Source organism: Streptomyces sp. NBC_00704 (assembly GCF_036226605.1).
In the GTDB taxonomy this organism is placed as follows: Bacteria; Actinomycetota; Actinomycetes; order Streptomycetales; family Streptomycetaceae; genus Streptomyces.
The window spans coordinates 7,128,325-7,183,638 of sequence record NZ_CP109000.1 but is presented as its reverse complement, the minus strand read 5'-3'; the positions used below and the strand labels follow the sequence as shown (position 1 = coordinate 7,183,638).

Here is a 55,314-nt window from a genome sequence, read left to right as displayed (position 1 = left end):
CGGCTAGGCAAGCCGGCCCTCGACCCCGACCGCTCCTACGCCGTGTCCAAGCAGCGCGGTCTGCTCGACCGCCTCGGAGACCTCTTCTCCGACAACCCGGGCGGCGAGCAGGCCGTGCAGAAACTGGCGGTCAGGCACATCGGGGACGCGGCGAAGGACAGCGAGCTGACCGCGCGCGCCGAGTCGAACACCACCGGCATGCTCCAGGGGCTGCTGCGCTCCCTCGGCTTCAAGGAGGTGAAGGTGTCCTACGGCTCCTGACGCCCGGACCGCGGCGGGGCGCCGGCGGGCGCGGCCGGGGCCCGTCCGTCCGCATCCCCGGACCGTTCGGGGGTAATCGCCCTACGACTTTCGCAAGTTGAAGACTGGAGGACCGCATGGCCCGTGCAGCGCTACGTCCGCTCGCCGCGTTCCGTCTGCGCACCGCCAAGCCCGCCGCGGGCGGGTCCGGGCCCGGCAGGGCCGACACGGCCGGGCGGGCGCCCACGGGCCGCGGGGCCTGGCGGGCGCGGAAGGCCGCGCGGGCCGAGAAGGCCGGGGAACGGGAGCCCGCGCGCACCGGGCACCGGCCCCTGCCGTTCCCGCTCCGGCTGCTCGCGATGCTGGTGGCCTTCGCCTTCATGGTGGCGTTCGCCGTCGTCCTCGCCCGGATCACCCTGGAGCCCTCGCCCGCGTCGACGGCGCTGGTGCACTCCAACCTGCGTCCCGGCGACTCGCTGCGGGCCTATCTGGACCAGCCGGCGCTGCGCGACGCGGTGAAGCAGATCGGCGGGAACGTGCTGCTCGGCGTGCCTTTCGGGGTGCTGGTGCCGGTCGTCGCGCCCCGGGCGCGCGGGCTGGTGCGCGTGCTGCTGCTGACCGCCGCCGTCATGCTGCTCGTCGAGTTCGCCCAGGGCGCGCTGGTGACCGGCCGCGCCTTCGACATCGACGACGTCATCCTCAACACCACGGGCGCGCTGATCGGCTACCTGCTCCTGGGGCGCCGGGTGAGCCGCGCGGTGCACGCGCGCAGGCAGCGCGCCTGAGCGCGGCCCGGGAGGACGGCGGCGAGGGCGCTCGGGGCGGCGCCGGGCCGGCCGCTCAGTGCGGTTGCCAGGTGTACCGGTCGCCGCCCACCCAGCGGACGTCGTCCGGGTCGTCCAGGTCGTGGACCGTGATGCCGTAGGCGGCGGCGATCTCGAGGACGTCGGTCACGTCCCTCGCCTCGCCGACCACCTCTCCGTCGATCTCCACGATGCGGAACGGCGCGGGGCCCGGCTGCACCCCGAGCACCATGATCCGCGGCCGGGAGATGCGGAAGCCTGCGATTTCGGTCATGACATAGAGGGTAGAGCGGAACCGCTCGGGATGAATCACTGTAATTTCACCCATTCCGATTCCCCGGAGCGCGGTCGGCGCCGCTCGTCGTGCGGCCGGGAGCCGGGTGGGGAACTCTGGAGCCAGGAGGTGGCGATGGATCCCGTCGAGGCGCTGGACCGGATCGCCTTCCTGCTGGAACGGTCCCTGGCCCCGACCTACCGCGTACGGGCCTTCCGGACCGCGGCGCGGGTGCTCGCCGAGCTGCCCCCGGCGGAGGTCGAGCAGCGGGCGGCGGCCGGGACGCTGGAGTCGCTGAAGGGCGTGGGCCCCAAGACGGCGCAGGCGGCACGCGAGGCGCTGGCCGGCCGGACACCGTCCTACCTGGAGAAACTGCGGGAGGAGGCGGGCGGTCCGCTGACCGACGGCGCGGGCTCGCGGCTGCGGGCCCTGCTGCGCGGCGACTGCCATCTGCACTCCGACTGGTCCGACGGCGGGAGTCCCATCGAGGAGATGGGGCGCGCGGCCGCGGCGCTCGGCCACGAGTGGGCCGTGCTCACCGATCACTCGCCGCGCCTGACGGTGGCGAGCGGGCTGTCCCCCGAGCGGCTGCGCCGCCAGCTGGACGTGGTCGAGGAGCTGAACGCCGGCTGGGCGCCCTTCCGGCTGCTGACCGGCATCGAGTGCGACATCCTCGACGACGGGTCGCTGGACCAGGAGCCCGAGCTGCTGGAACGGCTCGACGTGGTCGTGGTGTCCGTGCACTCCAAGCTGCGGATGGAGTCGCGGGCGATGACGCGGCGCATGGTGAACGCCGTGCGCGACCCGCACGCCGACGTCCTCGGCCACTGCACCGGCCGGCTGGTGACCGGACGCGGACGGCCCGAGTCGGAGTTCGACGCGGACGAGGTGTTCGCGGCGTGCGCCGCGTCGGGCACCGCCGTGGAGATCAACAGCCGGCCCGAGCGGCTCGACCCGCCGCGCCGGCTGCTGCGCCGGGCCGTCGAGGCGGGCACGCTCTTCTCCATCGACACGGACGCCCACGCGCCCGGCCAGCTGGACTGGCAGATCCTGGGCTGTGCGCGGGCCGAGGAGTGCGAGGTGCCCGAGGAGCGGATCGTGAACGCCTGGCCGGCGGACGACCTGCTGGCCTGGACGCGGGAGGGCCGGACGCCGGCGGGCGTGACCGGCCCGTGAGGTGGTACCCGGCGGAATCGCTCAGAGGTACGCGCGCGTACCCGGGAACGGAGAGAGGACTCAGATGACACGCGCCGCCGTGTTCGACGTCGACGGCACCCTCGTCGACACCAACCACCTGCATGTCGTCACCTGGTGGGAGGCCTTCCGGCAGGCGGGCCACCGGGTGCCGATGCACGCCGTGCACCGGGCCGTCGGGCTCGGGTCCGACGACCTGGTCGCGCACCTGCTCGGCGACGACCGGGACAAGGACGAGGACGCCGCGCTCAGCGACGCCCACACGGTCCTCTACGCGCAGTACTTCGACCGGCTGCCCGCCCTGCGGGACGCCGGGTCGCTGCTGCGCCGGCTGCACGAGGACGGCTGGACGGTCGTGCTCGCCACCTCCGCGAGCGGGCCCGAGCTGTCGGCCCTGCGCGCCGCCATCGACGCCGACGACGTCATCGCCGCGACGGCCGGCGCGGACGACGTGGAGGAGGGCAAGCCCGCGCCGGAACCGGTGCGGCACGCGCTGGAGCTGGTCGGCGCCCCTGCCGAGCGGGCCGTGTTCGTCGGCGACACCGTGTGGGACATGCGGGCCGGCCGCCGGGCCGGGGTGCGCTGCGTGGGGCTGCTCAGCGGGGGCATCCCGCGGACCGACCTGGTGGAGGCGGGCGCGGAGGCGGTCTACGACGACCCGGCCGACCTCCTGGCCTCCCTGTCGTCGAGCCCGCTGGCGTGAGGTGACGGAGGTCACCCCATGACGCGGCGAACGGGGGAACACGCAAAGGTAGTTACCCGTTGAACCAACCGTGGGTGTGGACGGGACAGTGTCCCCGGGCCTCACCTTCTGCCCACAGGGACGATCGTCCGGCTGAAGCCCTGTGGAGCGTCTCGCCGAGAGGCGACCGCCGTCCGCACCCACGCACAGACCGCCCCGACCGTGATTCCCCCGTCCGGTCGGGGCTTCCCTCTGTCCGGCCGCGCCCGCCGCTCGCGGCCGGACCGGCCGGTCGCGGCGCGCACTTGACCTCGAGCGCACTCCAATTCGTAGCGTCGTCGACATGAGCACTGCACAGCACAAGATCGGTTCCGGATTCGACGCCCACAGCACCGCCGACGACGTCCTCGCCGGCATCGACCTCGGCGGACAGCTCGCGATCGTCACCGGCGGCTACTCCGGGCTCGGGCTGGAGACCACCCGCTCGCTGACCAGGGCCGGCGCGCACGTCGTCGTCCCCGCCCGCCGCCCGGACGCCGCGCGCGAGGCCGCCGCGGGACTCGACCGCGTCGAGGTGGACGAGCTGGACCTCGCCGACCTGGACAGCGTGCGCGGCTTCGCCGACCGCTTCCTCGCCTCCGGCCGCACCGTCGACCTGTTCATCGGCAACGCCGGCGTCATGGCCTGCCCCGAGACCCGCGTCGGCCCCGGCTGGGAGGCCCAGTTCGCCACCAACCACCTCGGCCACTACGCCCTCGTCAACCGGCTGTGGCCGGCGATCGAGCCCGGCGGGGCGCGCGTGGTCTCGGTGTCCTCACGCGGCCACCACTTCTCCGGCATGCGCTGGGACGACGTCCACTGGCAGCGCGGCTACGACAAGTGGGAGGCGTACGGCCAGGCCAAGACCGCCAACGCGCTCTTCGCCCTCCACCTCGACCGGCTCGGCCGGGACCGCGGCGTGCGGGCCTTCTCGCTGCACCCCGGCGGGATCATCACGCCGCTCCAGCGCCACCTGCCCAAGGAGGAGATGGTGGAGCGCGGCTGGATCGACGAGGACGGCAACGTGATCAGCCAGCCCGGATTCAAGAGCCCCGAGCAGGGCGCGGCCACCCAGGTCTGGGCGGCGACCTCGCCGCAGCTCGCGGGCATGGGCGGCCTCTACCTGGAGGACTGCGACGTCGCCGAGCCCGCCGTCGACGGAGACGTCCGCTCGGGCGTCAGGGACTGGGCGACGGACCCCGGGCAGGCCGCGCGGCTGTGGGAGCTGTCCGCCGAACTGACGGGCGTGAACGCCTTCCCCGCCCAGCCCTCCCGGGCATAGCCCGCCCCGCTCCCCCGCCGCGCGCTCACGTCGCCCGTGCTCGCGGCGCGCCCGGCGGGCGTCGATCGCCCCGGGGGTCGTGCGCCGGGGACGGCGGCCGCGTGCGCCGGTGCGGGCCGGGTACTCGGTCGGCTCCCCCAGGACCCCGAGAGGAGCCGATGGTGAGCAGCGCAACGGGCAGCAGGATCGTGGTCACGGGCGCCACCGGCAACGTCGGCACGAGTGTGGTGCGGCGTCTGGCGGAGGATCCGGACGTCGCCTCCGTCCACGGGCTGGCGCGGCGGATCCCGGACCGGCCGCCGTCCGGATCCGAGTGGACGGCCGTCGACCTGGCCTCGCAGCGGCAGGATCTCGCGGCGGTGTTCCGGGGCGCCGACGCCGTGGTGCATCTGGCGTGGGCGTTCCAGCCCACGCACGACCCGGCGACGACCTGGCGCACGAACGTCCTCGGCAGCCTGCGCGTCTTCGACGCGGTGGCCGCCGCACGGGTGCCCGTCCTGGTCCACGCGTCGTCGGTGGGCGCCTACTCGCCGGGCCCGAAGGACCGGCCGGTGGACGAGTCCTGGCCCACGCACGGCTGGCCGGACGCCGCGTACTGCCGGGAGAAGGCCTATCTGGAACGCGTGCTGGACGCCTTCGAGCGCGACCGGCCGCAGACGCGCGTGGTGCGGATGCGGCCGGCGTTCCTGTTCAAGCGGGAGTCGGCGAGCGAACAGCGGCGCATCTTCGGCGGCAGGTTCCTGCCCGGCCCGCTCGCCCGGCCCGAACTGCTGCCCTTCCTGCCGGACGTCGCCGGTCTGCGCATGCAGGCGCTGCACACCGACGACGCCGCCGAGGCCTTCCGCCTGGCCCTGCGCACCGAGGTGCGCGGAGCGTTCAACCTGGCCGCGGAGCCGGCCGTGGACGTGCGGCTGCTCGGTGAGATGTTCGGCGCCCGGCCGGTGCGGCTGCCCCGCACGGCGGCGCGCACGGCGCTCGCCGCGGCCTGGAACCTGCGCCTCGTGCCCGCCTCGCCCCACCTCTTCGACGCCGTCCTGCGGCTGCCCCTGATGGACTGCACCCGGGCCCGCGTGGAACTCGGCTGGCGCCCCGAGCACACGGCCCCCGAGGTGCTGGAGGAGTTCCTCCTCGGGCTGCGCGAGGGAGCGGGCGCGCCCACGGCCCCCCTCCACGGCCGCAAGGCGAGCTGACCGCGAGCACGGCGGCGGGCCGGCGCACCGCGATGGCAGCCGTGTCCGGCCCGCACCCTCGGGCTCGGGGCTCCCGGGCTCGGGGCTCCCGCCGGGGCCGCCCGTGTGCGGCCGCGGGCGTCAGGCGTCCTGGGCCGCCCGCGCGTTCCTGCGCCGGCGTTGCGGTTCCACCGTGTACGTCGGGTCCTCGGCCGAGGCGACGCCCGCCGCGAAGACGCCGAAGCGGGTGCAGGCGAAGCCGGCGAGGAGGGCCAGGAGGTCGGCTTGAACACGCGGAGCATGTTCGCGAAGCGGGCTGGCCGGCCCAGGTCGTGGACCAGGGCGGCGGCCGAGAGGGAGACGGCGGTCAGCGAGGACGCCTTCAGGGCGGTCGCGGTGGTGGTCCGGCCGGGTGGTGAGCTGACGCAGGACGGGCCAGGAGCGGGCCCGGTCGGCCATGCCCATGATGGCTGCTCGGGGGTCAGGCGGTGGGCTCTTCGGGCTCGGGGCTGTCCGACCGGCCGTCGCCCGCGTGGGGGGCGCCCCGCGGGCCCGTCCCGGCCTCGTCGGTGTCGGGGACGTCCTGGGCGGCCCCCTGGTCCTTCCCGGACTCCTCGGACTGCTCGGGCTGCTCGGGCTCGGCGACGTCCCACCGGTCGTCGCCCCCGTCGGCCTGCTGGTCCGGCAGGTCGCGCGGTACCGGGGCGCCGTTCCCGCCGGGGCCCTGGAGTCGCTGTTCCGCCACGACGTCCTCCTCTCGCGGTCGCACCGCGCCGGACGCGGGCGACGTCACCGGACGACGTTCGTCCGGGCGACTCGCGAGTACCTCCCGCACGCGCGCCGAAACGCCGTACGCCGGGCCGCACCCCTGCGCCGGGCGCGGTCCGGCCGTCCGGAGGCCGGTTCAGCGGGGGGCGCGGTCCTCCAGGACCGTGCGCCAGGCGGGCGCCGGGCCCGCGGGGGCGGGCTCGGGACGCCGGCCGCCGCGGCCGAAGAAGTCGGCGAGCGGCAGGATCGCCGCCCCCACGGTGACCGCGTCCGGGCCGAGCCGGCCCAGTTCGACGGTGACCTTCTGGGCGGGGTGGCGCAGCGCGTACGCGGTGGCGTGGCGGCGCACGGCGGGCAGGAAGCGGGCGCCCAGTTGCAGGCCGGCCCAGCCGCCGATGAGGATGCGCTCCGGCTGGAAGAGGTTGATCAGGTCGGAGAGACCCGCGCCCAGGTACTCGGCGGTCTCCTCCAGGACCGCGAGCGCGACGGGGTCCGCCGTCCGGCCCGCGCCGAGGGCGCCCGCGCCGTCGTCGACACCGGGTCCGCCGGGCGCCGCTCCGGCACCGGCCGCTCCGCCGCCTTCTGCCCCTCCGTCGTGTTCTGCCCCACCGTCGTGTTCTGCCCCGCCGTCGTGGCCGGTCCCGTCGCCGTCCGGTGCGGGCGGGGGGTAGGCGGCGGTGAGCATCGCGGTCAGCGCGGTCTCCTCGTCGACGCCCTCGGGGGGCCGGCCGCCCTGCTCGCGCCAGCGCTCCAGCAGCGCTTCCGCGCCCGCGTACGCCTCCAGACAGCCCAGGGCCCCGCAGCGGCAGCGGCGGCCCCGCACCCGTACCGTCAGATGGCCCCACTCGACCGCCCGGCCGTGCTCCACCTCCGGGGTGACCAGACAGGCGCCGACGCCGGAGCCGAAGAGGACGACGACCGCGCTGTGCGCGCCGCGGCCGCCGCCGAACCACATCTCGGCCTGGCCCAGCGTCTTGGCGCCGTTGTCGATGAAGTACGGCACGCTCTCCGGCAGCAGGGCGCTCTCGCGCAGCAGCGCCTCCAGCGGGACCGCGTCCCAGCCGATGGTCTGGCCGTGCACGACGGCGCCGCGCTCGGGGGTGTGCTCGACGATGCCCGGGACGCCGACGCCGATCCCGAGAAGCTGCTCGGCGGCGACCCCGGCGCTCGCGAGCACCTCGGCGACGCCGTCGCGGACATGGCCGACGATCCCGTCGACCTCGTACCGGCTCTGCTCCAACGGCCTTTCGGCGCGGGCGAGTTCGGTGAGCGTGAGGTCGAACAGCTCGATGCGCACCCTGGTCTCGCCGACGTCCACGCCGATCATGTGGCCGCTGCCGGGGGCCACCCGCAGCAGGATGCGGGGACGGCCGCCGTCGGAGTCGACGCTGCCGGCCTCCTCCACCAGTCCGTCGGCGATCAGGTCGGCGACGACGTTGCTGATCGATCCGGAGCTGAGACCGGTGGCCGGCCCCAGCTCGAATCGGCTGAGGGGCCCGTCGAAGTAGAGCCGTTGCAGTACGGCCGTACGGTTGGCCCGCCTCAGGTCGCGTACCGTGCGCCCGTTCCGCCCCGTCATGTCGCTCCCCTCCGAGCCCTGCCCGACCTGCAACATACCTCCGCGGAAGGGTGTGCGCGACATTCTCCAACCCTTAGTTCAGGCTGTGAGCTAAGAGAGATCCGCATCGGCGATCCCGCCCGGTGCCGCGAGCGGCTCCGGGGACCGGATGGCCGCCCACGCCCGGGACGGCATGGCGCGCTCGTCGAAATCCACTGGCTTCCCCCCGCTTCAACTATCTACCCTAGGTTGAAACCTAGGGGCCCTAGGTTATCTGTGCGGGCGACCTGGATCGCCCAGACCGCCCTCGTCAGGAGAGACTGCCATGAAGCCACTCGACGAACGTGCCATCCGCCGTTCCTTCGTCAACTGTTCCAAGGGGGAGGCCGCGCGGATGGCCGTCCCGCGCGATCTCGACCGGATGCCCTGGGACGACCTGGACTTCCTCGGCTGGCGTGATCCCGGCGCGCCCGACCGCAGCTGTCTCGTCGTCGAGCGGGACGGCGCTCTCGTGGGCGTCGCCCTGCGCTTCCCGTCCGCGCGGCGCACGCTCACGCACCGCAGCATGTGCTCGCTCTGCCTGACCACCCACCCCGGCGGCGGGGTCTCGCTGATGACCGCGCGCAAGGCGGGCGCCGCGGGCCGGGAGGGCAACTCGGTGGGGCTGTACATGTGCACCGATCTCGCGTGTTCCCTCTATCTGCGCGGCCGGAAGCCGCTGGAGCCGGGAGCCCGCTTCGAGGAGAGCCTGACGCTGGAGGAGCAGATCGCCCGCACGACGGACAACCTGTCCGCCTTCGTGGACAGGCTGTACGCCTGACCGGCCCTTCGGCGGCGGCCCGGCCCCGGCGGCCGTACGGGGCATCGCGACCCGTGGCGGGCGGTCGCGGGACGGAAGAGACGTTCGAGGCCGCCGTGGAAGGGGAACGGGTCTGGGGATGCAAGAAGTACGTCAGCGTGCGGCGCCGCTCGTGCGGCTGGTGCGGCGCCATCGGGAACCCGTCGTCCTCCAGGCTCTGCGGTCGGCCGCCGCGGCCTCGCTCGCCTATGTCGTCGCGCTGCGCCTGAGCCCCGAGGCGCTGCCGCTCACCGCGCCGCTGACGGCGCTGCTGGTCGTCCAGGTCACCCTGTACGCGACCCTCACCAACGGCGTCCGCCGGGTCACCGCGGTGGTCGCCGGCGTCGTCGTGGCCATCGTCTTCAGCCTGCTGGTCGGCCTGACCTGGTGGAGCCTCGGCCTGCTGATCGTGGCCTCGCTGGGGGTGGGGCACCTGGTGCGGGTCGACGAGTACGTCCCGGAGGTGGCGATCAGCGCCATGCTGGTGCTGGGCGTCACCACCGTCGGGGACACGGCGTGGGCGCGGGTGGTGGAGACGCTGATCGGCGCGGGCGTCGGGCTCGGCTGCAATCTGCTGCTGCCGCCGCCGGTGTGGGTGGAGGAGGCCGGCGAGTCGATCGAGGGGCTGGCCAGGCGGCTGCGGCAGCTGATGCTGCGCATCGGCGAGGAGGCCGCGGGCCGCACCCCGGCCGAACAGGCGGCGGCGCGGCTGCACGAGGCCCGGCGGCTGGACCACGACATCGTCGAGGTCGACGCGGCCCTGCGGCAGGCCGAGGAGAGCCTCAGGCTCAATCCCCGCGTCCGGGAGGGGCTGCTGCACCGCGTGGTGCTGCGCACCGGCCTGGACACGCTGGAGATCTGCACGGTCGTGCTGCGGGTGCTCGCCCGGTCCCTCACCGACCTCGCCAAGGAGCGCGAGCCGCACCCGCTGTTCCCGCCCGCGACCGGCGAGGTCGTCGAGCAGGTGCTGTCCGAGATGGCCGACGCGGTGGTCAGCTTCGCGGTGCTGGTGACCACGCACGTCAGCCTGAACGCGGACGCCGCCGAGGCCCGGCTCACCGCCGAGCTGCGGCAGGCCGCCACCACCCGCGACAAGCTGGCCCAGCTGCTGCTGGAGCAGCTCCAGCACGACGCCCGCCAGTGGCAGCTGCACGGCGCGGTGCTGACCGAGGTCAACCGCATCCTCGACGAACTGGACACCGAGCACCGGTCCCAGCGGCTGCTGGAGGAACTGGACCGCAACAGCCGGGAGCAGCGTGAGCGCCGGCCGTGGCTGTACCGGCTCAGGAGGCGGCTGCGGGCGCCGGGCCGGCTGCGCCGGAAGCGGTCCGAGGCCGGCCGCCGCGCCGAGTGACGCGGCGGCCGCTTTTGCGCGCACCGGCCGGTCCGGGTCAAGGTGGCTGTCACGGCGGAGGCGTACGACGACCTGAGGTGCGGGCATGGACAGTGGGACGGGCACGGCACGGCGGGAGTCCCCCGGCCCGCCGGGAGACGGGCGGCGGCGGCAACGCTGGACGAGGCGCCGTCTCGTCGGCGCCCTCGGCGCGATCGGCGGCGCCGCCGCGGCGTCGGCACTGGCCGGGTGCGGCGGCGACGGGGGCGGCGGTCCGGCCGCCTCCGAGGAGGCGCGGCGGGGCGCGCCGCCCTCGCAGCCGTCGTCGTCCGCCGCCCCGCGGGCCTCGTCCGACCCCTCGCCGGGTCCGTCCGGGGTCCGTCCGCTGTACCTGGGCACGTACACCTCCACGGCGGGCGGCGGGAAGGGCATCGGCGTCGCCGCGTACGACGGCGCGTCGGGGCGGATCACAGGGAAGGGCACGATCACCGGAGTGCCGGACCCGTCCTACCTGGCGGTGCATCCGGACGGCGCGACCCTGTACGCGGCGGACGAACGCGAGCGGGGCGCGGTGACCGCGGTGCGGCTGTCGGACGGGAAGGTGCTGGGCAGCCGGGCCACCGGCGGGGCCGCCACCTGCCATCTGTCGGTCCATCCCGGCGGGCGGTGGCTGCTGAGCGCGGACTTCGGCTCGGGCACCGTGGCCGTGCACCCGATCGACGCCTCGGGGGCCGTCGGCGAGCGCGCCGACCTGGTCCGGCACAGCCGTCCGGCGCCCCGGCCGGGCCAGCGGGGGCCGCACGCCCACCAGTTCGTCACCGCTCCGGACGGCCGGCACGTCCTGGCCGTCGACTTCGGCACGGACACCGTGTACAGCTACCGGCTGGACGACAGGACGGGCGTCCTCACCGAGGTCGCCCAGGCGCACACCCGGACGGGCGCCGGTCCGCGTCACCTCACGTTCCATCCCGGCGGCCGGCACGCCTACCTGGCGAACGAGGCCGACGACACGGTCGCGGTGTGCGCGTACGAGCCGTCGAGCGGGCGGCTGACGGTCGGGCGGCCGCAGTCCACCGGGGCGAAGGCGGGCGTCAACTACCCGGCGCAGCTGGCGGTCACGCCGGACGGGGCGTTCGCCTTCCTCGCCAACCGCGGCGACAACACCGTCGCGCGCTACGCGGTGGAGGCGGCCGGCGGCCGGCTGCGGCTGCTCGGCACCACGCCGGTGGCGGGCGACTTCCCGCGGCAGATCGCCCTGTCGCCGGACGGCGCCCTGCTGTTCGCCGCCAACCAGCGCTCCGGCACGGTCAGCGTGTTCCGGGTGGACGGCGCGAACGGCGGACTCCGGCTCGCGGGCGGGCCGTTCGCCTCACCGGTCGCCGTCTGCGCGCTGCCGTTGTAGGGCTCGGGGGCAGGCCGCGGCGGTCGCCTGACCGAGCAGGACGTGCACCCGTTCGGTGAGCCGGCCGACGTCGTCGGCGGGGGCGTGGAAGGGCAGCCGGACGTCGCCGTGGGCGCGGGCGCGTTCGACGCGCAGCGTCAGCCCGTGCCGGTCCACGGCGAGCGGCTGCACCCGGACGGCGCCGTGCAGGACGTCGGGCGGGACGAGCCGGGTGAGCCGTTCCACCGCGTCGGGGTGGGCGTCGGCGAGATGGGTGAGGAGCCGGGCCTCGGCGGCGGCGAGGGGATCGGGCCGGGCCTGCGCGAAGTCGTCGAGGTCGACGACGACCGCGCCGGAGGGCGGCGCGAGGACGATGCGGGTGGCCCGGAAGGCGAGGCGGTCGCCCTCGGGGGTGAACCAGCCGGCGAGCCAGAGCCGGGCGCGCACCCGGTGGCGCACCGGGACGGGCGCGACGTCGGCGAACTCCAGCACGGCGGACGGCTCGCCGCGGGGCGCGCACAGCGCCGCCGTGAGCAGGGCGCTGTCCTCGGGCACGCGCAGGGCCACCCGGCCGTCGTCGTCGACGGTGTGGGCGCCGACGAACTCCTCGCGTCCGCCGTTCGCGGTCACCGCGCAGGACCACGCGGTGGCGAGCACCGAACGGGCCCGCTCGGCGGCGGCGGGCGCCGCGGCCCAGCTCTGGCTGTCACCCATCCTGAATCCTCCTAAGGTAAGGCTTGCCTAACCTATAGGAGTTCCGGGATCACGCCAACCACCACCACCGTCCACGGCTACGGATACGCACACGGATCAGACACGGACACGGACACGTCGATCGTCGGCCCGCCCCGCGAGAGCGGGAGGCCGGAGGCCGGAAAGCCGAAGGGCTCCGCCCCGGCCGTCAGCACGGAGCGGCGATGACCCCCAGCAGCGCCCTGGCGCACAACTCCCGCACCTGCTCGCGGGAGAGTTCCGAGCCGCGCAGCCACTCCAGGCAGACCGCCGTCGTGAACGCCAGCCAGCCGCGCACCGCGAGCCGTACGTCGGGACGCTCCTCGAAGACCCGGCCGAACTCGGGGTCGGCGCCCAGGGCCGCCAGCATCTGCTGCTCCTGCGCCGCGAGGGCCCGCTGGTAGACCTTGCGCACGGCCTGGTCCCCGGCGGCGTCCGCTCGGTGGAACGCCCGGTAGCCGTGCGCGTGGGACTCCACGTACTCCAGATAGACGTCGAGACCGGACGCGAGCTGTTCGCGGACCGGGACGCCGGGCACCGCCGCCGTCATGCGCAGCATCCGCTCGCTCTCGCGCTCGACCACCGCGGCGAAGAAGTCCCGTTTGGTGGGGAAGTAGTGGTACAGCAGCCCGCGCGAGACTCCGGCGATCTCGGCGACCTGCTCGATCCACACGTCGTCGTACGGGCTCTCCGAGAACAGCCGCGCCCCGACCGACAGGAGCTGTTCCCTGCGCTCCGCGGTGCCGAGCCGGCGCCGGGCGCGCTCCTCCCCCTGCTTCGCGGCCATGGGCGCACCTTACTTGACGCCGGTTCGACGGCGGCACCAGACTGACGCACGCTATTGAACCCACGTACAACATGCTCAACCTGCCGGTGCATCAAGGGAGATCGCGTCATGGCGGAGACGGGGACGACGGGCACGGCGAGCACGACGGGCACGGCGGGGACCGCGGGAGCGGCCGGGCCGGCGCAGTCCACGCGGACGACGACGGCGGCGGGGAGCGCGCCCGTGGACGCACTGCCGAGGGGCTTTCGCAGCGCGGAGCTGGGCTGGCCCGAGCTGGAGCGCATACCGCATCCGCCGTACCGGATCCCGCTGCTCGGCGACCTCCTGGGCGCGAGCCGGCGCACCCCGCTACAGGATTCCCTGAAGTACGCCTCGCAGCTGGGGCCGATCTTCCGCCGCAAGGTGTTCCACCGGGAGTTCGTGTTCGTCGGGGGCGCGGAACTGGCCGCCGACATGGCGGACGAGACCCGGTTCGCCAAGCACGTCGGGCTGGGCATCGCCAACCTGCGCCCCGTGGTGGGTGACGCGTTGTTCACGGCGTACAACCACGAGCCGAACTGGCAGTTGGCGCACGACGTCCTCGCGCCGGGGTTCAGCCGGGAGGCCATGGCCGCCTACCACCCGATGATGGTGGACGTCGCGGAGCGTCTGACCGGTCACTGGGACGCGGAACTCGCCGCGGGCCGGGCCGTGGACGTCCCCGGGGACATGACCAGACTGACGTTGGAGACGATCGCGCGCACCGGCTTCGGGCACGACTTCGGCTCCTTCGAACGCTCCCGCCCGCACCCGTTCGTCACCGCGATGGTGGGCACCCTCACCTACGCGCAGCGCCTGAACACCGTGCCCTCGCCCGCCCTGCTGCGGCGGGCCACGCGCCGCAACGAGGCCGACATCGCCTTCCTCAACCGCACGGTCGACGACCTGGTGCGGGCGCGCCGGTCGGCGGGCGGCGGGGAGGGCGACCTGCTCGACCGGATGCTCGACACCGCCCACCCCACCACGGGCGAACGGCTGTCGGCGACGAACGTGCGCCGTCAGGTCGTCACCTTCCTGGTGGCCGGTCACGAGACGACCTCCGGCGCGCTCTCCTTCGCGCTGCACTACCTCTCCCTCGACCCGCGCCTCGCGGCCCGCGCCCGCGCCGAGGTGGACCGGGTGTGGGGGGACACGGCCGTGCCCGGCTACGAGCAGGTCGCGAAGCTGCGCCTCGTGCGCCGGGTGCTCGACGAGGCGCTGCGGCTGTGGCCGACGGCGCCCGCGTTCGCGCGCGAGGCCAGGGAGGACACCGTGCTGGCCGGCGAGCACCCGATGCGGCGCGGCGGCTGGGCGCTGGTCCTCATCGCCATGCTGCACCGCGACCCCGGGGTGTGGGGGCCCGACGCCGAGCGCTTCGACCCGGACCGCTTCGACGCGCGGGCCGTGCGCGCACGGGCCCCGCACACCTACAAGCCGTTCGGCACCGGCGCCCGGGCCTGCATCGGACGGCAGTTCGCGCTGCACGAGGCCGTGCTCGTGCTGGGGCTGCTGCTGCGCCGCTACGAACTGCGGCCGGACCCCGCCTACCGGCTGCGGGTCACGGAACGGCTGACGCTGATGCCGGAAGGGCTGCGGATACGCCTGGAACGGCGCACCCGGACGGGGGACGGCGACGCGGGCGGTGCCGCCGCCGGGGCTCAGGAACGCGACGGGTGCGAGGGGCGCGGGGGCCGTGGGGGGCGTGGGGGGCCGGGATCAGGATCCGGCTGTCCAGTGCGCGGGGCGGGCGACTGACTCCGGCAGGCGGGTGCCCGCGCTCCCCCGGGCCGCGTTCACCTGCGGCTGGGTCAGGAAGAACGCGCCGCTCAGATCGGCGTCCGTCAGGTCGGTGTCGCGCAGGTCGGCGCCGATCAGGTCGGCCCGGCGCAGGTTAGCGCCGGTGAGGTCGGCGGCGATCAGACAGGCGCCGCGCAGGTTCGCCCCGCGCAGGTCGGCGCCCTTGAGCCGGGCCCCCACCAGGTCGGCGCCCCGCCGGTCCTTCCGGCGTCCGGGGACGCCCGCGCGGGCCAGTTCGCTGGTCCTCAGCAGCAGCGCGTTGACGTCCTGCCGGTGGGCGGGCACGTCGAGCGCGGCCAGCTCGTCCGGGGACAGCCGGGTAAGGGCGTCGGTGCGGTCCAGGAGCCGGCGCAGCTCACCGTGGACCGGCCGGGCGGCGGGGAGGGCGAGCGCCTCGTTGAGATACCAGAGGAGTTCGTGGAGCTGGCGGACCACCGGGAACGCCTCGGACATGCGCCGGGCCTCCTCGCGCGGGGCCGTGCTCCGGTCCCGGCCGCCGAAGGTGACCTGGGAGACCTTCTGGCCGGCGCCGAAGCAGTCGTAGACGGTGCAGCCGCTGAAGCCGGACTCCCGCAGCCGGGCGTGGATGCCGCAGCGGTGGTCCGCGCCCAGGTTCGGGCACGCCTTGCCGGCGGGCTTGTCGAGGGCGAAGTCCGCGGAGCGGGCGAAGGGCAGGGCCACACAGCACAGTCCGAAGCAGTTCTCGCAGTCGCCGCGCAGTTCGGCCCGGTCCACCGTCGTCTCTCGCATGCCGCCAGCCTACCGACCTGCCGGGCTACCGTTCGAACAGCTCGAACGCGACGGCGGGCCTGCCGCCGAACCTCTCCCCAGCCGCCGTCGTCGTCCCGGTCAGGAAGCCCCGCGCATAGTCCTCGGGCGGCTCGTCGGTCAACGCCTCGATGTACGTGCGGTGTTCGAGGAGGGAGGCCACGGCACGCTCCAGACCCGGCGACGCGTCCACGGCGTGGGTGGGCGACGAGGACCCGGCGACCGCGACCCAGCGCACCCCGTCCCAGGGCTGGAGGCCCTGCTCCTCGAGTTCGGGGAAGATCCAGCGGTTGCCGGCGTCCCCCGCCGCGTCGAGGACGGCCCGGCCGACGGCGACGTGGTCGGGGGTGTTCCAGGCGACCCCGCCCCAGGTGTCGCGGTGGTTGAGGGTGATCACCAGTTCGGGGCGGTGCCTGCGGACGGCGGCGGCGATGTCGCGGCGCAGGGCCGGACCGTACTCGACGACGCCGTCGCGGTGGTCGAGGAACTCGACCGACGACACGCCCACCACGGCCGCGCTCGCCCGCTGCTCCCGCTCGCGCAGCGGGCCGCACTCGGCGGGCGCGAGGGTGTCGATGCCCGCCTCGCCGCGGGTCGCCAGCACATAGCCGACCTCGCGGCCGCCGTCGGTCCAGGCGGCGATCGCCGCGGCGCACCCGTACTCCAGGTCGTCCGGGTGCGCCACCACGGCGAGGGCGCGCCGCCAGTCCTCGGGCATGGGGCGCAGCTGAGGGGTCGTCGGCTCGGTCATGCCCGCAGACTATCCGGTGACCGCGGCGTCACGCCTCGTCACGGGCCAGGGCGAGCAGGCGGTCCAGGACGCGCGGGCCGCCGGCCCGGACGCCGTCGTGCTCGAACTCGTCGGTGACCCAGGTGCGCAGTCCGCGGATCGCGTGCGCGGTGCGCAGCGAGTGGGCGGTGTCGACGTACAGGTCGTCGTGGTAGATCGCGGCCGCGACCGGCACCTCGTTGGCGGCCAGGCGCGCGGGGTCGTAGAGCGCGGGCCAGTCGGTGCGGGCGGCGAGGATCCCGGCGGTCTCGCGCAGCGGGCGCAGGGCGGGGTCGGCGTCGAACATCCAGGGGTGGATCGTTTCTCCGGTGAGCAGCAGCGGGCCGTCCCCGGTGAGCGTCTTCGCGGCGTCGAACGGCGGGAACTCGGCGCGCACCCGCTCGGCCGCCCAGTCGGTGGGGCGGGCGCCCTGTGCGTAGATCGATTCGTGGACGAGGGCGTAGAGGGGGTGGCCCGCGAAGGAGAGCTGACCCTGAAGTTCCTCCTGGAAGGCGTCGGACAGCTCCGGGCCCCGGGGGGTGGTCACGAAGGCCTCTTCGAGGAGGTGGTGCAGCCGGTGGCTGCCTTCGCCGCCGCCGAGGAGGATGCCCAGGGTCTGGAAGGCCTCCACGGTCAGCCGGTAGCCGTTCGGGAGGGTCACGTCGTGGTGCAGCAGGTGCTCGGCGATGCGGCGGGCGCGTTCGACGTCCTGCGGGTAGCGGGCGTAGTGCGCGGCGTTCTTGCGCTCCATGCGCGGGTAGGCGGCGCGGTAGACGTCGTCGGCGTGGGCGTCCAGGGAGGGCAGCCCGCCGGCGATCAGGGCGGCTGCCAGGCCCTCGGGCGCGAGGGAGAGGTACGTGACCGCGCAGAAGCCGCCGAAGCTCTGGCCGAGAACGGTCCAGGGGGCGCCGCCGGTGACCTCGGCGCGGATCAGTTCGCAGTCGCGGACGATGGAGTCGGCGCGGAAGTGCGCGAGGTAGGCGGCCTGTTCGGCCGGGCCGCCGCGCAGCGGGAGGGTCTGGCGGTTGGCCGGGGTGGAGTGGCCTGTGCCGCGCTGGTCGAGGAGCAGGACGCGGTACTCCTCCAGCGCGCGGCCGAGCCAGGCCGGCCTGCCGACGAAGCGGTGGGCGCCGAAGCCGGGGCCGCCCTGGAGGTAGACCAGCCACGGCAGGTCCCGGTCCGCCTTGTCGCTCGCGACGACCTCACGGGCGTAGAGCCCGATGGTCTCCCCGGCCGGGTCGGCGTGGTCGAGGGGCACGGTGAAGCGGCGGTCGGTGAGGACGACGCCGGGCTGGCGGTAGCTGACGGACAACGGGGGCTCCCGGGACGATCGGTGTGCGGACCGCGGTCCAGTCCAGCACATGTCCGGGCGGCTCCACAGCCCGGGGATCATGAACGGCGCGGAACCGCCGCCCGGGCGCCGTGCTGAACGGCGGCTCAGTACGCTCCTGAACGGCCGTTCAGCGGGGCCCGGCCGCCGCTCACCGTGCCGACAGGCTCGACCTGCGCACGACCAGTTCCGGCTCGAGCACCACGCGCCGGTGCTCGTGCGTCCGCTTCCCGCCCGCGCCGTCCAGGGCGTTCTCTTCCGTCTCCTCCAGGAGCATCTCGGCGGCCAGGGCGCCCATGGTCATGGCGGGCTGGCGCACCGAGGTGAGCGGGACGGCCGCGGCGGCGGCGAACTCGATGTCGTCGTAGCCGACGATGGCGAGGTCGTCGGGGACCGTGACGCCGGCCGCGTACATGGCCTGAAGGACGCCGAGGGCGAGCAGGTCGTTGGCGCAGAACACGGCGGTCGGGCGGTCGGCGAGGCCGAGCAGCCGGGCGCCCGCGTCGCGTCCGGCGGCGACGTCGAGCCGTTCGGTGGGCAGTTCGCGCAGGCTGCCGGGGCCGAGGCCGGCCTCGGCCAGCGCGTTCAGCGCGCCGGTGCGCCGGTCGCGGACCTGGGTGAAGCCGGACGGGCCGCTGACGTAGGCGATCGAGCGGTGGCCGGCGTCGATCAGATGCCGCACGGCGAGCGCGCCGCCCGCCACGTCGTCCACCGACACCGAGCACTCGGCCGTGCCCTCGGAGACCCGGTCGACCAGGACGAAGGGAATGCCGTGCCGGCGGAAGGACTCGATGTTGCGGCCGGTGGCGTCGGCCGGGGTGAGCAGCACGCCGCGCACCCGCTGCTCGGCGAAGAGCGACAGGTACTCGGCCTCCTCGCCGGCGCTCTCGGCGCTGTTGCAGACCATGACGCCGAGACCGGCGTCCCGGGCGGCGCGCTCGGCGCCGCGGGCGACGTCCACGAAGAAGGGGTTGCCCATGTCGAGGACGAGCAGCCCCATGATGCGGCTGCGTCCGGCGCGCAGCTGACGGGCGGACTCGCTGCGGACGTAGCCGAGGCGGTCTATCGCCGACAGCACCCGGGCGCGGGTCTCCGTGGCGACCGTGTCCGGGCGGTTGATGACGTTGGACACCGTGCCGACGGAGACTCCGGCGACACGGGCGACGTCCTTGATACCCACCGAATGAGCCATCAGGCGGGAACCTCCAGGTGGACGGGGCACGGCGGGACGACCTTCACATTACCTTCATCCCGCCGGGCTCCCGGCCGGGTCGGGGCGACGGTCACGCGGGCAGCGCGAAGTCGATGACGTGGAGCGCCGAGGGGGTCGTCCCGCTGGACTTCTCCTGGTACATGAACGACAGCACGTTGTCGGCCCTGACGCGCAGTTCGTCGATGACGGCCTCGCCGAAGGCGTTGAGGCCGCTGCCGTCGAAGAGGATCTTCCAGTCGGTGTACCCGGAGGCCTTCGAGGCGCCGGCGATCCTGCCGAACGGGAAGACCGCGTAGGCGTTGTCGTACTTGTCGAGCACCAGCTTGGTGCGCTGGCTGGAGCCGAGGACGACCGGGATCTCGGTCTTCTGCCAGCTGCCCGAGGCGTTCTTGCGCAGGTGGAAGGCGCGGCCGTTGGCGGTGCGGTCGGCGACGTAGTTCGTGGTGCACTGGCCGAAGCGGCCGGGGACGTAGCTGATGATCGCGTGCGGCCGGCCCGCGGAGTCGGTGGCCTGGCTCTCCTGGTTCATCAGCGAGTGGTCCGGGTTGAGCGCGTCCACGACGAGCCCGCCGTCCGTGACCGTCACCTTGTCGGAGCCGCCGGTGACGCCCACGACGGCGCCCGCGTCGTTGCGCCAGGTCCGGCCGCGGTCGTCGGAGTAGACGTAGCCGGTGTCGTGGTTGGTGATGCCGCCGCCGTTGCACATCACGGCGCCGTTCTGCTCGCGCCAGGTGAACAGCGAGTGCAGCCGCCCGTCGACGCCGTAGTCGATGCCGTGCAGGTACATGTTGCGGGCCGTGCTGGATCCGTGCTCGCTGGTGTAGGCGCCGGTGGAGGCGGACCACTCGCCGAGGTCGCGCCACGTCGAACCGTCGTACTCGGCGAGGGCGTTGCGGCCGTTGCCGGAGATGCCGGCGCGGTAGCTGAGCTGGAGCCGGCCCTCGGGGGTGGAGACGAACTGCGGGTAGGTGAACTGGCTGGTGAGCGCGAGTCCGTCGAGGGTGGTCTGCACGGCGCCGAACCTGGACGACGTCCAGGACGTGGTCGCCGGGTTGTCGAGGAGGCCGGCGACCGACTTGACGTAGAAGAAGCCGTCGCTGTGGGAGTCCATGTCGAGGTGGAGCCGGCCGTCGGTCTTCGAGACGCCCATGGAGATGACGTTGTGCGAGTCGCTGGACTTGAGCTGGTGCGGCAGGGTCACCGTGGACCAGGTGGTCCCGCCCAGAACCCGGCGGGCGACGACCGCGCTGCGCGTGGCGGTGTACCAGGTGGCGTACTGGTAGCCCTTGTAGGTCAGCAGCCCGTTCTTCTGGAACGAGTTGTTGTTGACCAACCCGTCGTAGGACACGAAGAACACGGCTTGCGCGTCGAGTTGCGTGGTGCCCTTCTTCGTGACCGACGGGCCGGGGTCGGCCGCGCGTGCCGTTCCGGCGGCGAGCAGGGGGGTTGCCGCGGCGCTGAGGAGGGTTCCGGCGAGCAGGGTGCGTCGTCTCATCTCGGGGACTCCGTTGTCGTTCGAGAGCGGGGGGGGGTGGGGGGCGGGGCGTTGTGCGGGGGTTCAGGCGAGGTGGAAGACCTCGGTGAGCGGCTTCATGGCCTCGTCGGGCCGGGCGCCGTCGAGCGACTCGAAGAACGGGCCCATCTGCGCCTGCCAGCGGGCGTTGACGTCGGTGGCCTCCATCGCGGCGCGGGCGGCCGCGAAGTCCTCGGTCTCCAGGTAGCCGACGAGCAGACCGTCGTCCCGCAGGAAGAGCGAGTAGTTGTGCCAGCCGGTGGCCGAGAGAGCTTCGCGCATCTCCGGCCACACGGCGGCGTGGCGTTCGCGGTACTCGGCGAGCATGTCCTGACGGACCTTGAGCAGGAAACAGACGCGCTGCATGAGTACCGCTCCTCGGTGGGGGGTTGAGGGGAGTGACGGATTCGAGGTGACCAGGACGACCAGGGTGACTAGAAGTTGAACTGGTCGATGTTCTTCGCGTTGAACACGGTCGGCTTGCCGAGGCTGATCACGCCGTCCTTGCCGATGGTGTAGGTGGTGGCGCCGGCCTTGAAGGTCTCGCCCTCCTTGCCGGTGATCTGGCCCGAGACGAGCGCGACCGCGGTCTGCGCGGCGAGCGCGCCGAGCTTGGCGGGGTCCCACAGCTCGAAGGCGTCGACGGTGCCGTTCTTGACGTAGGTGCGCATGTCGTTCGGGGTGCCCAGGCCGGTCAGCTTGACCTTGCCCTTGTACTTGGAGCCCGACAGGTACTGGGCGGCCGCCTTGATGCCGACGGTGGTCGGGGAGACGATCCCCTTCAGGTTCGGGTACTGCTGGAGCAGGCCCTGGGTCTGCTGGAAGGACTGCTGGGCGTCGTCGTTGCCGTAGGCGACCTTGACGAGCTTGACGTCCTTGTACTTCGGGTCGGCCAGCTCCTTCTTCATGAAGTCGATCCAGACGTTCTGGTTCGTCGCGGTCTGCGCGGCCGACAGGATCGCGATCTCGCCCTTGTAGCCGATCTGCTCGGCGAGCAGCTGCACCTCGGTACGGCCCAGGTCCTCGGCGGAGGCCTGCGAGACGAACGCGTTGCGGCAGCCGGGGTTGGTGTCCGAGTCGTAGGTGACGACCTTGATCTTGTTGCTCATGGCCTGCTTGAGCGCGGTGCACAGGGCGCCCGGGTCCTGCGCGGACACGGCGATCCCGTCGACCTGCTGCTGGGTGAGGGTGTTGACGTACGACACCTGGCCGGAGGTGTCCGTGGCGCTGGACGGGCCGACCTCCTTGTAGCTGGAACCCAGCTCCTTCAGGGCGGCCTCGCCGCCCTTGTCGGCGGAGGTGAAGTAGGGGTTGTTGACCTGCTTGGGCAGGAAGCCGACGGTCAGGCCCTTCTTGGTGGCCGCGTTCGGGTCGGCCTTGCCGGCGGAGGCGGCGGCGCCGGAGCTGTCGTTCTTCACGTCCTCCTTGGTGGTGCCGCCGCAGGCGGTGGCGGCGAGGGCGAGCGAGGAGACGGCGGCGAGGGCCGCGCAGGCACGGCGGAGCGATGACTTGCGCATGATGTGCAGTTCCTTCGGGAGGGTGGGCGGAGCGGGTTACGGCGTCGGTGTCGAGGCGGCTGTCTGACGGCCCGCCCTCGCGACGGAGATCTGCCGTGCGACCCGGGGGCCGAGCACGGAGACGACGAGCAGGACGCCGGTGACGACGATCTGCGACTGGGCGGAGACGTCCTGGAGGCTCATCACGTTCTGCGCCGCGCCGAGGAGGAAGACTCCCGCGATCGCGCCGCCGAGCGTGCCCTTGCCTCCGTCGAAGTCGATGCCGCCGAGGAGGACGGCCGCGATGACGGAGAGTTCGAGGCCGGTGGCGTTGTCGTAGCGGGCGCTGGCGTAGTGCAGCGCCCAGAAGATGCCGGTGAGGGAGGCCATGAGGCCGGTCACGGTGAACAGGATCAGCTTGTTGCGCCTGACCCGGACGCCGGCGAACCGCGCGGCTTCCTCACTGGCGCCGATCGCGAACAGCGAGCGGCCGAACGGGGTGGCGTGCAGGACGAGGACGGCGATCGCGAACAGGGCGACGAAGGGCAGGAACGCCTGCGGGAGGAAGGTGTCCCCGAGGCGTCCGGCCGCGAAGTCCAGGTACCGGGTGGGGAAGTCGGTGACCGCGTCGGAGCCGAGCACGATCTGCGCGATGCCCCGGTAGGCGGCCAGGGTGCCGATGGTGACGGCGAGGGACGGCAGCCCGAGCCGGGTGACCAGCAGGCCGTTGACGAGCCCGCAGACCACGCCGAGCAGCAGGCAGACGGGGATGATCGCCTCGATGGTCATGCCCTGGTTCCACAGGGCGCCCATGACCGCGCCGGACAGGCCGGCGGTGGAGGCGACGGACAGGTCGATCTCGCCGGAGACGACCAGAAGGGTCATCGGCAGCGCGACCAGCGCGATCGGCAGGGTGTTGCCGATCAGGAAGGACAGGTTCAGCGCGTTGCCGAAGCCGTCCACGAAGGTGAAGGAGAACAGCAGCAGGACGATCAGGAGGGCGCCGACGACACCGTCCCACCGGAGGGCGGGCCGGCGGCTCGTGCGGGTGGGCGACTCAGCCATCGTGAGCGTCTCCCTTCGTGACGGGGGTCTTCGTGGCGGGGGCCGTCGAGGCGGGGGTCGTCGCGGCGGCGGTCCTGGCGGCGGCCGACTTCTTCTTCAGCGCGGACGCCACGCGCACGGCCACGACCCGGTCGACCGCGATGGCCAGCAGGAGCAGGACGCCGTTGATGGCGAGGACCCAGACCGAGCTGACGCCGAGGGCGGGCAGGACGCTGTTGATGGAGGTGAGCAGCAGCGCGCCGAGGGCGGCGCCGTAGACGCTGCCGGAGCCGCCGGTGAACACCACGCCGCCGACCACGACCGCGCTGACGACGGTCAGTTCGAAGCCGTTGCCCGTGCTGGAGTCGACGTTGCCGAACCGGGCGAGGTACATGGCTCCGGCGAGGCCGGCGAGGCCGCCGCAGAAGGTGTAGGCGGCGAGGATCCGCTTGCGCACCGGGATGCCGGCGAGCCGGGCGGCCTCGGGGTTGGAGCCGAGCGCGTACAGCTCGCGCCCGCTGCCGTAGTGCTTGAGGTAGTAGGCGGTGGCGACGAGGACGACGAGCGCGACCAGCGCGAGCCAGGGCACGGCCGCGAGGCCGCCGGAGCCGAAGTCCACGAACGAGTCCGGCAGGTCGGCCGCGGTGATCTGCCGGGAGCCGACCCAGATGGAGTCGATGCCGCGGATGATGTAGAGCGTGCCGAGGGTGACGACGAGGGCGGGCACCTGGCCGAGGCTGACCAGCAGACCGTTGAGGAGTCCGAAGCCGACGCCCAGCAGGACGGCCAGCACGATCGCGATCACCGGGTCGCCGCCGCCGTGCAGGTACGTGCCGGCGGCGAAGGCGCTGATGCCGAGGGTGGAGCCGACCGACAGGTCGACGTTGCGGGTGATGACGACCAGGGACTGGCCGGTGGCGACCAGCACCAGGATGGTCGCGTTCAGCAGGAGGTCCTTGATGCCCTGCTCGGACAGGAACTCGCTGTTGCCGGCCTGGGTGACGGCGATCATCACCAGGAAGACGACCAGGATGGCGAGTTCGCGCATCTTGAACACGCGGTCGACGAGCCGGGGGCCGTCGGGCCGGGGCGCCTCGGCGACGGGGGCTTGGTCGGAGGTGGTCACCGTCATGCGGCGGCCCTCCCGGTGGCTGCGGCCATCACGGTTTCCTCGGTGGCTTCGGTGCGGGGGATCTCGGCGGTGAGCCGGCCCTCGTGCATCACCAGCACGCGGTCGGCCATGCCGAGGATCTCGGGCAGGTCGGAGGAGATCATCAGGACGGCGACCCCGTCGGCCGCCAGCTCGGACAGCAGCCGGTGCACCTCGGCCTTGGTGCCGACGTCGATGCCGCGGGTCGGCTCGTCGACGATCAGCACCTTGGGGCCGGTGGCCAGCCATTTGGCGAGGACGACCTTCTGCTGGTTGCCGCCGGAGAGCGTGTTGACGGTGTCGGCGATCCGGGCGTACTTCACCTGGAGCCTGACCGCCCAGTCGAGGGAGCGGCTGCGTTCGGCGCCGCGGTCCATCAGGCCGGCCTTCACGGTGGTGCGCAGTCCGGTCAGGCCGATGTTGCGCTCGATGGACATGTTCATCACCAGGCCCTGGGCGCGCCGGTCCTCGGGGACCAGGGCGAGGCCGGCGGCCATCGCGGTGGAGGGCGCGCCGTTGGTGAGCGGGCGGCCGTCCACGACGACCTCGCCGGCGTCCCTGCGGTCGATGCCGAAGACCGCGCGGGCGACCTCGGTGCGGCCGGCGCCGACGAGTCCGGCGAGGCCGACGATCTCACCGCGGCGGACCTCGAAGGAGACGTCGGTGAAGACGCCCTCGCGGGTCAGCCGGCGCACGCTGAGGGCGACCTCGCCGGGAGTGACGTCCTGCTTGGGATACAGCTCGTCGAGATCGCGGCCGACCATCCGGCGGACCAGATCGTCCTCCGTCATGCCCTCGACCGGTTCGGTGGCGATCCAGGCGCCGTCGCGCAGGGTGGTCACCCGTCCGCAGATCTCGAAGATCTCCTCCAGCCGGTGCGAGATGAACAGGACCGCCGCGCCCTGCTCGCGCAGGGTGCGCACCACGCCGAAGAGGCGGGCGACCTCGCTGCCGGTGAGGGCCGCGGTCGGCTCGTCCATGATCAGGACGCGGGCGTCGAAGGAGAGCGCCTTGGCGATCTCGACGATCTGCTGGTCGGCGATGGACAGGCCGCGCGCCGGGCGGTCGGGGTCGAGCCGGACGCCGAGGCGCTTCATCAGGGCGGCGGTGGCCGCGTGGGTGGCCTTGTGGTCGATGCGGCCGAGGGCGCGCCGGGGGCGGCGGCCCATGAAGATGTTCTCGGCGATCGACAGGTCGGGGAAGAGCGTGGGCTCCTGGTAGATCACGGCGATGCCGGCGTCGCGGGCGTCGCCGGGACCGTGGAAGACGACGGGCTCGCCGTCGAGCAGCACCCGGCCGGCGTCCGGTCGGTGCACCCCCGCGAGGGTCTTGATCAGGGTCGACTTGCCCGCGCCGTTCTCCCCGGCGAGGGCGTGGACCTCGCCTGGAAACAGCTCCAGGGAGACGCCCCGCAGGGCGCGTACGGCGCCGAAGGACTTGGCTACGTCCCTGAGCGCCAGCACCGGGGCAGGTCCCGTGTCGGACGGGTGGGTCATGGGTGGCTCCTCGACGACGTCCGTGCATCGATGCCCCTGAGGGCCGTCACGGCGTCGTGAAAGGTTTCAACTGGATGGCCGGGACGTTAGGCATGACGGCTATGTCACGTCAATGGGTACGTGTCGAAAACTTTTCGATAGCCGAAGGTCACACAGCGGTCACGGACAACGAGCCAGGCCCGGGGGGTTGACACTCCCCCCGCGGGCTCATAGCTTCCCGTTCTGAATCGTTTCATCACCGGCGTTTCCAGAAGCGTCCGCGAAAGGCCTTGCAGCCGCCGCGGGTGGTCTTCCGGACCGATGTCACAGGAGCCCGAAGTGACCGACCTCGCAGCGGTGAAGGCCGCGCTGAAGACCCAGGCCGTCGAGACACCGTCGTGGGCGTACGGCAACTCGGGGACCCGGTTCAAGGTGTTCGCCCAGCAGGGCGTGCCCCGCACCCCGCAGGAGAAGCTGGACGACGCCGCACAGGTGCACGCGTTCACCGGGGTGGCCCCGACCGTCGCGCTGCACATCCCGTGGGACAAGGTGGAGGACTACTCCGCACTTGCGAAACACGCCGAGGACCGGGGCGTGAAGCTCGGGGCGATCAACTCCAACACCTTCCAGGACGACGCCTACAAGCTCGGCAGCGTCTGCCACCCGCAGGCGTCGGTCCGGCGCAAGGCCGTCGACCATCTGCTGGAGTGCGTCGACATCATGGACGCGACCGGCTCGGCCGACCTGAAGCTGTGGTTCGCGGACGGGACCAACTACCCCGGCCAGGACGACCTCCGCGCGCGGCAGGACCGGCTGGCCGAGGCCCTGGCCGAGGTGTACGCGCGGCTCGGCGACGGACAGCGGATGCTGCTGGAGTACAAGTTCTTCGAGCCGGCCTTCTACTCGACGGACGTGCCCGACTGGGGCACGGCGTACGCGCACTGCCTGAAGCTGGGCCCCAAGGCGCAGGTCGTCGTCGACACCGGGCACCACGCGCCCGGAACCAACATCGAGTTCATCGTCGCCACGCTGCTGCGGGAGGACAGGCTCGGCGGGTTCGACTTCAACTCGCGCTTCTACGCCGACGACGACCTCATGGTGGGCGCCGCCGACCCCTTCCAGCTGTTCCGGATCATGTACGAGGTCGTGCGCGGCGGCGGCCTCTCCGCCGACGTCGCCTTCATGCTCGACCAGTGCCACAACATCGAGGCGAAGATCCCGGCCATCATCCGCTCCGTGATGAACGTGCAGGAGGCGACGGCCAAGGCACTGCTCGTCGACCGCTCGGCGCTGGCCGCCGCGCAGGCCTCGGGGGACGTGCTGGAGGCCAACGCCGTCCTGATGGACGCGTACAACACGGACGTGCGGCCGCTGCTCGCGGAGGTTCGCGGCGAGATGGGGCTGGACCCCGACCCGATGGGCGCCTACCGGCGGTCCGGGTGGGCCGAGAAGATCATCGCCGAGCGGGTGGGCGGGGAGCAGGCCGGTTGGGGCGCGTGAGCGTCCGCGGTGATCTGTCCCGTCGCGGGGTGCGGGCCGCACGAGGCTGGTCGCGCAGTTCCCCGCGCCCCCTGGTAAGTCCGCTCGCCCTCTCCTGAGAAGTAAGGAAACTCCATGTCCACCCACCCCGAAGCCGCCGCCCTCATCGATCGGTCCCGCCGGCTCGGCGCCGACCCGCGCAACACCAACTACGCCGGCGGCAACACCTCCGCCAAGGGGACCGCCACCGACCCCGTCACCGGCGGGGACGTCGAGCTGATGTGGGTGAAGGGGTCGGGCGGCGACCTCGGCACGCTCACCGAGTCCGGGCTCGCCGTGCTGCGGCTGGACCGGCTGCGCGGCCTCGTCGACGTCTATCCGGGCGTCGAGCGCGAGGACGAGATGGTCGCCGCGTTCGACTACTGCCTGCACGGCAGGGGCGGGGCAGCCCCGTCCATCGACACCGCCATGCACGGGCTCGTCGACGCCGCCCACGTCGACCACCTGCACCCCGACTCCGGGATCGCGCTCGCCTGCGCGGCGGACGGGGAGAAGCTGACCGCCGAGTGCTTCGGCGACGCGGTCGCCTGGGTGCCGTGGCGGCGGCCCGGCTTCCAGCTCGGACTGGACATCGCCGCCGTCAAGGAGGCCAACCCGCGGGCGATCGGCGTGGTGCTCGGCGGCCACGGGATCACCGCCTGGGGCGACAGCGCCGAGGAGTGCGAGCGCAACTCGCTGCACATCATCCGCACCGCCGAGGCGTTCCTCGCACAGAAGGGGAGGGCCGAGCCGTTCGGGCCGGTCGTCGCCGGGTACGAGGCGCTGCCGGAGGACGAGCGCCGGCGGCGGGCCGCCGCGCTCGCCCCGCACGTGCGGGCGATCGCCTCGCAGGACCGGCCCCAGGTCGGGCACTTCACCGACTCCGAGCCCGTGCTGGACTTCGTGGCACGGGCCGAGCACCCCCGGCTCGCCGCGCTCGGCACCTCCTGCCCGGACCACTTCCTGCGCACCAAGGTGCGGCCGCTCGTCCTGGACCTGCCGCCCACGGCCGCCCTGGAGGACGCCGTCGCCCGGCTGGCGGAGCTGCACGCCGAGTACCGCGAGGAGTACGCCGCCTACTACGCCCGGCACGCCGAGCCCGGCTCCCCCGCGATGCGCGGCGCCGACCCGGCGATCGTGCTGGTGCCGGGCGTGGGCATGTTCTCCTTCGGCAAGGACAAGCAGACGGCCCGGGTCGCCGGCGAGTTCTACGTCAACGCGATCAACGTGATGCGGGGCGCCGAGTCGGTGTCGTCGTACGCGCCGATCGAGGAGTCGGAGAAGTTCCGCATCGAGTACTGGGCGCTCGAGGAGGCCAAGCTCCAGCGGATGCCGAGGCCCAAGCCCCTGGCCACCCGGGTGGCGCTGGTCACGGGCGGCGGCAGCGGGATCGGCAGGGCGATCGCGCACCGGCTGTCCGCCGAGGGCGCCTGCGTCGTCGTCGCCGATCTGAACGGCGAGAACGCGGCCGCCGTCGCCGAGGAGCTCGGCGGGCCCGACCGGGCCGTCGCCGTCACCGTCGACGTGACGTCCGAGGAGCAGATCGCCGCCGCCTTCGAGGCCGCCGCGCTCGCCTTCGGCGGGGTCGACCTGGTCGTCAACAACGCCGGCATCTCGATCTCCAAGCCGCTGCTGGAGACGTCGGCGAAGGACTGGGACCTCCAGCACGACATCATGGCCCGCGGGTCCTTCCTCGTGTCCCGCGAGGCGGCCCGCGTGATGATCGCGCAGAGGCTGGGCGGCGACATCGTCTACATCGCCTCGAAGAACGCCGTCTTCGCCGGCCCGAACAACATCGCCTACTCCGCCACCAAGGCCGACCAGGCCCACCAGGTCCGGCTGCTCGCCGCCGAACTGGGCGAGCACGGCATCCGCGTCAACGGCGTCAACCCCGACGGCGTGGTGCGCGGGTCCGGCATCTTCGCGGGCGGCTGGGGCGCGCAGCGGGCGGCCGTGTACGGGGTGGAGGAGGACAAGCTGGGCGAGTTCTACGCGCAGCGGACCATCCTCAAGCGCGAGGTGCTGCCCGAGCACGTCGCCAACGCCGTGTTCGCGCTGACCGGCGGCGAGCTGACCCACACCACCGGGCTGCACATCCCCGTCGACGCGGGTGTGGCGGCCGCTTTCCTCCGGTGACGGCCGTGAAGTCGTACGCCGCCGTCGACCTCGGCGCGTCCAGCGGGCGCGTCATGGTCGGCCGGGTGGGCCCGGACGCCCTGGAGCTGACCGAGGCCCACCGCTTCCCCAACCGGCCGGTCCGGGTGCCGGAGGGACTGCGCTGGGACGTGCTGTCCCTGTACGCGGGCATGCTGGACGGGCTGCGGGCGGCAGGGCAGGTGGACTCCGTCGGCATCGACAGCTGGGCCGTGGACTACGGCCTGCTGGACGCCGACGGGGCCCTCCTGGGCAACCCGGTGCACTACCGGGACGCGCGCACCGAGGGCGTCGCAGAGAAGGTGTGGGCCACGATGCCGGCGGCCGAGCTGTACGCGGCGACGGGACTGCAGTACGCGCCCTTCAACACCCTGTACCAGCTCACGGCGGCCGCCGGCACGGCCCAACTGGCGCAGGCACGACGGCTGTTGCTCATCCCCGACCTGCTGTCCCACTGGCTGACGGGCGAGCAGGGCACCGAGCTGACCAACGCCTCGACGACGCAGCTGATCGACCCCCGCACCGGCGACTGGGCCCGCGGCGTCGCCGCGCGGCTCGGCGTCGACCTGGAGCTGTTCGCTCCGCTGCGGCGGCCCGGCGACCCGGCGGGACTGCTGCTGCCCCAGGTGCTGGAGGAGACGGGACTGACCGGTCCGGTGCCGGTGACCACCGTCGGCTCGCACGACACGGCGTCCGCCGTGGCCGCCGTGCCCGCCGCCGGTGCGCACTTCGCCTACATCTGCACCGGCACCTGGTCGCTGGCCGGGCTGGAGCTGGCGGCGCCCGTGCTCACCGAGGCGGGCCGGGCCGCGAACTTCACCAACGAGCTGGGACTGGACGGCACGGTCCGCTATCTGCGCAACATCATGGGCCTGTGGCTGCTCCAGGAGTGCGTGCGGGCCTGGGGCGGTCCCGAGCTGGGCGCTCTGCTGCGGGACGCGGCCGCCGTGCCGGCGCTGCGGTCGGTCGTGGACGCGGGCGACGCCGCCTTCCTCGCGCCCGGACGGATGCCGGAGCGGATCGCCGAGGCGTGCCGGGCGTCGGGGCAGCCGGTTCCGCGCACGCCCGGGGAGATCACCCGCTGCATCCTCGACTCCCTGGCCCTCGCCCACCGGCGGGCGATCGCCGACGCCCAGCGGCTCGCGGACCACCCGGTCGACGTCGTCCACATCGTCGGCGGCGGCACCCGCAACGCGCTGCTGTGCCAGCTCACCGCAGACGCCTGCGGGCTGCCGGTGGTGGCCGGTCCCACGGAGGCCGCGGCGCTCGGCAACGTGCTCGTCCAGGCGCGGGCGCACGGGCTGGTCGGCGACCGCGGCGACATGCGCCGGCTGCTGGCCCGCACGCAGCCCCTGACCCGCTACGAGCCGCGGGGGGACGCCGCGCGGTGGCGGGAGGCGGAAGCCCGGCTCGCCGCGCGCTGACCCGGGGCTCCCCCGGACCGCGACGCCGGACTACTCTTCACTCATCCGATGACCTACCCCGAGGAGCCGCGATGCGTGTCGCACTGTTCCTGACCTGTGTCAACGACACGCTCTATCCGGAAACCGGCCGCGCGGTGGTGAAACTGCTGACCAGGCTGGGCGTGGAGGTCGACTTCCCGATGGCGCAGACCTGCTGCGGCCAGGCGCACTACAACACCGGCTACCGCCATGAGGCCGAGCCGCTGGCCCGCCATTTCTCCGATGTATTCGGTGAGTACGAGGCGATCGTGACGCCGTCCGGATCGTGCGGGGCGATGGTGCGCGAGCTGTATCCGCGGATGGGCGAGCGGGCCCGCGCCGAGGGGCGCGGCGGCACGCTGGCCGCCACGGTGGCCCCCGTGGTCCCGAAGACCTACGAGCTGACCGAGTTCCTGGTCGACGTGCTCGGCGTGACCGACGTCGGCGCGTACTACCCCCGCACGGTGACCTACCACCCCACCTGTCATGGGCTGCGCGGGCTGGGCCTCGGGGACCGGCCCCGGCGGCTGCTCCAGGCCGTCCGGGGCCTGGAGCTGGTCGAGCTGCCGGGTGCCGACGAGTGCTGCGGCTTCGGCGGCACGTTCGCGGTGAAGAACGCGGACGTCTCGGCGGCGATGGGCGCCGACAAGGTGCGCAACGCCGAGTCGACGGGCGCGCAGGTGCTGTGCGCCGCCGACAACTCCTGTCTGATGCACATCGGCGGGACCATGTCCCGGCTGCGGACCGGGATGCGGCCCGTGCACATCGCGGAGATCCTGGCGAGCACGGAAGCGGAGCCGGCGCTGTGAGCGGGACGTTCGTCGGGATGCCGGCGTTTCCGAAGGCCGCGCGCGAGGCCGTCGCCGACACGACCCTGCGCGGCAACCTGCGGCACGCCACGCACACCATCCGCGCCAAGCGGGAGGCGGCGGTGGCGGAGGTGTCCGACTGGGCCGCGCTGCGCGAGGCCGGCAAGCAGATCAAGGACCACACGCTGCGCCATCTGGACCGCTACCTGGTGCAGTTGGAGGAGGCGGTCACCGCGGCCGGGGGCACGGTCCACTGGGCGGTGGACGCGGACGAGGCCAACCGGATCGTCACCCGGCTGGTGAAGGAGACGGGCGAGTCGGAGGTCGTCAAGGTCAAGTCCATGGCGACACAGGAGATCGGCCTCAACGAGGCGCTGGAGGCCGAGGGCATCCGGGCCTACGAGACCGATCTCGCCGAGCTGATCGTGCAGCTGGGCAGGGACCGCCCCTCGCACATCCTGGTCCCGGCCATCCACCGCAACCGGGGCGAGATCCGGGACATCTTCCGGGCGGAGATGGGCGCGTGGGGACGCCCGGCCCCGGAGGGCCTCACCGACACGCCCGCCGACCTCGCCGAGGCGGCCCGGCTGCATCTGCGCGAGAAGTTCCTGCGGGCGAAGGTCGGGATCTCCGGCGCCAACTTCATGGTCGCCGAGACCGGCACCCTGGTCGTCGTCGAGTCCGAGGGCAACGGCCGCATGTGCCTCACCCTGCCGGAGACGCTGATCTCCGTCGTCGGCATCGAGAAGATCGTGCCGACCTGGCGCGACCTGGAGGTCTTCCTCCAGACCCTGCCGCGCTCCTCGACGGCCGAGCGCATGAACCCGTACACGTCGATGTGGACCGGCGCGGAAGGCGACGGGGCGGGAGGAGGGGACGGCCCGCGCACGTTCCACCTGGTGCTGCTGGACAACGGCCGCACCGACACCCTCGCCGACGAGGTGGGCCGCCAGGCGCTGCGCTGCATCCGCTGCTCGGCCTGTCTGAACGTGTGCCCGGTGTACGAGCGGGCGGGCGGCCACGCCTACGGCTCGGTGTACCCGGGCCCGATCGGCGCGATCCTCAGCCCTCAGCTGCGGGGCACCGGGAGCGAGATCGACGCCTCGCTGCCGTACGCGTCCTCGCTGTGCGGCGCCTGCTACGAGGTGTGCCCGGTCGCGATCGACATCCCGGAGGTGCTGGTGCATCTGCGGGAGCGGGTCGTCGAGGGCGGTCCGGTCACCCGGGCCGGGAACAAGGCCGTGCTCAAGCCCGCCAAGGGGCACGCCGCCGAGCGGGCGGCGATGCGCGCGGCGGGCTGGGCGTTCGCCCGCCCCGGCGTCCTGCGCGCCGGGCAGCGCCTCGCGTCCCGCACGCGCGGCCTGCACCCGCGGACCCTGCCCGGCCCGGGCAGGGCGTGGAGCGCCACGCGCGATCTGCCGGCGGTGCCCGCCGAGCCGTTCCGCGACTGGTGGCAGCGGACGAACGGCGGCGCCACCGAGGAAGGAACGGCGAAGTGAGCAGCAGGGAACTGATCCTGGGCCGGGTGCGGCGCGCGCTGGCCGACGTCCCGCCGGACGACACCCCGTACGAGGACGCCGTCGCGCGTGACTATCTGCGCGAGCACGGCGAGCGCACCGCGGCGCAGGACGTGGAGCTGCTCGCGGAGAACCTGGCCGACTACCGGGCGCTCGTGCACCGGTGCGACGAGGGCGAACTGCCCGCCCTGCTGGCCCGGTTGCTCGCGGAGCGCAAGGCGGCGACCGTGCTCGTGCCGCCCGGCCTCGACCCGGCGTGGCTCGCGGAGTCGGACGTCACGCGGGTGGCGGACCGGCCGGAGAGCGGGCCGCACGAACTCGACGCGGTGGACAGCGTGGTCACGGCGTGCGCGGTGGCCGTCGCCGAGACCGGGACGATCGTGCTGGACGCCGGTCCCGACCAGGGCCGGCGCCGCATCACCCTGGTACCCGATCACCACGTGTGCGTGGTGCGCGCGCCCGCCCAGGTGGTGTCCTCCGTGCCGCAGGCCCTCGAACGGCTCGATCCGCGGCGTCCCGCGACGTGGATCTCGGGCCCCTCGGCGACCAGCGACATCGAGCTGGACCGGGTGGAGGGGGTGCACGGCCCGCGCACCCTGGAGGTGGTCATCGTCGGCTGAACGGGCCGCCGACGACCGCGACGTCCACGGTGACGGGCCCCTGCGGCGGCGGGGCCGGCGCGCCGGGCGGTGCGGTCCGCGGCCCGTACGACTCCGCGGTCTCCACCTGCTCGTCCTGCTCGTCCCCGGCGGCCGGGTTCCCGCGCCGGACCCGGCCTCGCCGTCGCCCCCGCCCCGCCGGGCGGCGCCCCCGGTCAGCAGTAGACCATCGGGCACCCGTGCCGCAGGGAGTACTGGGCGGCCCGCAGGTACACCGCCACGTAGAACGCGGTGTCCAGGTCCTCGGCCCAGCGGCCGGGCCGGGCGGCGGCGACCTCGCGTCCCTCCCCGTCCAGGAACCACAGCGTCAGTTCCAGGTTGCCGGTCTGCGGTATCGCGTCGAGCGGCAGGCCGAGGACCGCGGCCAGCCGCTCCGCGATCGCGAGGACCTGCGGCGCTCCCGCGACCAGCGTCTCGTCGCTGTACGGCGTGCCGATCGGCAGCTCCATCTCCCGGTCGAGGAAGAGCGGCACCAGGACGGACCACCCGGAGAGGGTCTCCTCCTCGGCCCGGGTCAGATGCGCCCGGCACAGAGCGGAGAACCCCTCCATGGACGGGCTCATCTTCTCCTCGAACCAGCCGCCGCCGGGGTTCGACGGCTCCCCCGGCAGGTACGGCGGCTGGCCGCGCCGCCGCAGTTCCGCGTTCAGCGCGGCGGCCGTCTCGCCGTGCCCGCCCTCGTGGCGCCCGAGCCACTCCCGCGCGTCCACACTCACCAGATACACACCCATGATCCGCAACGTACCGCCCGCCACCGACAGCGGCCCCCGACCGGGTGACAAAACCGGTGAACAAGCGCTTGGATAGTGAGCGGATCACGTCCGCAGCCCGCGCGAGCGCCCGGAGGCCCCGTTGTTCACGTCCGTCGACGATGTCTCCGCCCGCCTGGCGCGGAGCGGCTACCTGGCCTCCCCCGCCGTCGCCACGACCGTCTTCCTCGCCGACCGGCTCGGCAAGCCGCTGCTGGTCGAGGGGCCGGCCGGGGTCGGCAAGACCGAACTGGCCAAGGCCGTCGCCGAGGTGGCGCGGGCCCGCCTGGTGCGGTTGCAGTGCTACGAGGGCGTCGACGAGTCCCGGGCGCTGTACGAGTGGAACCACGCCAAGCAGCTGCTGCGCATCAGCGCCGCCCGCGACGAGACGTGGGACGAGACCCGCACCGACATCTTCAGCGAGGAGTTCCTCCTCCCCCGGCCCCTGCTGACCGCGATCCGCGGCGACGAGCCGACCGTCCTGCTGATCGACGAGACCGACAAGGCCGACGTCGAGGTGGAGGGGCTGCTCCTGGAGGTGCTCAGCGACTTCCAGATCACCGTCCCGGAGCTGGGCACCGTCACCGCGGCCCGCCGCCCCTTCGTCGTCCTCACCTCCAACGCGAGCCGGGAGCTGTCCGAAGCGCTGCGCCGGCGCTGCCTGTTCCTGCACATCGGCTTCCCCGAGGAGGAGCTGGAGCGGCGGATCGTCCGGCTGAAGGTGCCCGGGATCGGAGCGGCGCTGGCCGAGTCGGTGGTCCGGGTGGTCGGCGCGCTGCGCGCGATGGACCTGCGCAAGGCGCCGTCGGTGGCCGAGACGATCGACTGGGCGCGGACCCTGCTCGCCCTCGGCGCGGACGCCCTCGACGAGGACGTCGTGCGCGAGACCCTCGGCGTGATCCTCAAGCACCAGGACGACATCCTCAAGGCCGGCGCCAAGCTCGACCTGGACGCCGGGTGAGCGCCGAGGTCACCGACCGCCTCGTCGGCCTCGTCGCGGCGCTGCGCGCGCACGGCGTCCGCGTCGGCACCGGCGAGACGGTCGACGCGGCCGAGGCCGCTGCGGCCCTCGGGTTCGCCGACCGCGGTCTGCTGCGCGAGGGCCTGGCCGCGACGCTCCTGCACTCGGCCGGCCAGCGGCGGGTGTTCGACACCGTCTTCGACCTGTACTTCCCCCACGGCGTCGGCGCCCCGCAGGACGAGGCCGGCGACCGGGACGACCTGCGCGACCGGCTGGCCGCCGCGCTCGCCGCGGACGACGAGGCGCTGCTGGCCCGCCTGGCGATCGAGGCGGTCGACGGGCTGGGCGGGTACGGGAGTTCGCCGGGCTCGGACGGCTGGTCGTCGCACCAGACCCTCGAACGGCTGCGCCCGCAGACGCTGCTGGCGCGGGTGCGCGACGACGTCCGGGCCCGCGGCGGCGCGTCCGGCTTCGCCGACCGGCTGCTGGAGGACGAGATCCGGCGCCGCATCGAGGCCTTCCGCGCCCTCGTCGCCCGGGAGGCACGGCGCCGGGTCGCGGAACGCAGAGGGCGCGACGAGATCGCCCGGCGCGCGGTGGCGCCCACCGCCGACCGCGTCGACTTCCTGTACGCGGGCAAGGACCGGCTGGCCGAACTGCGGCGGACGGTGCAGCCGCTGGCCCGCAGACTGGCCACCCGCATGGCGGCGCGCCGCCGCCGGGCCGCCCGCGGCACCATCGACCTGCGGCGCACCCTGCGCGGCTCCCTCTCGACGGGCGGGGTGCCGATACGGCCCGTGCTGCGCCGCCGTCGCCCGGTCCGCCCCGAACTGGTGCTGCTGTGCGACGTGTCGGGTTCGGTGTCGGGGTTCTCCGACTTCACGATGCTGCTGGTGCAGGCGCTGCACGACCAGTTCAGCAAGGTGCGGGTGTTCGCCTTCGTCAACCGGATCGACGAGGTGACGCGGCTGCTGGAGCACGGCGCCGCCGATCCAGGGGGCCTCGGCGCCCGCATCCGCGCCGAGGCCGCGGTGACGGGCCACCACGGGAGCAGCGACTACGGCATGGCGCTGGGCGAGTTCGCGGAGCGGCACGGCGCGGCCGTCGGACCCCGCACGACGGTGTTCGTCCTCGGGGACGCCCGCACCAACATGAGCGACCCGAACCTGCCGGCCGTCCGCGAGATCGCCGAACGCGCCCGCCGCCTCCACTGGCTGAACCCGGAACCGCGTTCGCTGTGGGGCACGGGTGACTCGGCGGCGCCCGAGTACGCCGGGCTGGTGCCGATGCACGAGTGCCGCAACGCCCGCCAGCTCGCCGAACTCACCGGCCGCCTGCTCCCCGTCTGACGCCCGGCCACCCGGGCGCGGCCGCCGGGGCCTACTCGGCCTTCGCGTAGTCCTTGGCCATCGCCCCGGCGAAGTCGTACACCACGCACTGGTCGTCGCCCACCACCCAGGCGTCGTGGCCCGGCGGGATCACGAAGACGTCGCCCGGGCCCACTTCGGCCTCGCCGCCGTCGTCCATGGTGACGTGCATGCGTCCGGAGACGACATAGCCGTTGTGGTGGATCATGCAGGTGGAGGTGCCCGCGACGGACGCGAGCGACTCGGTCCAGCGCCAGCCGGGCTCGAAGGTCGCCACGGCGAAGTCCAGCCCCGTCATATGGACGGCCTCGATGTGACCGCGGGGGAAATCGCGGCGCTCGTCCGGCTTGTCGAGCGTCTTCACTTCCATCATGACGCTCCTCCCTTCCGGCCGCGCTCGTCCACGGCCGGGGCCCGGCTCCCCGGCGGACCTGGACGTCACCGGTGGAAGCCGCGCCCCTACGCCTCCATCGTCCGCCTGTCCACCGGGGGCCGCCATCCGGGCGGCACGCGTCTCAGACGTCGCCGCCGCACAGCTCGGCGAAGCGGGCCGCGTCGACGTTGCCGCCGGAGACGATGACGCCGATCCGGCCGCCCGTGACCGTGACCCGGCCCGCGAGCAGGGCGGCCAGACCGGAGGCGCCGCTGGGCTCCGTGACGATCTTCAGGCGTTCGAAGGCGAAGCGCATGGCCGCGCGGATCTCGTCGTCGCTGACGAGGACGATCTCGTCCACGAGCCGCCGGTTGACCGAGAAGGTCAGCTCCCCGGGGATGTGCACGGCCTGGCCGTCGGCGATGGTGCGCGGCACCGGGATCCCGACGCGGCGCCCCGCCTCCAGCGACCGCTTGGTGTCGTCCCCGTCCTGCGGCTCCACGCCGACGACGCGGACGCCCGGCCGCAGCCCCTTGACCGCGGTGACGCTGCCGGCGAGGAGCCCGCCGCCGCCGACCGGCACGAGCAGCGCGTCCAGCTCCCCCGCCTCCTCCAGGAGTTCCAGCGCGGCCGTGCCCTGGCCCGCCATGACGTGCGGGTGCTCGTAGGGCGGGATCAGGGCCAGGCCCCGGTCGGCGGCCAGCGCCTCGGCGACGGCCACCCGGTCGCCGGTGTAGCGGTCGTACGTCACGATCTCGGCGCCGTAGGCCTCCGTGGCCGCGCGCTTGGAGCGCGGCGCGTCCTCGGGCATCACGATCACGGCGGTCGTGCCCAGTTCGCGCGCGGCCAGCGCGACGGCCTGGGCGTGGTTGCCGGAGGAGTAGGCGGCGATGCCCCGGGCGAGCTGCTCGGGGGTCAGCCGGGAGGCCGCGTTGTAGGCGCCGCGGAACTTGAAGGCGCCGACGCGCTGGAAGTTCTCGCACTTGAGGAGGACCTCGGCGCCGACGGCCCGGTCGAGGGTCCGGGAGCGGAGCACGGGTGTGCGGTGGGCGACGCCCTTGAGTCGGACGGCCGCGTCGCGCACGTCGTCGAGGGTGATCGGCAGGGGGGTGGTCGTCACGTGTGTGCTCCCTCGGGGGTGCCGCCGGCGCCGTCGGCGGCGCGCGGGGCTCTGGACCGGGACAGGTAGTGGTAGGCGGAGGCGCGGGAGATGCCGAGACGGGCGGCGATCTGCTCGACGGCGCGGCGCACGCCGAACACCCCGCGGTCGTCCAGGCCGCGGAAGAGGGCCAGCCGGGCCGGGCCGTCGAGACCGGCCCAGGTCTGGTCCTGCCGTGCGAGGTGGGCGTCGAGCAGGGCGTCGACGACGGAGTCGATGTCGTCGCCGAAAGCGGTCACCGGCGGGTCGGACCGCCCTCCGGCCGCCCCCGCGAGCGCGGCCAGCAGGCCCTGCACCCGGTCGACCTCGGTGACGTCCACGTTGACGCACAGGGCGCCGAACACCGCGCCCGCGGAGTCGCGCAGCACCATCGTGGACGACTTCACGAGCTTGCCCGCGCCGGTGCGGGTGACGTAGTTCAGCTCGTCGGCCGCGTCGTCGCCGCGGGCGAGGACGCGCAGGCCGATCTCGCTCATCGCGCCGCCGGCCGTCCGCCCCGTCACCGCTCCGGCGACGGCGACCACCGAGCGTTCGGGGCGCCGGTAGTCGTGCAGGACGACCTCGCACACGGGCCCGAAGGTCGCCGCGATCCCCTCGACGAGGGGAGTCAGCGCGCGCAGGATCGCGTCCCGCTCGGCTTCCCGGCCCCGGCTCGCTGCGACGGCTTCCATACCGCCATTAGACCAGCGGTTGGACGAGGAGTCCAGCGGCTGGATTTCTGGTCCATCCGCGGACCGCCGTCCGTGCGAGCGCGGCCCCGCGTGGACCCGGCTCGGCGGGTCGCGGGCGAACACCTGGAGGGGAACCGCGGATCAAAGGGTGGTGCCGTCAATTGCCGTTTCCCTAGGATGGGTTGCCGGTCGCGCCCGTCCGTGGCACGGCAGGGATCCTGGGGGAAGAGATGCAGCCTGGAAATCAGCTGTCCACGTCGATCGACGCGTCGGTTCCGACGGCCGCGCGCATGTACGACCACTACCTGGGCGGCAAGGACAACTACGCGGCCGACCGCGCCGCCTGCGAGGAACTCGACAAGGTCGTCCCGAGCACCCGCGCCCTCGCCCTGAACAACCGGCGCTTCCTCCAGCGGGCGGTGCGCACCCTGAGCCGGGAGTACGGGATCCGGCAGTTCCTCGACCACGGATCCGGCCTGCCCACGCAGGACAACGTGCACCAGGTCGCCCAGCTCGTCGAGCCGGACACGCACGTCGTCTACGTCGACAACGACCCGATGGTCCTCGTGCACGGGCGGGCCCTGCTGGAGCAGGACGAGCGGACCACCGTCATCCACGCCGACATGCGCGACACCGAGACGATCTTCGCGCACCCGGAGACGCAGCGCCTGATCGACTTCTCCCAGCCGGTGGCCGTGCTGTTCAACTCGGTGTTCCACTGCATTCCCGACAGCGAGACCGACGGGCCGCAGGCGCTGGTGCGCCGGGTGACCGAACGCCTCGCCCCCGGCAGCTTCGTGCTGATGTGCCAGCTCGTCAGCGAGGACGCCGAGGTCAGGGAGTTCGTCACGGACTTCATGGACAAGGCCACCCAGGGCCACTGGGGCCGGGTCCGCCAGCAGAAGGACGTCGCCGCGCTCTTCGACGGCCTGGACATCCTCGACCCGGGGCTGGTCGAGGTCTCCACCTGGCGCCCCGACACCGAGGTCGCGCCCCGCCAGCTCACCCAGGAGTGGATCGAGTTCGGCGGTGTGGGCCGCCTGCCTTAGGGAGCCGTCCGGCGCTCGCGCCCCGCCGCCGGGGCGCGCTGTGCCGTCAGGGGTAGCGCTGCCGCACGGTCGCCTCCAGCAGCGCCACGGAGTCACGCGGGTTGAGCGCCTCGTCGGCCAGCCGGTCGAGCGCCACCCGGTACTCCTCCGTCTCGTCCCGGTCCTCCAGGAACGTGGCGCTGCGGATCTGCTCCAGGTAGACGACGTCGGGCAGATCGGCGCCGCCGAAGCGCAGGTAGGTGACCGGTATGGCCGGCGCCGAGGCGTGCGTGACGTCCAACGGCACGACCTGCACGGTGACATGGGGCAGCGCGGCCAGCTCGACGAGGTGGGTGAGCTGCTCGCGCATCACGTCCCGGCTGCCCAGCACCCGCAGCAGCACCGACTCGTCGAGGACGGCCCACACCCGTGGAGCGTCCGGCCGCCGCAGCAGTTCGGTGCGTCTGGTCCGCAGTTCCACCCGGCGCTCGACCTCCCGTGACGTCGCCGACGGGAGCCCTCGCTCCACGACGGCACGCCCGTACGCGGGAGTCTGCAGCAGTCCGGGCACGTACTGGATCTCGAAGGTGCGGATCGCCGTGGCCGCCTCCTGCAGTCCGACCAGCCGGTCGAACCACTCGGGCATCAGCCGCTTGTCGTAGCGCTGCCACCATCCCGGCTGGCCCGCCTGCCGCAGCAGCTGGATCAGCACCGAGGCCTCGTGGTCGTCGGTGCCGTACAGCGACAGCAGGGCGCGCACGTCGGCCTCGACCGGGGGCTTGCGCCCCTTGCCCGCCTCGATCCGCGACAGCTTGGCCGGGCTGAACCCGAGAGCGCGCGCGGCCTGGTCCTGCGTGTAGCCGGCGTCCTCACGGATACCGGCCAACTGCACGCCGACCAGCATTTTCAGCAAGGTCGGCGCGGGCTCGGCCCGGTTCAGATACGGTTCGAGACGGGACACGCGAGGTGACTCGACAGACATCCTGACTCCCCGTGGACCGGCAGACGACAGACCGCAGTATCGCATCCGAACCCCTCCGGCCGCACGCCGCAGGGGAATTGAGGTTCCGTCGAGCACCAACGCGCCCCGTCGAACCCCTTCGCGCTCGGCGGTCCCCCCGCACAACCCCTCTGGCCGGCACGGCATTCGCCGGGCCGACGGAACCCCCACCGGGTCCTCACGCCGTCCGCACGCGACGTTCACACCAGATGGTCGAACTCCCCGCCCTTCGCCCCCGCCACGAACGCGGCGACCTCGGCCGGCGTGTACACCAGCGCCGGGCCGTCGGGATCACGGGAGTTGCGCAGGGCCACCCCTCCGCCCTCCAGGGCCGCGACCTCGACGCAGTTGCCCTCGGCGTTGCTGTGACTGCTCTTGAGCCAGCGGACGCCCAGCGAGCTGGCCCGCACTCCGTTCGGCACTGACGACATTGCACTCTCCTCGTTCCGTGCGCGCAATTTCCCGTGAAATTGCACGAGGGCCTCTTCAGCGTGGATAATAGCCATGCCGTCAACCGCCCTTCCGGCCCACTGTCCTGACGTCGTCTCAGGGAGATGCCCCGTGCCATCACCTGCGCAGTTCCGGAGTCCCGGGTCCGTCTTCGTCCGCGACTCGCCCAGAACCGCCGCCCTGGACCTCGCGGGCAGCCGCGAGGAGTTCGCCCAGGCGCGCGACTTCACCCACCGCACACTCGACCACTGGTCCCTGGACCACTGCACCGACGACGCGCTCACCGTCGTCACGGAACTGGCCGCCAACGCGGTGCTGCACGGGCTCCCGCACACCTCGGCGGACCGGTGCCGGGTACGGCTCAGGCTCACCCTGCGCCGCTCCCACCTCGTGTGCGCCGTCACCGATCCGAGCGACAGCCTGCCCGTCTACCCGCACCCCGGGGACAGCCTCCTGGAGCACGGCCGCGGACTGCACATCGTCGAGGCCCTCTCCGAACACTGGGGCTGGACCCGCCGCTGCCCGGTGGGCAAGACCGTCTGGGCCATGCTGCCGACCCGCCACCTGCCCTGATCCACGACCCCCACCAGACACCGGACATGACTGCCACGAAGAGAACCGCACCGCTCGCGGACCTGGGACACGTGCCGTGGCCCGAGATCAAGGACTCCACCGGATCCGCCGCGGGCATCCCCGTCCTGCTCACCACCCTGGCCCGGGGCGACGCTGTCAGCGCCGACTCGGCGTTCGGCCAACTCCGGCGACGCATCTGCCAGTTCGGGTTCGTCGTGGACGAGGCCACGGCGGCGACGGTGCCCTTCCTCTGGGAACTCGTCCGCCTCCCCCAGGTCACCTGCCGTGCGCAGATCCTGCGCCTGCTGAAGAGCATCGCCGACGCCCGGCAGTGGGAGACCACGGCCGTCGCGTACCCCAAGCTGCTGCACCATCCGGACAACTACGTGGCCTGGGAGCGCGCGGCCCGTCACGCCGTCCGCGCCCAGCGCGACGTCCTGCGCCAGCTGCCGGCCGAACCCGACAGCGAGATACAGCGCGCGACCAAGGAACTCGCCGCCGCCCTGACCGACTGACGGACGGACGGACGGACGGTGGACGGGTGGGCTCACCGGCCGCCGCCGGACCGCCGCCCCGCCCCGGCGTCTCGGTGCGAGCGCTAGGTTGACCGCATGAGCAACCTTGACCGCTCGCCCGTGCCGAGCGTGTGCGGCGGCCGCGGATTCGTCGTCGCCGAACCCGTCCGCGAGCTGCTGAGCCCCCGCCATGTGACACTCGGCGCGTCGACCGAGGTGCGCCGGCTGCTGCCCAACCTCGGCCGTCGCATGATCGGCGCCTGGGCCTTCGTCGACCACTACGGCCCCGACGACATCGCCGACGAACCCGGCATGCAGGTCCCGCCGCATCCCCACATGGGCCTCCAGACGGTCAGCTGGCTCCACGAGGGCGAGGTGCTGCACCGCGACTCGACCGGCAGCCTCCAGACCATCCGGCCGCGCGAACTCGGCCTGATGACCTCGGGGCGCGCCATCAGCCACTCCGAGGAGAGTCCGCGGGCGCACGCCCGCCTCCTGCACGGCGCGCAGCTGTGGGTGGCGCTGCCGGACGCGCACCGTCACACGGACCCCCGCTTCGAGCACCACGCCGGCCTGCCCACCGTCGACGCGCCCGGCCTCACCGCCACCGTCCTCCTCGGCGACCTCGACGGCGCCACGTCACCCGGAACCGCGTACAGCCCCATCGTGGGCGCCGACCTCGCCCTCGCCCGGGGCGCCGACGTCCGGCTGCCGCTGGAGCCCGACTTCGAGTACGGCGTCCTGTCCATGTCCGGCGAGGTGCACGTGGACGGCGTCCCCGTCCTCCCCGGCTCCATGCTGTACCTCGGCTGCGGCCGCACCGAACTGCCCCTGCGGGCCGAGTCGGACGCGGGCCTGATGCTGCTCGGCGGCGAACCGTTCGAGGAGGAGCTCGTCATGTGGTGGAACTTCGTCGGCCGCACCCAGGCCGAGATCGAACAGGCCCGCGAGGACTGGACGAAGGGGACACGGTTCGGCGAAGTGACCGGCTACGACGGGGCCCCGCTGCGCGCCCCGGAACTCCCGCCGGTACCCCTGAAACCCCGCGGCCGGGTGCGCTGACCGGGCGCAACACCGGCTCTCGACCCACCGGACCCACGCCGCGGCCCGGCCCCGCCGGAAGGGACGGGCCGGTCCGGACGACCGCTCAGCCCGCCTTCCGGAACACGAGGACCTCGGTGGTGGCGACGCCCATGGGCGCCAGGAAGCCGGCCTCCAGGGTGCAGCCGAGGGTCGCGAAGAGGTCCACGCAGGCCCGGCGGGGCATGGCGGCCGGATAGGAGCCGTGCCCCTCGCCGCCCTGTGTCGCCCAGGTGCGCACCGCGTCCGGGTCGAGGCAGGTCTCCGTCATGACGTCGAAGACGATGCGGCCGCCGGGGCGCGTGACACGTGCCATCTCGAAGAAGTAGCGGGAGGCGCAGAGGAAGGTCACGGTGTTGAACACCTTGTGCGCCTGGACGAGGTCGACGGTGGCGTCGGGTGTCGGGGCGAGACTGCACCCCGCGGTCGGCCGGGCGATCACGCCGAACGTCTCCACCAGGTACCCGGCCCAGGGCGCCGCCGTCTCGTAGATCTCGTAGCGGTCCGGTGAGCACTCCTTCAGCGTCTTCTCCAGGTACCGCCCCGATCCGGGGCCGATCTCCAGCACCGAGGCCGGGCGGTCGGCGTAGACGCCGAGGGCACGCAGTTCGTCGATGGTCGACTGGGTGGCGCCGGGCGTCCCGTTCATCACCGTGTCGATGTGGTCGCCGACCGACAGACCGGACGCCCGGGCGGCCCGCATCGTGGGCTCGAAGGGGAGGAAGTCGTCGACGCCGCCCCGGTTGTCGCCGCTGCGCACGATGTCGAATCCGGCGCGTCCCAGGAGCCGCCTGGCTCCGGACTTCACTGCCCTGCCTGCTGCCTGCATCGGGCAACCCCCCAGATCGTCCTATTTCGTGGTCAGCATAGGATCTCCGAATCGAAGCCGCAGGGATACGGACAATTCGCTACGCCATGAAGATTCCACGCAACGGCGCCTGTCGAGGCGGCGTGCTCACGCCCGGCGTGCACGCTCGCGCGCCGAGGTCGCGGGGGGACGCGGGAACCGGAAAGGCCTCCGGCGCGCTCTGCGTGTTGTAGTCCCTTCACGTAAAAGGATGAGCCACAGATGATCACCCTCACCAAGGAAGACGGCCCGGCCGACCTGGACGGAGTCACGCGCCTGACCATCGGGGTCTCCTGGGACCCCACCGCCGGCAGCAGCGGCGGGGTGCTCGGCAAGCTGCGCCGCAAGTCCGGCACCGACCTGGACCTGATCGCCGTGGCCATGCAGGGCGGCGACCCGGTGCGCCTCGCGGGTCTCGACTCCCTCGACCCGATGGGCAACGGCTCGCTCGTGCACAGCGGCGACAACCAGACCGGCCACGGCGACGGGGACGACGAGACGGTGACCGTCGAGTTCGCGCGGATACCGGCACAGATCACGTCGATCGTGTTCGTCGCCGCCGCGTACAAGAAGGGCAGTTCCTTCCAGAAGGCCCGCAACATCAGCTTCAAGGTCTACGACGCGACCGGGGGCAGCTCCCAGCAGGTCGCCGACATCTGGCCGAGCCTGTTGACCCAGGACAACGGCTGCGCCGTGGCCAAGGCCGTCCGGGTCGGGGCGAGTTGGAAGCTCGAAGTCGTCAACGTCACGGGGAAGATCAAGCAGGGGGACGAGCACGCCCTGATGCGCTTCGCCGTCAGCAAGTAGGGCCGGGCCCGCGAAGGCCGTCCGGCAACGTCCCCCGTGCGCTTCCCGCGCGGTCTCGGGCGCGTTCCCGGACCGGCCCGCCCCCGTGACGGGGCGCCGCACGGGTGTGTGAAGGTGGGAGCCGGTGAACGGCACGCGTATACGGGGGCAGTGGTGGACGAGGTGCTCTACGGCGAACGGTCCTGGAACCCGCTGGCACGGCTGGTGGAACTGACCGGGGACCGGTTGCGCGACGGCGGCAGGACGACGCCGTTGACCGAGGTGAACCTCGCCGCCATGGCCGAGGCGTTCCAGCGCGGTCGCTGGCTCGGAGGCGGCGGGACCGAACGTGCGCTGGACGGGCTCGCGCAGGGCGCGGGGGTGGTGCCCGTCACCCGCGTCACCGGCACCACCATGCTGGTGAGAGTGCGGCAGACGGCCCGGTTCGCCCGCACGCTCGGAGAGTTGGCGGTGCGCCGGTGCGGCGGGCCCGCCCAGGTGGCCGCGCTGGCGGAACGTGCCCGGGCCGAACAGGTGCCGCTGTGGATCGCCCGGCGGTTCGCCCCGGGCCCGGCCGGGCCGATCGCCGTCGCCGTGGACCGGCGTCTGGTGCGGGTGGACGTCTGGGGGCCGCACGCCCCCGTCGTGCGCATCCGGGCTCCGCACGGCTTCCCCTCCCCCCACGCCGGCGACCCCTCCCGCGGTCTGCGCCTGACGGTGGACGACGTCGCGGCGGAACTCACGCTGCGGAAGAAGCTGCGCAAGTCGAAGAGTTCCGTGGATGTGCGGCTGCCGGGACGGCACTGGGCGCTGCGCCGCGAGGATGCGCTGACGTCCCGGCTGCTGCGCGACGACCGCCGTGTCGCCCTGCTGACCAGGCCGCCGCGCCGGCCTTCGTTCGAGCCGGGCACGGTGCTGCTGCCGCTCACCCCCGTGGAGTACGAGAGCGCCGACCCGCTGGACGCCGTCATGGCGCAGGTCTTCGCCGTCGCCTTCGGGCTCGGTGACACGACGGGGCTGGCGCGGTTCCCGTCGCAGCGGCGCCCGGTGAGCGGGGGCGAGCCCGTCGCCTTCGACGAGGGGTGGGACCGCCCCTGGTTCTCCAACCTGGGCACGAGCGTCCACGACAACGAGTCCGGCGGCGGCGACGGCTGGGGATCCGACGGCGGGGACGCAGGCGAAGGCCACGGCGGCGGAGACGACGGCGGCGGGGGCGACGGGGGCGGGGGTGACGGCGGCGACTAGGAGTCGTGGCCCGCGTGAACGCTGGAGATGGGCGGGCGTGCGGGCTTCTTGGGTACGGGAGTTCCGGCTTCGCCCGGTCCATCTCCGTGGCGGTGTGACGAGATGGGTTTGGGGGCGTTCGGGTGGTTCGCCGCCGGTCCTGCAACTGCCGGCGGGCGGGCGGCCTCCTGGACAGCAAGCGAACGCCGAACGCTGGAGGTTGTATGCGGGACTGGCAGTATTCACCGACCGCCGTCACGGTGCCCGAGCTGATCCTCGACCCCTACCGCTGCGGTTTCGACGCGCGGACGACCCTGGAGGGGACGGAGGCGGGAGAGCAGTGGGGGGACGAGGACTGGCGGGTGCCGCCGCAGGGACGGGCCGCCGAGGAGGAGCCGCTGTGGCCCGCCCCTGACCCGGGCCGGCGGCTGCCGTCGGCGGTGGCCCCCGCCGACCGGCGGCGCCTGGAGCTGCACGCGGCGCTCATCCGGGCCGGAGTCGCGCCCGCGCCCGGCGACCTGCACGCGGTGGAGACGTTGAGCGGCCTCGACGACACCGTCAACGACGCCGTCCGCCGCTGGATCGCCGGCCGCTGAACGGGTCCGGCACGCTGCGGCGCGGACGGGTGGGAAGGCTGCCGCCCGGCGGACGGCGACCGGCGTCCGTGCCGCGCGGGCCGGGCGAAGTGGCCTGCGGAGGCTGGTCACTTGACGAGGAAGTCGGCCGCCCTGGTGTCGAGCGTGCGGGTGCCGTTCTGTGCGGTGGCCAGCACGGCGACGTGCCAGACGCCGCGCGGCGACGACCCGGCGTCGGAAGCCGTGGTCCTGACGCCGTAGGTGCAGATCGCGGTGTGCTTCCTGAAGGGCTTGCAGACGGCGGGCTCCGCCTCGGCCATCTCCTTCGCGGTCGGCTCGTGCTCGGCGAGCGACGAGTTCTGCGGCCAGGCCAGCACCTTCACGTCGTCGACGCCGGAGGACGTCGTCACGTAGGCCGTGAAGGTCAGCGAGCCGTCGTGGCCGGCCGCGGGGGCGGTGTAACGGGCGGTGGCGTGGGTCAGCGCCGGGGGCTGCTCGCCGGCGTAGGCGAGTGCGTACGCGCCTGCGCCCACGAGGACGGCAGCGCCGGCGGCGACGGTGAGGGCCATGCGTCGGGACACGAGTTTCTCCGCAACTGTCTCAACTGGATCCGGCCGGCGTCCGTGGCGTCCGCCGCTGCACCGATCCTCGCGCCGTGAGGATGCGCCCGGCATGGGGGAACGTACTCAGTCCGGCTGAGTACGCCCGCCGGGCCGTCCGGCCGCATACAGGCGGGCCCGGCCCTCCCGCGTGGGGAGGGCCGGGCCCGTGGGGGTGAGCGTCAGGCGGGGCGGATGTTCTCCGCCTGCGGGCCCTTCTGGCCCTGGGTCACGTCGAACTCGACCTTCTGGCCTTCCTGCAGCTCGCGGAACCCCTGGCTGGCGATGTTGGAGTAGTGGGCGAAGACGTCGGGGCCGCCGCCCTCCTGCTCGATGAAGCCGAAGCCCTTCTCGCTGTTGAACCACTTCACAGTGCCCTTGGCCATGACCGTCTCCTTCGGGGAGGGGGGACCGGACACGCACCCTGCGTGACCGGGAGGTGATCGCCCTGGTCCGGAGAGACGCTGAACAGCAGGGACGCCCGTGAGGGCAATCACGGGCGAACGGGACTTCGGAACCACGACTGCTGATCACAACGGTATAACGAAGGAGGGCCGGACGTCACCGGCGACGCGCCGGTACCGGCCGGTTCCGGTCCGTCCGGCCGACGGCCCGGCACCGGCCCGCGCGCCTCGTCAGGAGGGCCGCCCGCCGAACCGCCAGTTGTGCACCTCGATGGCGGCGTACCGGTCCTGGGTGAGGACGGCGCGCGCCGCCTCCGGATCCGACGCCTGGAGCAGCACCGCCGTCCCGAGCCAGGTGGCGCCGTCGTCGGACAGCAGCGGCCCGTGGGCGATCAGGTCGTCGTCCCGGCCGGGCGGCGCCACGAGGTCGGCGCCCTCCCCCGCGCCGAAGCCGAGCACCAGATACCGGTTGCCGCCGGTCCGGCCGCCGGGGAAGTCCCACATGGTGCGCCCCAGAGTGTTGCGCCACCGTCGCAGCAGCACGTCCCGGTAGGCGCCGGCCTGGTGGTTCGGCTCGTCGAAGGCGAAGGCGCGGGCCGCCGCGGGGCCGGGCAGGTCGAGGATGTGCACGCTGCCGGTGGGCGTCTCGCCGTCGTCCGCGAGGGTCGGGCCCCGGGCGATCAGCTCCTTCGCGAAACCGTCCATGTAGGACCAGTGCGCTTCGATCAGCTGCTCACGCAGCGCCAGGGAACCCGGCCGGTCACGGTGGTAACAGAGAAAGTCCATGCCCAAGGATCACTGTCGGCCGGACCCCAGGGCGAACGGGTTTCCCCAGCCGTCGCACAAAGTGCGTCGACTGACGACAGAACCATTGACCCACTCGTCCCCCACCCCTACCTTCTGACCGAACATTCGAACCCTGTCCGATATATCGGACGAGCGAGCGTCCCTCGCCCGTCCGCACGCCTCTCCTGGAGAGCAGATGAGCACAGGCCCCCGGTCCGACTTCCAGCCGTCCCGCAGGCGGTTCCTCGGCATGGCCGCCGGCGTCCCCCTCGCCGCCATGGCCGCCGACCTGACCATCGGGGCGGGCGCCGCCCACGCCGCGGACTCGGCCTACGTGATGGCGTACTTCACCGAGTCCACGACCATGCTCGAGGCCAACTACGGCCTGCACCTGGCCGTCAGCCGGGACGGTCTGCAGTGGATGCCGCTGAACCAGAACAACCCGGTGGTCACCCCCACCGAGGGCGCGCTCGGCCTGCGCGACCCGTTCGTCCTGCGCAAGCAGGACGGCACCTTCGTGGTGCTCGCCACCGACCTCAAGGGCACCGACTGGAACTACGTCAGCCAGTACGTCCACGTCTGGAACTCCACCGACCTGCGCACCTTCACCGGCTACCACCGGCTGAAGCTGCACGACATGAACACCCACAGCTGGGCGCCGGAGGCCTTCTGGGACGCGGGCCGCGGCCAGTACGCCCTCATCTACTCGGCCGTCAACAGCAGCGGCCACAACGTCATCATGGTCAACTACACGACCGACTTCGTCACCGCCTCCGCCCCCCAGGTCTTCTTCGACCCCGGCTACGACGTGATCGACGGCGACATGGCCGTCGGCGTCAACGGCGTCAACTACCTCTACTTCAAGAAGAACGGGACGCTCGTCGGTGCCCGGTCCAGCTCGCTGAACCCCGGGAGCTTCACTCCGTTCAGCACCGCCGTCTCGCACGGCGGCACCGAGGCGCCCACCCTGGTCAAGTCCCTCACGTCGGGCGCCTATTACCTCTGGGGCGACACCTACACGCCCAACGGCGTGTTCTACGCCTGGCAGTCCACGGACCTGTCGGCCGGCACCTGGACCGCGCTCGACCAGCGCCTCTACACGCAGCCGCTCAACTCCAAGCACTGCGGCATCCAGCCGATCACCTCGACCGTGTACGACAACATGGTCGCGAAGTGGGGCGCCCCGGACTGGAACAGGATCAAGTCGTACAACTTCCCCGGCCGTTACGTCCGGCACGCGAACTACGTCGGCCGGATCGACCCCTACCCCTTCGACCCGTTCACCGACTCCCAGTGGAAGATCGTGCCCGGCCTCGCCGACAGCTCCGGGGTGTCCTTCCAGTCACTGGCCCAGCCGACCCGCTACCTGCGGCACTACAGCTACCAGCTGAGGCTCGACGTCAACGACGGGACCGGCACGTTCGCCCAGGACGCCACCTTCCACAAGGAGGCGGGCCTGGCCGATTCCACGTGGGCGTCGTTCCGCTCCCACAACTTCCCCACCCGGTACATCCGGCACTCGGACTACGTCCTGCGCATCGACCCGATCACCACCGCCACCGAGCGCGCGGACGCCACCTTCTCCGTCGTGTACTGACGGGCCGCACAACGGCCGCCCGGACGCTTCGGCTCCGCTCCCCTCCCGAGTCCGGGCGGGCCGCGCGCACCCCGGTGCCGGACCCGCTCCTTCATCCGTTCGGTGGCCGCCTGCTCGCACACCCCCAGGGCCCCTGCCTGAGATGGGACCAGCGCGTTCCGGCCCAAGGGTGCGAGGCACCGGGCGGCGGGGACGCGGACATCGACCGGGAAGCGGGTGCGGCCGAACACGGCCGCACCCGGCCCGAAAGGAGAGCGTCATGCCACAGGGTTCCAGCGCCAAGCGGGAGCGTCAGTACCAGCACATCAAGGAGGGCGCCCGGAAGCGCGGCGCCCCGAAGGGCCGGGCCGAGGAGATCGCGGCGCGCACCGTCAACAAGGAGCGGGCCCGGGCGGGCGAGTCGAAGACGGCGAGCCGGACGTCGATCCGGGACCCCAAGTCCGCTCCGCAGCGCGGCGGCCTGCGCTCGCACCGCGGCGCTCAGGGGCCGACGCGGGACCAGCTGTACGCGGAGGCGAAGAAGCGCGGCATCAGCGGCCGCTCCTCGATGAACAAGCAGGAGCTGACCCACGCTCTCGGCCGCTGACCGGCCCGGCACGTCCTGAGCTGCCGCGGACGTCCTGAGCCGTCTCCAGGGCCCGCCCGTCGTCTCGTGGACGCCGCCCGCCCGGGGAGGGGCGACCACCCCTCCCCGGGCGCAACCGGACGCGGGCACCGGTCCCGACTCGAGCGGGCCCGGCCCGGTCCGGGGCGGTTCGGTCCGGTCCGGTCCGGCGCGGTCCGGCCCAGTCCGGTCCGGCGCGGTGCCGTCCGCTCCGGTCAGTCGGGCTTGTTCGGCGGCTTCTTCCCCGGCGGCTTCGGCTCCGCCTTGGGCTTCGCCTCTTTCTCGGCCTTGGCAGTCTTCTCGGCCTTCGCGGCCCCCGCCGCCTTGCCGGACGGTTTGCCGTGCGCCGGTGCGCGCCGCTCAGCAGGGGCCCGGCCGTCGGACGCAGCGCCGGCGGCCGCGCCCTTCACGTAGGCCGGGTCCGTATCCGCGCGGCCGGAAGAGGGCGGCGCACTCCGCGCCGACGCGGCGGCACGCAGTGGCACGTGGGAGGCGTCGCCGGGCGGGGCCGACGGGGTCCCGGGCGCCGGGGAGGCGCCGTTCCCGCCGGTCGAGCCGCCGTCCGGGCCGCCCTTCCCGGCGGGCCGGCTGACCGCGCCCGTCGTGTTTCCGTGGCCCCCCTGCTGCGAGTAGCCGTCGGTGACGGCCAGAGCGGCGGCCATGACCCCGGCGAGGGCGACGGCCCCGCCCGCCACCAGCACCCGGCCGCGTGCGGCGGGCTTCGCAGCGGCTGCCCGCGGTGCCGGGAGCCCGGCCGGGTGCGTCGCCTCGTCTCCCCGCGCCGGTTCGCGGCTCCCCACCAGGGCAGGGGCGCTGTTCGCCGCCGCGGTCCCCGGCGGCGGGACGACGGCCCCGGCGGCCCCGGCGGCCTCGACGGGTCCGGAGAGGGGCGCGTCGGCGAGGGCGGCCAGCGTGCGGGCGCAGTCGAGCGCGGAGGGGCGTGTCAGCTCGTCCAGGGCGGTCATGTCCCGCAGCAGGGCGGCGAGTTCGACGGGAAGTCCGTCGGGCAGCACCGGCGCGCGGTGGAGCCGCGCGATCGCCGCCTCGAGTGGACCGCCGTCGTACTCGAGCCGGCCGGTGAGGCATTCGAGGAGCACCAGTCCGAGGGCGTAGACGTCGGCGGGACGGCCCACGGGCCGGCCCAGCACCTGTTCCGGGGAGAGGTAGGCGGCGGTGCCGACGAGGGCCCCGGTGGCGGTGCGGGTGGTGGCGTCGACCAGCCGGGAGATCCCGAAGTCCGTGAGGTAGGGGCGGTCCGAGGCGCCGAGAAGGATGTTGGACGGTTTGACGTCGCGGTGCACGATCCCGGCCTCGTGGGCGTGGGCCAGGGCGCGGGCGAGGTCGGCGCCCAAGGCCGCGGTCCGCGCGCAGGACAGGACGCCTTCCGCGACGCGCGCTCTGAGGGTGCTGCCTTCGATCAGCTGCATGACCAGGTAGGGACGGCCGTCGTGCCGTCCGGCGTCGTAGGCGGTGACCAGCCCGGGATGCTGGAGCCGGGCCAGGATCACGGCCTCGCTCTCGAAGCCCTCCTCCGACGTGGCGGTCGCGCCGGGGCGGAACACCTTCACCGCGACGGCCCGCCGCAGCCGCAGGTCGTAGCCGCGGTGGACGTCCGCCGCGCCGCCCGAGCCGATGCGGGCGTCCAGACGGTAGCGGCCGGACAGCACCTCGGCCGAACACCGGGAGAACGGCGCCAGGGCCGACTCGCGGAGCCTCATTCCCTCTCCCTCTTGCTTCGGAGCACATGTACCGCGGGCTCCCGTTCACCGAGGCACGCCGGACGCGGGTACCCGCCGGAGCCCGGCCTACCCCCGAACCCGAGTCGTCCGGCGGAGCCGCGGGAACGCGGGCTCCGCCGGACGGCAGGCAGGCTGGCAGGCGGACGAGCGGGTCAGCGCAGTCCGGCGAAGAGGTCGTTCTCGGGGACGGGAGCGCCGGTGGTGTCCTGGACGCGGACGAAGGTCTCGACGCCCATCAGCTCGGTGAACCTCTCCTGGCCCATCTTGAGGAAGAAGATGTTCTCGCCCTGGCTGGCGTGCGCGGCCAGCGCGTCGAACTTCTGGGCGCCGTAGGCGGACGTGTCCACCCAGGTGGTGATCTCCTCGTCGGGGAGTCCGATCTCGGCCAGCGCGGCCGCCTCGGCGGGATCCGGCTCCTGCACCTCGGCGCCCCCGAACTCGCGCATCAGCTCGCCGAACCGCTGCATCATCGAGCGGGGCGCCGTGGTCCAGTACACCTTCGGGGTGAGCCCCGTCATCTCCAGCGCCGCCATCGTGATGCGGTTGGCCTGGATGTGGTCGGGGTGACCGTAGAAGCCGTTCTCGTCATAGGTGACGACGACGTCGGGCCGGTGACGCAGCAGGAGTTCCGCCAGCCGGGCGGCGCCCTCCTCGACCGGGGTCCGCCAGAAGGATCCGGGGGCGTCGTTGGTCGGCCAGCCCATCATCCCGGAGTCGGCGTAGTCCAGCATCTCCAGTTCGTCGATCTTCAGCACCTCGCAGCTCGCGGCGAGTTCCTCGCGCCGCATGCGGGCGACGGCCGCCGGATCGTGCCCGGGGTCGCCCGGCTTGACGCCCCCGGGTCCGTCGCCGCAGCCGCCGTCGGTACACGTCACGAGGACCGTGCGGATTCCCTCGGCCGCGTAGCGCGCGAGCACTCCTCCGGTTCCGGTGGCCTCGTCGTCGGGGTGGGCGTGCACCGCCATGAGCGTCAAGGGCGAGTCGTTCATGAAAACAGTCCTCCTGCGGGACAAAGGGGATGGTCCGGGTCGAGTCCGTGGCGTGGTGAAGCGGTCGCCCTTCGATATCAGACGTCTCACTGCCGGACACCGGACGACGAGGCGTACCCGACCGGCCCTGGATCACGCCGGGACGTCCCGTCGATCGCCGTGTGCCCCGCCGTGTGCCCCGCCGTCCGCGCCGCCGGTCTCTCGTCGGCTGCAACAACGCCGTCCGGAGCCCCTGTTCCCGACCTGGGCAGGAAGTTCGTGAACCGCGGCGCGCACACCGTCGCCGGGCCCTGTCAAGGCGAGTTCCCGGCCCTTTCCCGCGCCCCGGCACTCCGACGCCCGTCGTCTTGTCAGGTCCATGATCCTCTCCTACAGTCCCAGCGGAGAACGGAATGGGAGCGCTCCCAAAGCTGACGGGTGCGCCCTGGCCCCCACACCCATCGCGGAGGACCCGCATGCAACCGTCACACCTCCCGGCCCGCAGGGTGCGCGCCCTGGCCGGCGCGCTGCTCACCTCGCTCGTCGCGCTGGCCGCGCTGCTCACCGGCGCCTCGGCGTCGCACGCCGACACGACGATCTGCGAGGAGTTCGGCTCCACCACGATCAAGGGCCGTTACGTCGTGCAGAACAACCGCTGGGGCACGAGCGCCACCCAGTGCATCACCGTCACGGACTCGGGCTTCAGGATCGCCCAGGCCGACGGCTCCGTGCCCACGAACGGCGCCCCGAAGTCCTACCCGTCGGTGTTCAACGGCTGCCACTACACCAACTGTTCGCCGGGCACGAATCTCCCGGCCCGGCTCAGCGGTATCTCCGGGGCCCCCACGAGCATCTCGTACAGCTATGTGGGCGGTGCGGTCTACGACGCCGCCTACGACATCTGGCTGGACCCGACGCCCCGCACCGACGGCGTGAACCGCACCGAGATCATGATCTGGTTCAACCGCGTGGGGTCGGTGCAGCCGGTGGGCTCGCCGGTCGGCTCCGCCACCGTCGCCGGACGCCAGTGGCAGGTGTGGTCCGGCAACAACGGCACCAACGACGTCCTGTCCTTCGTGGCGCCGTCGACGATCGACAGCTGGAGCTTCGACGTCATGGACTTCGCCCGCAACGCCGTCTCGCGCGGACTCGCCACGAACGACTGGTACCTGACGAGCGTTCAGGCCGGCTTCGAGCCGTGGCAGAACGGCGCCGGGCTGGCGGTGACCTCGTTCTCCTCCGCCGTGAACCTCGGCGGCGGCACCCCCGGCGACCCCGGCGGCCCGGCGACGTGCAAGGTGTCCTACGGCACGAGCGTGTGGCCGGGCGGCTTCACCGCCGACGTCACGGTGGCCAATACCGGTTCCTCCCCGATCAACGGCTGGAACCTCGCGTTCACGCTGCCCGGCGGGCAGCACATCACCAACGCGTGGAACGCCGCCGTCTCGCCGTCGTCCGGCTCGGTGACGGCCACGAACGTGGCGCACAACGCGTCCATCGCGCCGGG

56 protein-coding genes (2 of these 56 cut by a window edge) are annotated in these 55,314 nt (G+C 73.2%); 28 read left to right on the top strand and 28 right to left on the bottom strand.

The window, feature by feature from the left end:
- Both OG802_RS31205 and OG802_RS31200 read left to right on the top strand, forming a co-directional pair.
- Positions 1-261, top strand: partial view of a DUF4230 domain-containing protein gene (locus OG802_RS31205; protein WP_329415929.1) — the end only. The gene continues 429 nt to the left of window position 1, outside the view; only the last 261 of its 690 coding nucleotides appear in the window; the start codon falls outside the window, past its left edge; its stop codon occupies positions 259-261.
- A 116-nt stretch (positions 262-377) separates the two neighbouring features.
- Entirely contained in the window at positions 378-1,025 is a 648-nt protein-coding gene (locus OG802_RS31200) for a VanZ family protein (protein WP_329415928.1), read from the top strand.
- 55 nt (positions 1,026-1,080) lie between these two features.
- Here the strand turns inward: OG802_RS31200 and OG802_RS31195 are convergent, their stop codons facing one another.
- Positions 1,081-1,317 carry a hypothetical protein gene (locus tag OG802_RS31195; protein WP_329415926.1) on the bottom strand — a complete coding sequence of 79 codons (237 nt, stop codon included), beginning with the start codon at positions 1,315-1,317 and terminating at the stop codon, positions 1,081-1,083.
- Between the two features lie 135 nt (positions 1,318-1,452).
- Between OG802_RS31195 and OG802_RS31190 the strand changes: the two genes are divergently transcribed.
- The 4 genes from OG802_RS31190 to OG802_RS31175 all read left to right on the top strand — a co-directional run bounded on the left by OG802_RS31190 (position 1,453) and on the right by OG802_RS31175 (position 5,704).
- The gene (locus tag OG802_RS31190; RefSeq protein WP_329415924.1) at positions 1,453-2,493 is read left to right on the top strand and encodes a PHP domain-containing protein; all 1,041 of its coding nucleotides are present in this window, start codon (positions 1,453-1,455) and stop codon (positions 2,491-2,493) included.
- Positions 2,494-2,557: 64 nt separating this feature from the next.
- Complete coding sequence (locus OG802_RS31185; RefSeq protein WP_329415922.1) at positions 2,558-3,214, top strand: HAD family hydrolase; 657 nt, start codon at positions 2,558-2,560, stop codon at positions 3,212-3,214.
- Positions 3,215-3,536: 322 nt separating this feature from the next.
- Positions 3,537-4,514: an SDR family NAD(P)-dependent oxidoreductase gene (locus OG802_RS31180; RefSeq protein ID WP_329415920.1), complete on the top strand. Its 978-nt coding sequence runs from the start codon at positions 3,537-3,539 to the stop codon at positions 4,512-4,514.
- A 161-nt stretch (positions 4,515-4,675) separates the two neighbouring features.
- Positions 4,676-5,704, top strand: coding sequence for an SDR family oxidoreductase (locus OG802_RS31175; RefSeq protein ID WP_329415918.1), 1,029 nt, complete (start codon positions 4,676-4,678; stop codon positions 5,702-5,704).
- 120 nt (positions 5,705-5,824) lie between these two features.
- Here OG802_RS31175 and OG802_RS36045 read toward each other — a convergent pair whose 3' ends face one another.
- The 3 genes from OG802_RS36045 to OG802_RS31160 all read right to left on the bottom strand — a co-directional run bounded on the left by OG802_RS36045 (position 5,825) and on the right by OG802_RS31160 (position 8,030).
- Positions 5,825-6,148 carry a hypothetical protein gene (locus OG802_RS36045; RefSeq protein WP_443055405.1) on the bottom strand — a complete coding sequence of 108 codons (324 nt, stop codon included), beginning with the start codon at positions 6,146-6,148 and terminating at the stop codon, positions 5,825-5,827.
- Between the two features lie 16 nt (positions 6,149-6,164).
- On the bottom strand, positions 6,165-6,428 hold the full coding sequence (locus OG802_RS31165) for a hypothetical protein (RefSeq protein ID WP_329415916.1): 264 nt from the start codon (positions 6,426-6,428) through the stop codon (positions 6,165-6,167).
- Between the two features lie 159 nt (positions 6,429-6,587).
- Entirely contained in the window at positions 6,588-8,030 is a 1,443-nt protein-coding gene (locus tag OG802_RS31160; protein ID WP_329415915.1) for an ROK family transcriptional regulator, read from the bottom strand.
- Between the two features lie 304 nt (positions 8,031-8,334).
- Between OG802_RS31160 and OG802_RS31155 the strand changes: the two genes are divergently transcribed.
- From OG802_RS31155 to OG802_RS31145, 3 genes are all read left to right on the top strand, one after another.
- A complete protein-coding gene (locus OG802_RS31155) occupies positions 8,335-8,829 on the top strand; it encodes an FBP domain-containing protein (protein ID WP_329415913.1) in 495 nt (164 codons plus the stop codon).
- 118 nt (positions 8,830-8,947) lie between these two features.
- Positions 8,948-10,201 carry an FUSC family protein gene (locus tag OG802_RS31150; protein ID WP_329415910.1) on the top strand — a complete coding sequence of 418 codons (1,254 nt, stop codon included), beginning with the start codon at positions 8,948-8,950 and terminating at the stop codon, positions 10,199-10,201.
- Positions 10,202-10,286: 85 nt separating this feature from the next.
- On the top strand, positions 10,287-11,582 hold the full coding sequence (locus OG802_RS31145; protein WP_329415908.1) for a lactonase family protein: 1,296 nt from the start codon (positions 10,287-10,289) through the stop codon (positions 11,580-11,582).
- Here the strand turns inward: OG802_RS31145 and OG802_RS31140 are convergent.
- A complete protein-coding gene (locus OG802_RS31140; protein WP_329415907.1) occupies positions 11,550-12,275 on the bottom strand; it encodes a DUF2470 domain-containing protein in 726 nt (241 codons plus the stop codon). The genes OG802_RS31145 and OG802_RS31140 overlap by 33 nt on opposite strands.
- A 187-nt stretch (positions 12,276-12,462) precedes the next feature.
- Positions 12,463-13,080: a TetR/AcrR family transcriptional regulator gene (locus OG802_RS31135; protein ID WP_329415906.1), complete on the bottom strand. Its 618-nt coding sequence runs from the start codon at positions 13,078-13,080 to the stop codon at positions 12,463-12,465.
- 108 nt (positions 13,081-13,188) lie between these two features.
- Here OG802_RS31135 and OG802_RS31130 point away from each other — a divergent pair, with 108 nt between their 5' ends.
- Complete coding sequence (locus OG802_RS31130; protein ID WP_329415905.1) at positions 13,189-14,853, top strand: cytochrome P450; 1,665 nt, start codon at positions 13,189-13,191, stop codon at positions 14,851-14,853.
- On the opposite strand, the gene OG802_RS31125 is transcribed toward OG802_RS31130, so the two are convergent.
- From OG802_RS31125 to OG802_RS31080, 10 genes are all read right to left on the bottom strand, one after another.
- Complete coding sequence (locus OG802_RS31125) at positions 14,815-15,645, bottom strand: pentapeptide repeat-containing protein (protein ID WP_329415904.1); 831 nt, start codon at positions 15,643-15,645, stop codon at positions 14,815-14,817. The two genes, OG802_RS31130 and OG802_RS31125, sit on opposite strands and share 39 nt — an antisense overlap.
- A 25-nt stretch (positions 15,646-15,670) precedes the next feature.
- A complete protein-coding gene (locus OG802_RS31120; protein WP_329415902.1) occupies positions 15,671-16,414 on the bottom strand; it encodes a PIG-L deacetylase family protein in 744 nt (247 codons plus the stop codon).
- Positions 16,415-16,442: 28 nt separating this feature from the next.
- A complete protein-coding gene (locus OG802_RS31115) occupies positions 16,443-17,744 on the bottom strand; it encodes an alpha/beta fold hydrolase (protein ID WP_329415901.1) in 1,302 nt (433 codons plus the stop codon).
- Between the two features lie 169 nt (positions 17,745-17,913).
- A complete protein-coding gene (locus OG802_RS31110) occupies positions 17,914-18,954 on the bottom strand; it encodes a LacI family DNA-binding transcriptional regulator (RefSeq protein WP_329415900.1) in 1,041 nt (346 codons plus the stop codon).
- A 91-nt stretch (positions 18,955-19,045) separates the two neighbouring features.
- Positions 19,046-20,470 (bottom strand): BNR repeat-containing protein, encoded by a 1,425-nt coding sequence (locus tag OG802_RS31105; protein WP_329415899.1) that lies wholly within the window; start codon positions 20,468-20,470, stop codon positions 19,046-19,048.
- A 63-nt stretch (positions 20,471-20,533) separates the two neighbouring features.
- A complete protein-coding gene (locus OG802_RS31100; RefSeq protein WP_329415898.1) occupies positions 20,534-20,854 on the bottom strand; it encodes an L-rhamnose mutarotase in 321 nt (106 codons plus the stop codon).
- A 68-nt stretch (positions 20,855-20,922) separates the two neighbouring features.
- The gene (gene rhaS / locus OG802_RS31095; RefSeq protein ID WP_329415897.1) at positions 20,923-22,005 is read right to left on the bottom strand and encodes a rhamnose ABC transporter substrate-binding protein; all 1,083 of its coding nucleotides are present in this window, start codon (positions 22,003-22,005) and stop codon (positions 20,923-20,925) included.
- Between the two features lie 36 nt (positions 22,006-22,041).
- Positions 22,042-23,049: an ABC transporter permease gene (locus tag OG802_RS31090; RefSeq protein ID WP_329415895.1), complete on the bottom strand. Its 1,008-nt coding sequence runs from the start codon at positions 23,047-23,049 to the stop codon at positions 22,042-22,044.
- Positions 23,042-24,160, bottom strand: a complete 1,119-nt coding sequence (locus OG802_RS31085) for an ABC transporter permease (protein WP_329415893.1) — start codon at positions 24,158-24,160, stop codon at positions 23,042-23,044. The genes OG802_RS31090 and OG802_RS31085 overlap by 8 nt, the downstream gene beginning before the upstream one ends.
- Positions 24,157-25,674, bottom strand: a complete 1,518-nt coding sequence (locus tag OG802_RS31080; RefSeq protein WP_329415892.1) for a sugar ABC transporter ATP-binding protein — start codon at positions 25,672-25,674, stop codon at positions 24,157-24,159. The genes OG802_RS31085 and OG802_RS31080 overlap by 4 nt, the downstream gene beginning before the upstream one ends.
- 318 nt (positions 25,675-25,992) lie before the next feature.
- Here OG802_RS31080 and rhaI point away from each other — a divergent pair, with 318 nt between their 5' ends.
- From rhaI to OG802_RS31050, 6 genes are all read left to right on the top strand, one after another.
- Positions 25,993-27,153 (top strand): L-rhamnose isomerase, encoded by a 1,161-nt coding sequence (gene rhaI, locus OG802_RS31075; protein ID WP_329415891.1) that lies wholly within the window; start codon positions 25,993-25,995, stop codon positions 27,151-27,153.
- A 114-nt stretch (positions 27,154-27,267) separates the two neighbouring features.
- On the top strand, positions 27,268-29,307 hold the full coding sequence (locus tag OG802_RS31070) for a bifunctional aldolase/short-chain dehydrogenase (RefSeq protein WP_329415888.1): 2,040 nt from the start codon (positions 27,268-27,270) through the stop codon (positions 29,305-29,307).
- Positions 29,308-29,312: 5 nt separating this feature from the next.
- Positions 29,313-30,749, top strand: coding sequence for a rhamnulokinase (locus OG802_RS31065; protein WP_329415886.1), 1,437 nt, complete (start codon positions 29,313-29,315; stop codon positions 30,747-30,749).
- A gap of 71 nt (positions 30,750-30,820) precedes the next feature.
- Positions 30,821-31,576: a (Fe-S)-binding protein gene (locus tag OG802_RS31060; RefSeq protein ID WP_329415885.1), complete on the top strand. Its 756-nt coding sequence runs from the start codon at positions 30,821-30,823 to the stop codon at positions 31,574-31,576.
- Positions 31,573-33,075: a LutB/LldF family L-lactate oxidation iron-sulfur protein gene (locus tag OG802_RS31055; RefSeq protein WP_329415884.1), complete on the top strand. Its 1,503-nt coding sequence runs from the start codon at positions 31,573-31,575 to the stop codon at positions 33,073-33,075. The genes OG802_RS31060 and OG802_RS31055 overlap by 4 nt, the downstream gene beginning before the upstream one ends.
- Positions 33,072-33,713: a LutC/YkgG family protein gene (locus OG802_RS31050; RefSeq protein WP_329415882.1), complete on the top strand. Its 642-nt coding sequence runs from the start codon at positions 33,072-33,074 to the stop codon at positions 33,711-33,713. The genes OG802_RS31055 and OG802_RS31050 overlap by 4 nt, the downstream gene beginning before the upstream one ends.
- A 194-nt stretch (positions 33,714-33,907) precedes the next feature.
- On the opposite strand, the gene OG802_RS31045 is transcribed toward OG802_RS31050, so the two are convergent.
- Positions 33,908-34,483 (bottom strand): hypothetical protein, encoded by a 576-nt coding sequence (locus OG802_RS31045; protein ID WP_329415880.1) that lies wholly within the window; start codon positions 34,481-34,483, stop codon positions 33,908-33,910.
- 121 nt (positions 34,484-34,604) lie between these two features.
- Between OG802_RS31045 and OG802_RS31040 the strand changes: the two genes are divergently transcribed.
- Entirely contained in the window at positions 34,605-35,462 is an 858-nt protein-coding gene (locus tag OG802_RS31040) for an AAA family ATPase (protein ID WP_329415878.1), read from the top strand.
- Positions 35,459-36,811 (top strand): VWA domain-containing protein, encoded by a 1,353-nt coding sequence (locus tag OG802_RS31035; RefSeq protein ID WP_329415877.1) that lies wholly within the window; start codon positions 35,459-35,461, stop codon positions 36,809-36,811. The genes OG802_RS31040 and OG802_RS31035 overlap by 4 nt, the downstream gene beginning before the upstream one ends.
- Before the next feature lie 31 nt (positions 36,812-36,842).
- Here the strand turns inward: OG802_RS31035 and OG802_RS31030 are convergent, their stop codons facing one another.
- The 3 genes from OG802_RS31030 to OG802_RS31020 form a co-directional block, all read right to left on the bottom strand.
- Complete coding sequence (locus OG802_RS31030) at positions 36,843-37,202, bottom strand: cupin domain-containing protein (protein ID WP_329415876.1); 360 nt, start codon at positions 37,200-37,202, stop codon at positions 36,843-36,845.
- A gap of 142 nt (positions 37,203-37,344) precedes the next feature.
- Positions 37,345-38,322, bottom strand: coding sequence for a pyridoxal-phosphate dependent enzyme (locus tag OG802_RS31025; RefSeq protein WP_329415873.1), 978 nt, complete (start codon positions 38,320-38,322; stop codon positions 37,345-37,347).
- Entirely contained in the window at positions 38,319-39,032 is a 714-nt protein-coding gene (locus OG802_RS31020) for a helix-turn-helix transcriptional regulator (RefSeq protein ID WP_329415872.1), read from the bottom strand. Before OG802_RS31020 ends, OG802_RS31025 begins: the two co-directional genes overlap by 4 nt.
- A 230-nt stretch (positions 39,033-39,262) precedes the next feature.
- Between OG802_RS31020 and OG802_RS31015 the strand changes: the two genes are divergently transcribed.
- Positions 39,263-40,081, top strand: a complete 819-nt coding sequence (locus OG802_RS31015) for an SAM-dependent methyltransferase (RefSeq protein ID WP_329415871.1) — start codon at positions 39,263-39,265, stop codon at positions 40,079-40,081.
- Positions 40,082-40,127: 46 nt separating this feature from the next.
- Here OG802_RS31015 and OG802_RS31010 read toward each other — a convergent pair whose 3' ends face one another.
- Entirely contained in the window at positions 40,128-41,042 is a 915-nt protein-coding gene (locus OG802_RS31010) for a helix-turn-helix domain-containing protein (protein WP_329415869.1), read from the bottom strand.
- Between the two features lie 218 nt (positions 41,043-41,260).
- On the bottom strand, positions 41,261-41,491 hold the full coding sequence (locus OG802_RS31005) for a DUF397 domain-containing protein (RefSeq protein WP_329415867.1): 231 nt from the start codon (positions 41,489-41,491) through the stop codon (positions 41,261-41,263).
- Between the two features lie 130 nt (positions 41,492-41,621).
- On the opposite strand from OG802_RS31005, the gene OG802_RS31000 reads away from it, so the two are divergent.
- The 3 genes from OG802_RS31000 (at position 41,622) to OG802_RS30990 (ending at position 43,660) form a co-directional block, all read left to right on the top strand.
- Positions 41,622-42,083: an ATP-binding protein gene (locus OG802_RS31000; protein WP_329415866.1), complete on the top strand. Its 462-nt coding sequence runs from the start codon at positions 41,622-41,624 to the stop codon at positions 42,081-42,083.
- A 26-nt stretch (positions 42,084-42,109) separates the two neighbouring features.
- Positions 42,110-42,598: a hypothetical protein gene (locus OG802_RS30995; RefSeq protein ID WP_329415865.1), complete on the top strand. Its 489-nt coding sequence runs from the start codon at positions 42,110-42,112 to the stop codon at positions 42,596-42,598.
- A 96-nt stretch (positions 42,599-42,694) separates the two neighbouring features.
- Positions 42,695-43,660, top strand: a complete 966-nt coding sequence (locus OG802_RS30990) for a pirin family protein (protein WP_329415864.1) — start codon at positions 42,695-42,697, stop codon at positions 43,658-43,660.
- Positions 43,661-43,745: 85 nt separating this feature from the next.
- Here the strand turns inward: OG802_RS30990 and OG802_RS30985 are convergent, their stop codons facing one another.
- Positions 43,746-44,507: a methyltransferase domain-containing protein gene (locus tag OG802_RS30985; protein ID WP_329415863.1), complete on the bottom strand. Its 762-nt coding sequence runs from the start codon at positions 44,505-44,507 to the stop codon at positions 43,746-43,748.
- Positions 44,508-44,747: 240 nt separating this feature from the next.
- Between OG802_RS30985 and OG802_RS30980 the strand changes: the two genes are divergently transcribed.
- The 3 genes from OG802_RS30980 to OG802_RS30970 all read left to right on the top strand — a co-directional run bounded on the left by OG802_RS30980 (position 44,748) and on the right by OG802_RS30970 (position 47,131).
- On the top strand, positions 44,748-45,332 hold the full coding sequence (locus OG802_RS30980; protein ID WP_329415862.1) for a TerD family protein: 585 nt from the start codon (positions 44,748-44,750) through the stop codon (positions 45,330-45,332).
- 150 nt (positions 45,333-45,482) lie between these two features.
- Complete coding sequence (locus tag OG802_RS30975) at positions 45,483-46,556, top strand: hypothetical protein (protein ID WP_329415860.1); 1,074 nt, start codon at positions 45,483-45,485, stop codon at positions 46,554-46,556.
- A gap of 203 nt (positions 46,557-46,759) precedes the next feature.
- A complete protein-coding gene (locus OG802_RS30970) occupies positions 46,760-47,131 on the top strand; it encodes a hypothetical protein (RefSeq protein WP_329415859.1) in 372 nt (123 codons plus the stop codon).
- A 107-nt stretch (positions 47,132-47,238) separates the two neighbouring features.
- Here OG802_RS30970 and OG802_RS30965 read toward each other — a convergent pair whose 3' ends face one another.
- The 3 genes from OG802_RS30965 to OG802_RS30955 form a co-directional block, all read right to left on the bottom strand.
- Positions 47,239-47,691 (bottom strand): DUF5707 domain-containing protein, encoded by a 453-nt coding sequence (locus OG802_RS30965; RefSeq protein WP_329415858.1) that lies wholly within the window; start codon positions 47,689-47,691, stop codon positions 47,239-47,241.
- A 200-nt stretch (positions 47,692-47,891) separates the two neighbouring features.
- Positions 47,892-48,095: a cold-shock protein gene (locus OG802_RS30960; RefSeq protein WP_069768673.1), complete on the bottom strand. Its 204-nt coding sequence runs from the start codon at positions 48,093-48,095 to the stop codon at positions 47,892-47,894.
- Positions 48,096-48,344: 249 nt separating this feature from the next.
- Positions 48,345-48,899: a YciI family protein gene (locus tag OG802_RS30955; protein ID WP_329415854.1), complete on the bottom strand. Its 555-nt coding sequence runs from the start codon at positions 48,897-48,899 to the stop codon at positions 48,345-48,347.
- 196 nt (positions 48,900-49,095) lie between these two features.
- Between OG802_RS30955 and OG802_RS30950 the strand changes: the two genes are divergently transcribed.
- A complete protein-coding gene (locus OG802_RS30950; protein WP_329415852.1) occupies positions 49,096-50,496 on the top strand; it encodes a glycoside hydrolase family 43 protein in 1,401 nt (466 codons plus the stop codon).
- Positions 50,497-50,755: 259 nt separating this feature from the next.
- Positions 50,756-51,082 (top strand): plasmid stabilization protein, encoded by a 327-nt coding sequence (locus OG802_RS30945; RefSeq protein ID WP_329415851.1) that lies wholly within the window; start codon positions 50,756-50,758, stop codon positions 51,080-51,082.
- 233 nt (positions 51,083-51,315) lie between these two features.
- On the opposite strand, the gene OG802_RS30940 is transcribed toward OG802_RS30945, so the two are convergent.
- Both OG802_RS30940 and OG802_RS30935 read right to left on the bottom strand, forming a co-directional pair.
- Positions 51,316-52,818 carry a serine/threonine-protein kinase gene (locus OG802_RS30940; RefSeq protein WP_329415849.1) on the bottom strand — a complete coding sequence of 501 codons (1,503 nt, stop codon included), beginning with the start codon at positions 52,816-52,818 and terminating at the stop codon, positions 51,316-51,318.
- Positions 52,819-52,991: 173 nt separating this feature from the next.
- On the bottom strand, positions 52,992-53,828 hold the full coding sequence (locus OG802_RS30935) for a PIG-L family deacetylase (protein WP_329415848.1): 837 nt from the start codon (positions 53,826-53,828) through the stop codon (positions 52,992-52,994).
- A 455-nt stretch (positions 53,829-54,283) separates the two neighbouring features.
- Between OG802_RS30935 and OG802_RS30930 the strand changes: the two genes are divergently transcribed.
- Positions 54,284-55,314 carry the 5' portion of a GH12 family glycosyl hydrolase domain-containing protein gene (locus OG802_RS30930; protein WP_329415846.1) on the top strand. Its footprint extends 97 nt past the window's final position, so only the first 1,031 of its 1,128 coding nucleotides appear in the window; the start codon lies at positions 54,284-54,286; the stop codon falls past the right edge of the window.

Excerpts from the sequence above, each read along its gene's own strand:
- OG802_RS31200 (WP_329415928.1), top strand. The coding sequence starts at position 378 with ATGGCCCGTGCAGCGCTACGTCCGCTCGCCGCGTTCCGTCTGCGCACC.
- OG802_RS31195 (WP_329415926.1), bottom strand. The coding sequence starts at position 1,317 with ATGACCGAAATCGCAGGCTTCCGCATCTCCCGGCCGCGGATCATGGTG.
- OG802_RS31190 (WP_329415924.1), top strand. The coding sequence starts at position 1,453 with ATGGATCCCGTCGAGGCGCTGGACCGGATCGCCTTCCTGCTGGAACGG.
- OG802_RS31185 (WP_329415922.1), top strand. The coding sequence starts at position 2,558 with ATGACACGCGCCGCCGTGTTCGACGTCGACGGCACCCTCGTCGACACC.
- OG802_RS31180 (WP_329415920.1), top strand. The coding sequence starts at position 3,537 with ATGAGCACTGCACAGCACAAGATCGGTTCCGGATTCGACGCCCACAGC.
- OG802_RS36045 (WP_443055405.1), bottom strand. The coding sequence starts at position 6,148 with ATGGGCATGGCCGACCGGGCCCGCTCCTGGCCCGTCCTGCGTCAGCTC.
- OG802_RS31160 (WP_329415915.1), bottom strand. The coding sequence starts at position 8,030 with ATGACGGGGCGGAACGGGCGCACGGTACGCGACCTGAGGCGGGCCAAC.
- OG802_RS31155 (WP_329415913.1), top strand. The coding sequence starts at position 8,335 with ATGAAGCCACTCGACGAACGTGCCATCCGCCGTTCCTTCGTCAACTGT.
- OG802_RS31150 (WP_329415910.1), top strand. The coding sequence starts at position 8,948 with ATGCAAGAAGTACGTCAGCGTGCGGCGCCGCTCGTGCGGCTGGTGCGG.
- OG802_RS31145 (WP_329415908.1), top strand. The coding sequence starts at position 10,287 with ATGGACAGTGGGACGGGCACGGCACGGCGGGAGTCCCCCGGCCCGCCG.
- OG802_RS31140 (WP_329415907.1), bottom strand. The coding sequence starts at position 12,275 with ATGGGTGACAGCCAGAGCTGGGCCGCGGCGCCCGCCGCCGCCGAGCGG.
- OG802_RS31135 (WP_329415906.1), bottom strand. The coding sequence starts at position 13,080 with ATGGCCGCGAAGCAGGGGGAGGAGCGCGCCCGGCGCCGGCTCGGCACC.
- OG802_RS31130 (WP_329415905.1), top strand. The coding sequence starts at position 13,189 with ATGGCGGAGACGGGGACGACGGGCACGGCGAGCACGACGGGCACGGCG.
- OG802_RS31125 (WP_329415904.1), bottom strand. The coding sequence starts at position 15,645 with ATGCGAGAGACGACGGTGGACCGGGCCGAACTGCGCGGCGACTGCGAG.
- OG802_RS31120 (WP_329415902.1), bottom strand. The coding sequence starts at position 16,414 with ATGACCGAGCCGACGACCCCTCAGCTGCGCCCCATGCCCGAGGACTGG.
- OG802_RS31110 (WP_329415900.1), bottom strand. The coding sequence starts at position 18,954 with ATGGCTCATTCGGTGGGTATCAAGGACGTCGCCCGTGTCGCCGGAGTC.
- OG802_RS31105 (WP_329415899.1), bottom strand. The coding sequence starts at position 20,470 with ATGAGACGACGCACCCTGCTCGCCGGAACCCTCCTCAGCGCCGCGGCA.
- OG802_RS31100 (WP_329415898.1), bottom strand. The coding sequence starts at position 20,854 with ATGCAGCGCGTCTGTTTCCTGCTCAAGGTCCGTCAGGACATGCTCGCC.
- rhaS (WP_329415897.1), bottom strand. The coding sequence starts at position 22,005 with ATGCGCAAGTCATCGCTCCGCCGTGCCTGCGCGGCCCTCGCCGCCGTC.
- OG802_RS31090 (WP_329415895.1), bottom strand. The coding sequence starts at position 23,049 with ATGGCTGAGTCGCCCACCCGCACGAGCCGCCGGCCCGCCCTCCGGTGG.
- OG802_RS31085 (WP_329415893.1), bottom strand. The coding sequence starts at position 24,160 with ATGACGGTGACCACCTCCGACCAAGCCCCCGTCGCCGAGGCGCCCCGG.
- OG802_RS31080 (WP_329415892.1), bottom strand. The coding sequence starts at position 25,674 with ATGACCCACCCGTCCGACACGGGACCTGCCCCGGTGCTGGCGCTCAGG.
- OG802_RS31070 (WP_329415888.1), top strand. The coding sequence starts at position 27,268 with ATGTCCACCCACCCCGAAGCCGCCGCCCTCATCGATCGGTCCCGCCGG.
- OG802_RS31060 (WP_329415885.1), top strand. The coding sequence starts at position 30,821 with ATGCGTGTCGCACTGTTCCTGACCTGTGTCAACGACACGCTCTATCCG.
- OG802_RS31045 (WP_329415880.1), bottom strand. The coding sequence starts at position 34,483 with ATGGGTGTGTATCTGGTGAGTGTGGACGCGCGGGAGTGGCTCGGGCGC.
- OG802_RS31030 (WP_329415876.1), bottom strand. The coding sequence starts at position 37,202 with ATGATGGAAGTGAAGACGCTCGACAAGCCGGACGAGCGCCGCGATTTC.
- OG802_RS31020 (WP_329415872.1), bottom strand. The coding sequence starts at position 39,032 with ATGGAAGCCGTCGCAGCGAGCCGGGGCCGGGAAGCCGAGCGGGACGCG.
- OG802_RS31015 (WP_329415871.1), top strand. The coding sequence starts at position 39,263 with ATGCAGCCTGGAAATCAGCTGTCCACGTCGATCGACGCGTCGGTTCCG.
- OG802_RS31010 (WP_329415869.1), bottom strand. The coding sequence starts at position 41,042 with ATGTCTGTCGAGTCACCTCGCGTGTCCCGTCTCGAACCGTATCTGAAC.
- OG802_RS31005 (WP_329415867.1), bottom strand. The coding sequence starts at position 41,491 with ATGTCGTCAGTGCCGAACGGAGTGCGGGCCAGCTCGCTGGGCGTCCGC.
- OG802_RS30995 (WP_329415865.1), top strand. The coding sequence starts at position 42,110 with ATGACTGCCACGAAGAGAACCGCACCGCTCGCGGACCTGGGACACGTG.
- OG802_RS30990 (WP_329415864.1), top strand. The coding sequence starts at position 42,695 with ATGAGCAACCTTGACCGCTCGCCCGTGCCGAGCGTGTGCGGCGGCCGC.
- OG802_RS30985 (WP_329415863.1), bottom strand. The coding sequence starts at position 44,507 with ATGCAGGCAGCAGGCAGGGCAGTGAAGTCCGGAGCCAGGCGGCTCCTG.
- OG802_RS30980 (WP_329415862.1), top strand. The coding sequence starts at position 44,748 with ATGATCACCCTCACCAAGGAAGACGGCCCGGCCGACCTGGACGGAGTC.
- OG802_RS30970 (WP_329415859.1), top strand. The coding sequence starts at position 46,760 with ATGCGGGACTGGCAGTATTCACCGACCGCCGTCACGGTGCCCGAGCTG.
- OG802_RS30960 (WP_069768673.1), bottom strand. The coding sequence starts at position 48,095 with ATGGCCAAGGGCACTGTGAAGTGGTTCAACAGCGAGAAGGGCTTCGGC.
- OG802_RS30955 (WP_329415854.1), bottom strand. The coding sequence starts at position 48,899 with ATGGACTTTCTCTGTTACCACCGTGACCGGCCGGGTTCCCTGGCGCTG.
- OG802_RS30950 (WP_329415852.1), top strand. The coding sequence starts at position 49,096 with ATGAGCACAGGCCCCCGGTCCGACTTCCAGCCGTCCCGCAGGCGGTTC.
- OG802_RS30945 (WP_329415851.1), top strand. The coding sequence starts at position 50,756 with ATGCCACAGGGTTCCAGCGCCAAGCGGGAGCGTCAGTACCAGCACATC.
- OG802_RS30940 (WP_329415849.1), bottom strand. The coding sequence starts at position 52,818 with ATGAGGCTCCGCGAGTCGGCCCTGGCGCCGTTCTCCCGGTGTTCGGCC.
- OG802_RS30935 (WP_329415848.1), bottom strand. The coding sequence starts at position 53,828 with ATGAACGACTCGCCCTTGACGCTCATGGCGGTGCACGCCCACCCCGAC.